Annotated in this window: 43 protein-coding genes and 2 riboswitches (2 of these 45 cut by a window edge); of the genes, 25 read left to right on the top strand and 18 right to left on the bottom strand. The window is 59.3% G+C overall.

Annotated features, from left to right (window positions below):
* Together QSV77_RS12185 and fdxA are read left to right on the top strand one after the other, a co-directional pair.
* Positions 1–180: the 3' end of an RNA-binding S4 domain-containing protein gene (locus tag QSV77_RS12185; protein WP_046799633.1), read on the top strand. Its footprint begins 237 nt before the window's first position; 180 of the gene's 417 nt are visible here — the last part of the coding sequence; the start codon falls outside the window, past its left edge; the stop codon is at positions 178–180.
* A gap of 158 nt (positions 181–338) precedes the next feature.
* Complete coding sequence (fdxA, locus tag QSV77_RS12180) at positions 339–677, top strand: ferredoxin FdxA (RefSeq protein WP_142842189.1); 339 nt, start codon at positions 339–341, stop codon at positions 675–677.
* Positions 678–756: 79 nt separating this feature from the next.
* Here fdxA and holA read toward each other — a convergent pair whose 3' ends face one another.
* Genes holA through leuS form a run of 3 tightly spaced genes read right to left on the bottom strand, consistent with a single transcriptional unit; the run spans position 757 to position 4974 of the window.
* Positions 757–1794 carry a DNA polymerase III subunit delta gene (gene holA, locus QSV77_RS12175; RefSeq protein WP_302733653.1) on the bottom strand — a complete coding sequence of 346 codons (1038 nt, stop codon included), beginning with the start codon at positions 1792–1794 and terminating at the stop codon, positions 757–759.
* 11 nt (positions 1795–1805) lie between these two features.
* Positions 1806–2351, bottom strand: a complete 546-nt coding sequence (lptE, locus tag QSV77_RS12170; protein WP_161991384.1) for an LPS assembly lipoprotein LptE — start codon at positions 2349–2351, stop codon at positions 1806–1808.
* Positions 2344–4974 (bottom strand): leucine--tRNA ligase, encoded by a 2631-nt coding sequence (gene leuS, locus QSV77_RS12165; RefSeq protein WP_302733652.1) that lies wholly within the window; start codon positions 4972–4974, stop codon positions 2344–2346. The genes lptE and leuS overlap by 8 nt, the downstream gene beginning before the upstream one ends.
* A 192-nt stretch (positions 4975–5166) precedes the next feature.
* On the opposite strand from leuS, the gene QSV77_RS12160 reads away from it, so the two are divergent.
* Complete coding sequence (locus QSV77_RS12160) at positions 5167–5826, top strand: YggS family pyridoxal phosphate-dependent enzyme (RefSeq protein ID WP_302733651.1); 660 nt, start codon at positions 5167–5169, stop codon at positions 5824–5826.
* 61 nt (positions 5827–5887) lie between these two features.
* Here the strand turns inward: QSV77_RS12160 and QSV77_RS12155 are convergent, their stop codons facing one another.
* On the bottom strand, positions 5888–6589 hold the full coding sequence (locus QSV77_RS12155) for a DUF1013 domain-containing protein (protein WP_046799628.1): 702 nt from the start codon (positions 6587–6589) through the stop codon (positions 5888–5890).
* 235 nt (positions 6590–6824) lie between these two features.
* Between QSV77_RS12155 and acs the strand changes: the two genes are divergently transcribed.
* Positions 6825–8780 (top strand): acetate--CoA ligase, encoded by a 1956-nt coding sequence (gene acs, locus QSV77_RS12150; RefSeq protein ID WP_269700996.1) that lies wholly within the window; start codon positions 6825–6827, stop codon positions 8778–8780.
* Between the two features lie 96 nt (positions 8781–8876).
* Here acs and QSV77_RS12145 read toward each other — a convergent pair whose 3' ends face one another.
* From QSV77_RS12145 to QSV77_RS12120, 6 genes are all read right to left on the bottom strand, one after another.
* Positions 8877–9884 carry a TRAP transporter substrate-binding protein gene (locus QSV77_RS12145; RefSeq protein WP_046799626.1) on the bottom strand — a complete coding sequence of 336 codons (1008 nt, stop codon included), beginning with the start codon at positions 9882–9884 and terminating at the stop codon, positions 8877–8879.
* Positions 9885–9914: 30 nt separating this feature from the next.
* Positions 9915–11192, bottom strand: coding sequence for a TRAP transporter large permease (locus QSV77_RS12140; RefSeq protein ID WP_269347228.1), 1278 nt, complete (start codon positions 11190–11192; stop codon positions 9915–9917).
* 4 nt (positions 11193–11196) lie between these two features.
* Positions 11197–11727 (bottom strand): TRAP transporter small permease, encoded by a 531-nt coding sequence (locus tag QSV77_RS12135; RefSeq protein ID WP_142842195.1) that lies wholly within the window; start codon positions 11725–11727, stop codon positions 11197–11199.
* Between the two features lie 116 nt (positions 11728–11843).
* Positions 11844–13004 (bottom strand): fumarylacetoacetate hydrolase family protein, encoded by a 1161-nt coding sequence (locus tag QSV77_RS12130; protein WP_142842196.1) that lies wholly within the window; start codon positions 13002–13004, stop codon positions 11844–11846.
* A gap of 209 nt (positions 13005–13213) precedes the next feature.
* Positions 13214–13930, bottom strand: coding sequence for a FadR/GntR family transcriptional regulator (locus tag QSV77_RS12125; RefSeq protein WP_142842197.1), 717 nt, complete (start codon positions 13928–13930; stop codon positions 13214–13216).
* Positions 13931–14047: 117 nt separating this feature from the next.
* Complete coding sequence (locus QSV77_RS12120; protein ID WP_302733650.1) at positions 14048–15493, bottom strand: FAD-binding oxidoreductase; 1446 nt, start codon at positions 15491–15493, stop codon at positions 14048–14050.
* 217 nt (positions 15494–15710) lie between these two features.
* On the opposite strand from QSV77_RS12120, the gene denD reads away from it, so the two are divergent.
* From denD to QSV77_RS12100, 4 genes are all read left to right on the top strand, one after another.
* Positions 15711–16697 carry a D-erythronate dehydrogenase gene (gene denD / locus QSV77_RS12115; RefSeq protein ID WP_302733649.1) on the top strand — a complete coding sequence of 329 codons (987 nt, stop codon included), beginning with the start codon at positions 15711–15713 and terminating at the stop codon, positions 16695–16697.
* Positions 16694–17596: an NAD(P)-dependent oxidoreductase gene (locus QSV77_RS12110; RefSeq protein WP_302733648.1), complete on the top strand. Its 903-nt coding sequence runs from the start codon at positions 16694–16696 to the stop codon at positions 17594–17596. The genes denD and QSV77_RS12110 overlap by 4 nt, the downstream gene beginning before the upstream one ends.
* Positions 17597–17605: 9 nt before the next feature.
* Positions 17606–19390 (top strand): IlvD/Edd family dehydratase, encoded by a 1785-nt coding sequence (locus tag QSV77_RS12105; protein WP_269701012.1) that lies wholly within the window; start codon positions 17606–17608, stop codon positions 19388–19390.
* A gap of 123 nt (positions 19391–19513) precedes the next feature.
* Positions 19514–20488, top strand: a complete 975-nt coding sequence (locus tag QSV77_RS12100) for a threonine/serine dehydratase (RefSeq protein ID WP_302733646.1) — start codon at positions 19514–19516, stop codon at positions 20486–20488.
* Positions 20489–20503: 15 nt separating this feature from the next.
* On the opposite strand, the gene QSV77_RS12095 is transcribed toward QSV77_RS12100, so the two are convergent.
* Entirely contained in the window at positions 20504–21607 is a 1104-nt protein-coding gene (locus tag QSV77_RS12095; protein WP_302733645.1) for an NAD(P)/FAD-dependent oxidoreductase, read from the bottom strand.
* A 227-nt stretch (positions 21608–21834) separates the two neighbouring features.
* On the opposite strand from QSV77_RS12095, the gene QSV77_RS12090 reads away from it, so the two are divergent.
* Positions 21835–21978 carry a hypothetical protein gene (locus QSV77_RS12090; RefSeq protein WP_302733644.1) on the top strand — a complete coding sequence of 48 codons (144 nt, stop codon included), beginning with the start codon at positions 21835–21837 and terminating at the stop codon, positions 21976–21978.
* Between the two features lie 76 nt (positions 21979–22054).
* Here QSV77_RS12090 and QSV77_RS12085 read toward each other — a convergent pair whose 3' ends face one another.
* The gene (locus QSV77_RS12085) at positions 22055–23233 is read right to left on the bottom strand and encodes a M20 aminoacylase family protein (protein WP_302733643.1); all 1179 of its coding nucleotides are present in this window, start codon (positions 23231–23233) and stop codon (positions 22055–22057) included.
* Positions 23234–23808: 575 nt separating this feature from the next.
* On the opposite strand from QSV77_RS12085, the gene QSV77_RS12080 reads away from it, so the two are divergent.
* Positions 23809–32304, top strand: a complete 8496-nt coding sequence (locus tag QSV77_RS12080) for a glucoamylase family protein (RefSeq protein WP_302733642.1) — start codon at positions 23809–23811, stop codon at positions 32302–32304.
* Positions 32305–33000: 696 nt separating this feature from the next.
* Here the strand turns inward: QSV77_RS12080 and QSV77_RS12075 are convergent.
* Complete coding sequence (locus QSV77_RS12075) at positions 33001–34764, bottom strand: glucan ABC transporter ATP-binding protein/ permease (RefSeq protein ID WP_142842208.1); 1764 nt, start codon at positions 34762–34764, stop codon at positions 33001–33003.
* A gap of 338 nt (positions 34765–35102) precedes the next feature.
* Between QSV77_RS12075 and QSV77_RS12070 the strand changes: the two genes are divergently transcribed.
* From QSV77_RS12070 to QSV77_RS12045, 6 genes are all read left to right on the top strand, one after another.
* Positions 35103–35840 carry a LuxR family transcriptional regulator gene (locus QSV77_RS12070; RefSeq protein WP_142842209.1) on the top strand — a complete coding sequence of 246 codons (738 nt, stop codon included), beginning with the start codon at positions 35103–35105 and terminating at the stop codon, positions 35838–35840.
* Between the two features lie 106 nt (positions 35841–35946).
* Positions 35947–39408, top strand: a complete 3462-nt coding sequence (gene pyc / locus QSV77_RS12065) for a pyruvate carboxylase (protein ID WP_142842210.1) — start codon at positions 35947–35949, stop codon at positions 39406–39408.
* Between the two features lie 126 nt (positions 39409–39534).
* Entirely contained in the window at positions 39535–40335 is an 801-nt protein-coding gene (locus QSV77_RS12060; protein WP_302733641.1) for a DeoR/GlpR family DNA-binding transcription regulator, read from the top strand.
* A 12-nt stretch (positions 40336–40347) separates the two neighbouring features.
* Complete coding sequence (locus QSV77_RS12055; RefSeq protein WP_302733640.1) at positions 40348–41538, top strand: MFS transporter; 1191 nt, start codon at positions 40348–40350, stop codon at positions 41536–41538.
* 120 nt (positions 41539–41658) lie between these two features.
* Positions 41659–42909, top strand: a complete 1251-nt coding sequence (gene ispG, locus QSV77_RS12050) for a flavodoxin-dependent (E)-4-hydroxy-3-methylbut-2-enyl-diphosphate synthase (protein ID WP_142842216.1) — start codon at positions 41659–41661, stop codon at positions 42907–42909.
* 66 nt (positions 42910–42975) lie between these two features.
* Positions 42976–43638 carry an OmpA family protein gene (locus tag QSV77_RS12045; RefSeq protein WP_065114337.1) on the top strand — a complete coding sequence of 221 codons (663 nt, stop codon included), beginning with the start codon at positions 42976–42978 and terminating at the stop codon, positions 43636–43638.
* 31 nt (positions 43639–43669) lie between these two features.
* Here the strand turns inward: QSV77_RS12045 and QSV77_RS12040 are convergent, their stop codons facing one another.
* Positions 43670–44584 carry a polyprenyl synthetase family protein gene (locus tag QSV77_RS12040; RefSeq protein ID WP_302733639.1) on the bottom strand — a complete coding sequence of 305 codons (915 nt, stop codon included), beginning with the start codon at positions 44582–44584 and terminating at the stop codon, positions 43670–43672.
* 135 nt (positions 44585–44719) lie between these two features.
* Between QSV77_RS12040 and mtgA the strand changes: the two genes are divergently transcribed.
* Positions 44720–45466 carry a monofunctional biosynthetic peptidoglycan transglycosylase gene (gene mtgA, locus QSV77_RS12035; RefSeq protein WP_271362548.1) on the top strand — a complete coding sequence of 249 codons (747 nt, stop codon included), beginning with the start codon at positions 44720–44722 and terminating at the stop codon, positions 45464–45466.
* A gap of 14 nt (positions 45467–45480) precedes the next feature.
* On the opposite strand, the gene QSV77_RS12030 is transcribed toward mtgA, so the two are convergent.
* Positions 45481–46500: an aldose epimerase family protein gene (locus QSV77_RS12030; protein ID WP_302733637.1), complete on the bottom strand. Its 1020-nt coding sequence runs from the start codon at positions 46498–46500 to the stop codon at positions 45481–45483.
* 156 nt (positions 46501–46656) lie between these two features.
* A complete protein-coding gene (metA, locus tag QSV77_RS12025) occupies positions 46657–47583 on the bottom strand; it encodes a homoserine O-succinyltransferase (protein ID WP_142842224.1) in 927 nt (308 codons plus the stop codon).
* A gap of 82 nt (positions 47584–47665) precedes the next feature.
* A riboswitch (SAM riboswitch) is annotated at positions 47666–47742 on the bottom strand.
* A gap of 89 nt (positions 47743–47831) precedes the next feature.
* On the opposite strand from metA, the gene QSV77_RS12020 reads away from it, so the two are divergent.
* From QSV77_RS12020 to QSV77_RS11990, 7 genes are all read left to right on the top strand, one after another.
* On the top strand, positions 47832–48485 hold the full coding sequence (locus QSV77_RS12020) for a thiamine diphosphokinase (protein WP_271362544.1): 654 nt from the start codon (positions 47832–47834) through the stop codon (positions 48483–48485).
* 4 nt (positions 48486–48489) lie between these two features.
* Entirely contained in the window at positions 48490–50316 is a 1827-nt protein-coding gene (locus tag QSV77_RS12015; protein ID WP_302733636.1) for an ABC-F family ATP-binding cassette domain-containing protein, read from the top strand.
* Between the two features lie 90 nt (positions 50317–50406).
* Positions 50407–50799, top strand: coding sequence for a VOC family protein (locus QSV77_RS12010; protein ID WP_302733635.1), 393 nt, complete (start codon positions 50407–50409; stop codon positions 50797–50799).
* Positions 50800–50844: 45 nt separating this feature from the next.
* Positions 50845–50955, top strand: a riboswitch (TPP riboswitch).
* 37 nt (positions 50956–50992) lie between these two features.
* Positions 50993–52006, top strand: coding sequence for a thiamine ABC transporter substrate binding subunit (gene thiB, locus QSV77_RS12005; protein ID WP_302733634.1), 1014 nt, complete (start codon positions 50993–50995; stop codon positions 52004–52006).
* 19 nt (positions 52007–52025) lie between these two features.
* Positions 52026–53666 (top strand): thiamine/thiamine pyrophosphate ABC transporter permease ThiP, encoded by a 1641-nt coding sequence (thiP, locus tag QSV77_RS12000; protein WP_302733633.1) that lies wholly within the window; start codon positions 52026–52028, stop codon positions 53664–53666.
* Positions 53663–54379, top strand: coding sequence for a thiamine ABC transporter ATP-binding protein (locus tag QSV77_RS11995; protein ID WP_302733632.1), 717 nt, complete (start codon positions 53663–53665; stop codon positions 54377–54379). Before thiP ends, QSV77_RS11995 begins: the two co-directional genes overlap by 4 nt.
* Positions 54380–54686: 307 nt before the next feature.
* On the top strand, positions 54687–56147 hold the full coding sequence (locus QSV77_RS11990; RefSeq protein ID WP_271362656.1) for a M48 family metalloprotease: 1461 nt from the start codon (positions 54687–54689) through the stop codon (positions 56145–56147).
* Between the two features lie 4 nt (positions 56148–56151).
* Here the strand turns inward: QSV77_RS11990 and QSV77_RS11985 are convergent, their stop codons facing one another.
* Positions 56152–56748 carry a TetR/AcrR family transcriptional regulator gene (locus QSV77_RS11985; RefSeq protein WP_302733932.1) on the bottom strand — a complete coding sequence of 199 codons (597 nt, stop codon included), beginning with the start codon at positions 56746–56748 and terminating at the stop codon, positions 56152–56154.
* 97 nt (positions 56749–56845) lie between these two features.
* On the opposite strand from QSV77_RS11985, the gene QSV77_RS11980 reads away from it, so the two are divergent.
* Positions 56846–57355, top strand: coding sequence for a DinB family protein (locus QSV77_RS11980; protein WP_302733631.1), 510 nt, complete (start codon positions 56846–56848; stop codon positions 57353–57355).
* A 57-nt stretch (positions 57356–57412) separates the two neighbouring features.
* On the opposite strand, the gene leuC is transcribed toward QSV77_RS11980, so the two are convergent.
* A protein-coding gene (gene leuC / locus QSV77_RS11975) for a 3-isopropylmalate dehydratase large subunit (protein ID WP_142842242.1) crosses the window boundary here: on the bottom strand, positions 57413–57671 show its 3' end. The gene runs 1151 nt beyond the window's last position; only the last 259 of its 1410 coding nucleotides appear in the window; the start codon falls outside the window, past its right edge; its stop codon occupies positions 57413–57415.

Below are 57671 nucleotides of genomic sequence, written 5' to 3'. Positions count from 1 at the left end.
CGCGGACCCTACGAAGAAGCAAAACTTCTCTATGACGATCTGACGCCGCCCCGCGACCCATCCGACCGGTTTAGTCCGCTGGAGCAGGCGATGCGTGAACCGGGCAGCGGTCGTCCGACAAAAAAAGAGCGCCGGGCGCTCGACAGGTTTCTGTCTGATAGTGACGGAAGCAAAGATTAGAATAAACCTCCCGGCCGGACCCGTTTTTCAGAATTGTTTATCCTTGCTATCTGAAGTCAAAGGCATTACGTCCTTTGCGAAATTGCCCTGTCTGAATTCCGGGCGTCGGCTTGTGTTCCGAAGCCCAAAGACCCGGTCTGCATATTCTGGAGTTCATCATGACATATGTCGTGACCGACAATTGCATCCGCTGTAAATACACCGATTGCGTTGAAGTCTGCCCCGTGGACTGCTTTTACGAGGGTGAAAATTTCCTCGCCATCAATCCTGACGAATGTATCGATTGCGGTGTGTGCGAACCGGAATGTCCCGCCGAGGCGATCAAGCCCGATACAGAGCCGGGTCTCGACAAATGGCTGACGCTCAATGCCGAATATGCGGCGATCTGGCCGAACATCACCATCAAGCGTGACCCGATGCCGGAAGCCAAGGAAATGGACGGTGTCGCAGGTAAGCTGGAGCTTTATTTCTCCGCCGAGCCCGGACAGGGCGACTGATTTTTCGACGATACGGCGTCTTCTGCGCCATTAGCCCTCGCAGCCCAGGCGCGAGGGCTTTTTGCTGCATTTCAGCAGGTTATCCGCCGCGGCCCGATTGCAGGGTGGTCGACAGCAGCGTCAAAAGAGCCACGCTGTCTTCCAGGCTTTGCCGCTGGCGGCTTTGCAGTATGGCGGCCTGCAGACGGTTCATTTCGCGGGCGATCGCCGCTGGCTGCCATGTCCGCAGCGCCCTTTCGATGATCGGCTTTCGGCGAAAATGGATGTGGCGTCCCAGGGTCTGCATCACCTGCCCGGCCTGCTGCTTTTTCTCGTCCATCTCCGCCCGCATCTGGTCGAGCAGCTGGAATTGCTTGAGGCACCCCTGAAGCACGAGGAAGATCGGCGTCTTCGATGCAACGATCTTCTGGGTGGCGTGGAAAAAGGCGTTCCTGTCGCCTTTCAGGATGGCATCAACGGCATCGTCAGCGGAAACCGTGCTGGCATCGCCGATGATCGCCAGCACGTCTTCTTCTTCAATCACTTCCGCGCCACGGCAATAAAGTGCCAGCTTGCGAATTTCGTTGCGCGATGCGATGCGATCACCGCCGAGGGATTCGATCAGCCTTTGTCGTGCGGCGGGCGCGATGCGCAGATTGTCGCTGGAAAGCTCCTGATCGATCAATGCGTTCAACGATCGCGCATCGTCCGCATAACAGGGGATCGCGGCGATCGAGCGTGCGGGTTCCGCGATCTTGCGCAGCCCCGTGCCCTTCTTGATATCGCCAGCCTCTATGATCAGGAAGCTCGCCTCAGGCGGTGTCTCGGCCAAAATCTGGAGCGCGTCCACCAGTGCTTTTTCGGCCGCCGCACCCTTTACCCAAACGAGTTTCTCACCGCCGAAAAGGCCGATGGCGTTCACCTCGTCGAGAAGGCGACCGGGATCGCCCTGCAGATCGGATGCGGTCAACTTCAGTGACGCGAAAGCGTCATCGGGATCGATGCCGGTCTTTTTGGCGATGAGGCTTGCCCGCTCCGACACAAGGCCGCGATCCGGACCATAGAGCACGAAAACGCGAAAGCGCTCCGCCGGATTTTCGGCGAAGCGCTCAAACTCATGCGATTTTATCTCCGTCACGGCCGCGCTTCTCAGCGGCCGAGGGTGGCGGCGATATCGGTGCGGATGATTTCTGCCAGTTCCCGGGCTGCCCGGTTCTCGGCGTCGCGGGTCGCCCTGATCTTGGCGAATTCCTGCTGCGGCAGGTCCACCTGCGCCGTCACGTTGCGGCGTGCGGAGCGCAGGATCTGGCCATCGGAAATACGCGTCAGGACATATTGACCGCTCATCACCACGCGGCCGGGATAAGGGCCGTCATAGTTGTTGTTGGTGCGGGTCGTCAGGTCGTAATTCTCGACCTCCGTGGAGGTGGCGCTCGAGCTTACGGAAATCTTGACATTATACTGCGCCGTGGCCGGTTCACCCGCGCCGCCGGCCATCAGGAAGATCAGCTGGTTGCGGACTTCCTGTCCAACCCTGCCACCGACCTCGGAGACACTGACGGCTGCCAGCCGCTCCTTGGTTCCGGAGGCCTCGCCATAAAGCGGGCGCACCTGGCAGCCCGCCAGAAGACCGGCCATCATCACGACGGAAATTGCTGCCGCGACGCGGCTCCATCTCGAAAAAACGTCAGACAACAATGTTCACAATCCTCTGCGGAACCACGATGACTTTCTTGGGCTCGCCACCGGCAAGAATAGATTTGACGGCATCCAGAGCAAGGGCAGCCGCACGGACCGCATCTTGATCCGCATCGCGCGCGATTGTCAATTCACCGCGCTTCTTGCCGTTGACCTGCACCGGCATGACCACGTCATTTTCCTCGACCAGCGAGGCAACGAAGACCGGCCATGGCGTCTGGGCCACGAGACCCTCATTGCCCAGCGCCGACCAGCACTCTTCCGCCAGATGCGGTGTCATGGGGGCGATGATACGAATGAGGATTTCAACGGCGTCACGTGCCGCTGCCTTGGCGTCGTCAGACTTGCCGCCTGCTGCGACGTCCGCAAGTGGCCCAGCTAGGGCATTGACCAGCTCATAGATGCGGGCGATCGCCTTGTTGAAGGCGAGCTTGTCCAGATCATCCTGAACGGCCTTCAGCGTCTTGTGGGCGGCCTTGGAGGCTGCCAGCCCTTCACCCTCGGTCGCCGGCTTCGGCTTGACGTTCTTCAGCTCCCCGGCAACTTCGCCGATGATGCGCCAGACGCGCTGGACGAAGCGGTTTGCACCCTCCACCCCGGCTTCGGACCAGATGACGTCGCGATCCGGCGGAGAGTCCGACAGAACGAAGAAGCGTGCGGTATCCGCCCCATAGGATGCGATGATATCGTCCGGGTCGACCACGTTCTTCTTGGACTTCGACATCTTCTCGATGGAGCCGATCTTCACTTCCGCGCCGGAAGACAGGAGGAATGCCCGGCGTGCGCCGTCCGCCTCTTCGATGCGCAGGTCCGCGGGGGCTATCCATTCGCGGCTCATGCCTTCGCCGTGGCTATAGGTTTCGTGAACCACCATGCCCTGCGTGAACAGACCCTTGAAGGGCTCCTTGACGCCGACATGGCCGGTCTCGCGCATGGCGCGGGTGAAGAAGCGCGAATAGAGCAGGTGCAGGATGGCATGCTCGATGCCGCCGATATATTGATCGACCGGCAGCCAGTGATTGGCAACTTTCGGGTCGGTCGGCTGGTCTTCCCACGGCGCTGTAAAGCGGGTGTAATACCAGCTGGAATCGACGAAGGTGTCCATCGTGTCGGTTTCGCGCCGCGCATCATGGCCGCATTGCGGGCAGGAAACATGACGCCATGTGGGGTGGCGATCCAGAGGATTGCCGGGCACGTCGAAAGTGACATCGTCGGGCAGCTTGACCGGCAGGTCCTTTTTCGGAACCGGAACCACGCCGCAGACTTCGCAGTGAATGACCGGGATCGGGCAACCCCAGTAACGCTGGCGGGAAATGCCCCAGTCGCGCAGGCGGAAATTGACCTTGCGTTCGGCCTGCGGTGCATTCCCCAGCATCTCGGCGGACAGCTTCTGCACGACGGCTTCGAAGGCGTCGGCCGTCTTCATGCCGTTCAGGAAGCCGGAATTGATCATCACGCCATCATCGGTGAAGGCGGTGTCTTCAACGGTAAAGCTTGCGGAGTCGGGACCTTCGGGTGCGACGACGGCCACGACCGGCAGGCCGTATTTGCGGGCGAAGTCCAGATCGCGCTGGTCACCCGAGGGGCAGCCGAAGATTGCGCCGGTGCCGTAATCCATCAAGACGAAATTGGCGACATAGACGGGCAGTTCCCAGCTGGGATCCAGCGGGTGAACGACCTTGACGCCGGTATCGATACCCTTCTTTTCAGCGGTTTCCAGCGCTGCCAGAGAGGTACCATGGCGGCGGCATTCGTCGCAGAACGCGGCAATATCAGGGTTGTTCGCCGACAGTTCCTTTGCCAGCGGATGGTCGGCGGCGATCGCCAGGAAGGAGGCGCCGAACAGGGTGTCGGGACGGGTTGTGTAAACGGTGATGTCGGAAAAACCTTCCGGCGCCGTCTCAGTGACGGTCTGCCAGCGCAGCGACAGGCCTTCGGAACGGCCGATCCAGTTCTTCTGCATCAGGCGCACTTTTTCCGGCCACTGGTCCAGTTCATCCAGTTCGTCCAGCAGGTCCTGACTGAAATCGGTGATGCGGAAGAACCATTGCGTCAGTTCGCGCTGTTCGACCAATGCCCCGGAGCGCCAGCCGCGGCCGTCGATCACCTGCTCATTGGCCAGAACCGTGTGGTCGACCGGGTCCCAGTTGACCTTGGACTGCTTGCGGTAAACCAGGCCCTTTTCCATGAAATCGACAAACAGCGCCTGCTGACGATGGTAATATTCCACATCGCAGGTTGCGAATTCACGGGTCCAGTCCAGTGACAGGCCCATGGATTTCAGCTGGCCGCGCATGGTGGCGATGTTCTGGTAGGTCCAGTCCTTGGGGTGGACCTTGTTCTGCATGGCTGCGTTTTCCGCAGGCATGCCGAAGGCATCCCAGCCCATGGGGTGGAGAACGTTGAAGCCGCGCGCGCGCTTGTAACGCGCAACCACATCACCCATCGCGTAGTTGCGGACATGGCCCATATGGATGCGTCCCGAGGGATAGGGAAACATCTCCAGAACGTAATATTTCTCGCGCGGATCGCTGTTATCGGTGACGAAAACCTTGTCTTCGTTCCATTTTTGCTGCCAGCGCGGCTCGGCGTCGCGAGGATTGTAACGTTCGATGGCCATTGTCTAAAATTCCGGGTATCGAGGGGAAAAATTTGCGCTGACCTTCACCATGAAACGACCGGGGCGTCAAGTTTGGCGGGGCATTCGGGCGTTCAATCTTGGCCAGCATGCCTCAAATGGTGCTAAAGGCGCTTGGCATCAAGGTAATCGGCGTCTAGTTAGCGGTTCGAACGGTTTAAAAAAGGTCTTGTGATGGAAATCGAAGCACGTCTTGAAGATGTCAGGCAGCGCATTGCGGATGTTGCGGAAAAATCCGGTCGCAAGGCGGCGGATGTTACCCTGGTTGCTGTCTCGAAGACATTCGACGCGGAAGCGATCCAGCCCGTCATCGATGCCGGCCAGCGCGTGTTCGGGGAAAACCGCGTGCAGGAAGCACAGGGCAAGTGGCCTGCCCTCAAGGAGAAGACATCCGATATCGAGCTGCATCTGATCGGACCGCTGCAATCCAACAAGGCGGCCGATGCGGTGGCGCTGTTTGACGTCGTGCAGAGTATCGACCGGGAAAAGATCGCCCGCGCGCTTGCCGAAGAATGTGCCAGACAGGACCGCAGCCTGCGATTTTATGTGCAGGTCAACACCGGCCTCGAGCCGCAGAAGGCCGGCATCGACCCACGTGAAACCGTTGCCTTCGTGGCTTTTTGCCGCGACGAGTTGAAATTGCCGGTCGAGGGATTGATGTGCATTCCGCCGGCAGAAGAAAATCCCGGGCCGCATTTTGCGCTTCTGGCCAAGCTTGCCGGGCAATGCGGTCTTGAGAAGCTTTCCATGGGCATGTCCGGCGATTTTGAAACCGCCGTCGAGTTCGGCGCCACCAGCGTTCGGGTGGGCTCGGCGATCTTCGGCAGCCGGTAAAATCCTTAAAAATAAAAAACCCGGCGCTGCGGCCGGGTTTCAAATGTCGGAAAGACTTCGATCAGTATTGATCGTCCTCGTCTTCGTCCTTCGGTGCAGACTTCAGCGAGGAGAGCTTCTTGAACACGGCGTCGGCGTCGATCTGCTCTTCTTCCTCACGCTGGAAGTTGTAATCCAGACCTTCCGTTGCCGTTGCCGGCTGCAGCGTGTTGCCAAGCTCTTCGGCTGTTGGCAGCGGACGACCGCGCGAAGCGCGTTCGACTTCAAGATCAAGATCGATCTGGCTGCAGAGGCCGAGCGTTACCGGGTCCATCGGCGTCAGGTTGGCCGAGTTCCAATGGGTGCGGTCGCGAATCTGCTCGATGGTGGACTTGGTGGTGCCGACGAGACGCGAAATCTGCGCGTCCTTCAGTTCCGGATGGTTACGAACCAGCCAGAGAATGGCGTTCGGACGGTCCTGGCGCTTGGAAACCGGCGTGTAACGCGGGCCACGGCGCTTGGATTCCGGCACGCGCACCTTCGGCTCGGAAAGCTTGAGCTTGTGGTTGGGGTTGCCTTCGGCGCGGGCGATCTCGTCGCGGGAAAGCTGTCCCGTCGCGATCGGATCGAGACCCTTGATGCCCTGTGCGGCTTCACCGTCGGCAATCGCCTTGACTTCCAGCGGATGCAATTTGCAGAACGTGGCTATCTGGTCGAACGACAGCGCGGTGTTGTCAACCAGCCATACAGCAGTTGCCTTTGGCATGAGCAATTGTTGAGCCATAGATACAGTCCTTCTGTCCGTCCGCGCCGGTGTCGCGGGCGTGGTATCAACCACTGAATTTCCGGGATATGACGGCTCTATAGCCGCATTGCATCAGAATTGCAATTCTTTGCGAAACAAATGACCTTTGTCTAATTGCCGTGTGCATTTGAACTGCTATGAATTCAACACATGCCTGAGGTGGGAGTCTCAAGGCGCGCTCATAACAGGACATACTTGGTTTCAGGAGGAGTTTATGTCTGCCAAAATCTACCCGGTGCTCAAATCGGCGAAAGCCCGCACGCTCATCGACAATGAGCGGTACCAGAAATGGTATCAGGAGAGCGTCGAGGATCCGGAAAAATTCTGGGACAAGCACGGCCGGCGGATCGACTGGTTCAAGCCCTATACCAAGGTCAAGAACACCTCCTTCAAGGGACGTGTACCGATCAAGTGGTTCGAGGATGGCCTGACGAACGTCTCCTACAACTGTATCGACAGGCATCTGAAGACGCATGGCGAGCGCACGGCGATCATCTGGGAAGGCGACAATCCCTATATCGACAAGAAGATCACCTATAACCAGCTCTATGATTATGTCTGCCGTCTGGCCAATGTGCTGAAGAAGCACGGCGTCAAGAAGGGTGACCGCGTCACCATCTACATGCCGATGATCCCCGAGGCGGCCTATGCCATGCTCGCCTGCGCCCGCATCGGTGCCGTGCATTCCGTCGTTTTTGGCGGCTTCTCGCCGGAAGCGCTGGCCGGCCGTATCGTCGACTGCGAATCAACCTTCGTCATCACCTGCGATGAAGGCGTGCGCGGCGGCAAGCCGATCCCGCTCAAGGAAAACACCGACAAGGCGATCGATATTGCCGCCAAGCAATATGTCATCGTCAATAAGGTTCTTGTCGTGCGCCGCACCGGCGGCAAGACCGGATGGGCGCCGGGCCGCGATATCTGGTACCATCAGGAAATCGCCACGGTGAAACCGGATTGCCCGCCGGCGAAGATGCGGGCGGAAGATCCGCTGTTCATCCTCTACACATCAGGGTCCACCGGCAAGCCGAAGGGCGTTCTGCACACGACGGGTGGTTACCTCGTCTATACGTCGATGACGCATGAATATGTGTTCGACTACAAGGATGGCGAGGTCTTCTGGTGTACGGCCGATGTGGGCTGGGTTACCGGCCATTCCTACATCGTCTACGGGCCGCTTGCGAATTGCGCGACGACGCTGATGTTCGAAGGCGTTCCCAACTTCCCGGATCAGGGTCGTTTCTGGGAAGTCATCGACAAACACAAGGTCAATATCTTCTATACCGCACCGACGGCGCTCCGATCGCTGATGGGGGCGGGCGACCAGTTCGTCACGCGTTCGTCGCGCGACAGCCTGCGGCTGCTTGGAACGGTCGGCGAGCCGATCAATCCGGAAGCATGGGAGTGGTATTACCATGTGGTCGGCGAGGACAAGAGCCCGATCGTCGACACCTGGTGGCAGACGGAAACAGGTGGCATTCTGATATCGCCGTTGCCGGGTGCGACCGATCTGAAACCGGGTTCGGCGACACGGCCATTCTTCGGCGTGCAGCCGCAGCTTGTCGATGCTGAAGGCAATGTGCTGGAAGGGCCGGCCGACGGCAATCTCTGCATCACCGACAGCTGGCCGGGCCAGTCACGGTCGGTTTATGGCGATCACCAGCGCTTTGTCGATACGTACTTCTCGACCTACAAGGGCAAGTATTTCACTGGCGATGGCTGCCGGCGTGACGAGGACGGTTATTACTGGATCACCGGTCGTGTCGATGACGTGCTGAACGTCTCCGGCCACCGCCTCGGTACCGCCGAAGTTGAATCCGCGCTGGTGTCGCATCATCTCGTTTCGGAGGCGGCCGTGGTCGGTTATCCGCACCCCATCAAGGGACAGGGCATTTATTGCTATGTCACGCTGATGGCGGGGCAGAATGGCGATTATGCGCTGCGTGAAGAGCTGGTGAAGCATGTGCGCAACGAGATCGGGCCGGTTGCGACGCCGGACAAGATCCAGTTCGCGCCGGGCCTGCCCAAGACCCGCTCCGGCAAGATCATGCGTCGTATTCTGCGGAAGATCGCCGAGGACGATTTTGGTGCGCTCGGGGATACATCGACGCTTGCCGATCCGGCGGTGGTGGAAGACCTCATCGCCAACCGCCAGAACCGCACGGCGTCCTGATTTTCCGGAAAGGCTGCTTCGGCAGCCTTTTTCTTTCCGGAAACGAAAACACCCGGAAGCGAACTTCCGGGTGTTTCTTATTCAATACAGACAGGCTTACTGGCCGCGGATTTTCTTCAGGTCGGCCAGAACGGCGTCAACAACGTCCGCACCGATTTCAGCCTTGTGCTTTTCGTAAACGACCATCGACTTCTCGCGGATACGCGCCTGCTCTTCCGGAGACAGCGAGTTGACCTCGAGACCGGCAGCCTTGATCTTTTCCAGCGACTTCTGGTTCAGTTCGCGGATGACCTTGCGCTCTTCGTCGCGGCCGACAACTGCGCATTCACGCAGGGCCGTCTGCTCTTCGGGCGTGTAGCTGTCGAAGATCGGCTTGGAGAAGAGGAAGAGGAACGGCGTGTAAGCGTGGTTCGTCTCGGTGATGTACTTCTGCACCTCGTAGAACTTGGAGGTGTCGATTGTCACATAGGGGTTTTCCTGCGCGTCGATCGCGTTGGTTTCAAGGGCCGAGAAGACTTCGCCGAAAGCCATCGGCGTCGCGTTGGCGCCGAGGTTCTGGAAGGTGTCGAGGAAGATGTTGTTCTGCATCACGCGGACCTTGAGGCCCGAGAAATCTTCCCACTTGTTTACGGCATGCTTGGAGTTCGACAGGTTGCGGAAGCCGTTTTCCCAGTAGGCCAGGTTTACGAGGCCCTGTTCTTCCAGCTTCTTGTTCATCATGTCGCCAAAAGCGCCGTCCATGACTGCGTCAGCTTCCTTGTCGTTCGCAAAGAGGAACGGCAGGTCGAAAACGCCGAGCGACGGGATGAGACCGACGAGCGGCGACGAGGACGTCACGACGGCTTCCTGGACGCCGGAGCGCAGGGCCTGCGTTGCCTGAAGGTCACCGCCGAGAGCGCCGCCCCAGAATGCCGTCAGCTTCAGCTTGCCGCCCGACTTGTCGTCGAGGCAGGCCTGCATGGCCTTGATGCCGTTGCCGACCGGGTGATCCTGGTTGATGCCGTTCGAAACGCGGATGTTACGGCTGTTGAATTCGGCCATTGCCGGAGCAGCGGCGCCTACGGCGAAAGCGATGGCCGTGGTGGTCAGAAGAAGCTTTCTCATAATATCCTCCCTTGGATTGTGTTCGAGAAATTAACGAAGGTACTGCAACGGAACCATGACGATGTCGGGGAAAATCACCAGCAGCGCCAGGACGATGGTTTCGGCAACGAGGAACGGCCAGACGCCGATCGTGACCTTGCCGAGCGGGATGCGACCGACGCCGCTGACGACGTTGAGAACCACGCCGACAGGAGGGGTAATCAGGCCGATGGCATTGTTGATGATGAAGAGAACGCCGAAATAGACCGGGTCGATGCCCGCCTGCTTGATGATGGGCATCAGAACAGGCGTGAGGATCAGGATGGTCGGCGTCAGGTCGAGCGCGGTGCCGACGATGAAGACCAGCACCATGATGACGACCATCAGCAGCATCGGACGATCGATCAGCGGCTCGATATAGCTTGCGACTTCGTTCGGAATGTTCGCTGCCGTGATGAGCCATGCGGAGACGAGCGCTGCGCAGACGAGGAACATGATGATCGAGGTGCTCTTGGCGGCGCGTAGGAGCACGTGGAAGAGATCCGCCGGCTTCAGTTCGCGGTAGATCACCATGCCGACGAAAAGCGCGTAAGCGGCTGCCACGACGGCGGCTTCCGTCGGCGTCATGATGCCGGCCTTGATGCCGCCCAGAATGATGACGGGCATGCCCAGCGCCCAGCCGGCACGCGCGGTGGCGACGAGACGTTCCTTGGCGGTGGTTTTCGGCAGCGGCTTGATGTTGTCCTTGCGCACCACGATCAGCCAGGCGACGATCAGCGAAATGCCCATCAGAATGCCGGGAACGATACCTGCAAGGAACAGCTGGGTAATCGAGACGTTTGCGGCGACACCGAAAACGATGAAGGCCATGGACGGCGGAATGACCGGGGCGATGATGCCGCCTGCGGCGATGAGGCCACCGGAGCGCGGAATATTGTAACCGGCCTTCGCCATCATCGGGATGAGGATTGCGGCGAGAGCTGCGGTATCAGCTGCTGCCGAGCCGGAGATGCTGGCCATGATGATGGCTGCGACGATGGCAACGATGCCGAGGCCGCCCCTGATATGGCCGACGCAGGCAATGGCGAAATCAATGATGCGGCGCGACAGGCCGCCGGAATTCATCAGTTCGCCAGCCAGAATGAAGAAGGGAATGGCGAGCAGCGTGAAGGTGTCGGCGCCTGAAATCATGTTCTGGGCGATGATCGCGGTGTTGAACATGCCCATGTACCACATGAGCACGACGCCGCAGAACATCAGCGAGAAAGCGACGGGAACGCCAATCGCCATGGCTCCCAGAAGAGAGCCGATAAAAACGAGAAGGGTCATGGTATCAGCGCTCCGAAAGCTGTTCGATCGTCAGGTTCTCGCCCGCAAACTGGGCGATTTCGTCTTCTGTGACGCGGCCCGTCAAAAGACGGTACAGGCGTTCCAGTGCGATGATGAACATCAGGCCGCCGGTGAACATGCCGATGCCATAGACCCAGATCATCGACAGCTTGGTAACCGGTGCATGCATGCTGGCGTTGATGCCGGACTGCTTCCAGGTTCCCCAGAAGAAGATGGCGGAACAGGCCAGAATGATGATGTTCGACGCGATCATGCAGACGATGCGGGCACGGCGGGAGAGGAACATCACGAGCGTTTCGATACCCATGTGGCTATTCTCACGAAATGTCAGCACCGCGCCGATGAAGGTCAGCCAGACGAAGAAATAACGCGACAGCTCTTCCGAGACGTTGATGCCGGAATTCATCGTGTAACGCATGACGACGTTGACGAAGACCATGATCGACATGCCGGCGAGCAGCAGGACGAGAATGATTTCGAGAATCCGGTAAAAGAGATTGATGGTCTTTGGCATTTTCCCCTCCCGAAGAAACATCTGGAGCATTTTCGGCGAAGGATCGCCGTCAATGCGCCACCTATTGGTTTTCGCAATTCCCGACGCAAAACCGCGATGCGGTTTTGCTGAATTGCTTAGAGCAACCCGCGTTTCGCCAGGTTGCGCATCAGGGCCACGGTGCCGAATGTCCATTCAGGGCATTCATCAGTCGTCGTGACCCAGTTGATCAACTTGCCGAGCTTGGGCGTGGAGATTTCGACACGGTCGCCCTTGGCATGGGTGAAGCCGAGACCCGGGCCATGGCGGTCCTTGACCGGCGCGAACATCGTGCCAAGGAAAAAGACGGCGCCATCTGGATATTGATGGTTGCGGTTCAAGAGCTGGGACGCGAGGTTTTCCGGCGTGCGGCTGATTGCCTGCATCGCGCTGACGCCCGTCATGGTGAAACCGTCTTCACCTTCGACCAGAAGCGAGATCTGCGACTGCTTCACGTCTTCAATTGTGAAGTTGCCGTCGAACAGGCGGATGAAAGGCCCGATCGCGCAGGAAGCGTTGTTGTCCTTCGCCTTGCTGAGGAGCAGGGCGGAGCGGCCTTCGAAATCGCGCAGGTTGACATCGTTGCCGAGGGTTGCGCCGACAATGCGGCCGTCGGAGGCGATGGCGAGCACCACTTCCGGCTCCGGGTTGTTCCATTGCGATTTCGGGTGAACGCCGATCAGTGCGCCGCAGCCGACCGAGGCCATGGCCTGCGCCTTGGAGAATATTTCCGCATCCGGGCCGATACCCACTTCCAGATATTGCGACCAGAGGCCCATTTCCTGGAGCAGTTTCTTGACTTCCGCGGCCTTTTCGGAGCCGGCCTCAAGTCCCCGCAGATTGTCGCCGAGAACCGGCGCCAGCCGTCCGCGGATTTCCTGCGCGCGAAGTGGGTCACCCTTGGCCTGCTCTTCGATCACGCGTTCCAGCATGCTGTCGGCGAAGGTGACGCCGGCGGCCTTGACGGCCTGAATGTCGTTGGGCGCAAGAAGTTCGCCGGCGGAGCCGTCCAGAAAAGCTTCGAACGCACCGAGCGCCACGAACGTACCGGTGTCGGCAAGCCGCGCCACCAGATCCGTCTTTTCCAGAAGTTCCGACATGGTAGGGGAGATGGAGGTGAGGTCATAAAGCACGCCGCCCTTGAGCAGGACGGGGCAGGGGCCGCCTTCGCTTTTCGACCAGACGCGGCCGACGAGCAAAGCGTTTTCATAATCCTCAGGCAAAATTGCGGTAGCGTCGATGGACCTTGCGCCGGTCATATATGTCCTCCCCTTTCAGCCTTCCGACAGGCCGCCTCCTGCGGTCTTATTGTCTGGATGTCTGACAACCTAATCTTATTCTTCTTAGTATGACTTTTCCAACGAGTCTAGCGGTCTCGCCGACAAAATTATCGTCTTTTGTTGCTGGATATCCGCAAAGCCTGGAAACCTGTCCTATAGCTTTACGGTTCACGCATTTATTCTTCTCTTCAGAAGATATCCAGTTCGAGATTGACCCGGCTTGCGGCACCGATCAGGTGCTTGCGCATGGCGTTTTTGGCGGCAGTTGCATCGGCCTTCTCGACGGCTTCATAGATTGCCACATGTTCGGCGATGGTCACCTCGAGAATCTCACCAAAAACCGCGCGGGAGAAGGCGATGTTGATGGCCGAGCTGATGCGTTCCGCGATGAAGCCGAGGAACATCAGGAAATATTCGTTCTGGGTTGCCTCCGCCAGAATGCGGTGAAAATCGAGATCGGCGGCAACGCCTTCCGTCGACCAGTCGTCAGCGGTCTTCATCTTTTCCAGCGCCGCCGCCAGCCGCGCCAGCTGCTGCGGGCTGCGGTGCAATGCTGCGAGCCCTGCCGCCTCGATTTCGAGCGGCATGCGAAGCTGGAAGAGATCGCGGAAGTTCTCCGGGTCGTTGAGACGGGAGCGCTCAATGCGGATGGACAGCCTCTGCCGGGGATCGGTGACGAATGCACCCACGCCCTGGCGGGTTTCGACGAAACCTTCATTGCGCAACTGCGCGATCGCTTCGCGAATGACCGAGCGGCTGACGCCGAAGGTTTTCGCCAGAACATGTTCCGTCGGCAGCCTGTCTCCCGGCCCGAGCTTCGAATCATTGATCTCGCGTGCGATCTCTGCGGCGATCCGGCCGGGCAGATGGTCGTTGCGATGTATCTGATTGAACTCCAGCGTCATGATTGCTCCCGTTCCGCAGAAACGATTGGTTCATTTTACCCGCTGCAGGCGACTTCCTCCTTCGCCGTCAGCGGGTTTTAAAGGGCGGCGAATTCAGCCGCCCTCGCCGTTCTTCGATTAGCTATCCGGTTGCAGGCTTATCTGGCAACCGGGATTCATCCGCAAATCGGGGTCGAAGGCATTTTTCAAACCCATGATCATCCGGCGCTGCACATCCGATAGCCGGCTTTCGAAATCGGAGCGTTTCAGGCGGCCGATGCCGTGCTCGGCGCTGATGCTGCCGACGTAACGGTCAAGGACCTCGTTAACGAGTGTCTTGGACTTGTAGATGAACGCCTCACGCTCCTCCGGTGTCGCACCATTGGGCGGCAAGACGTTGAGATGGACGTTGCCGTCGCCGACATGGCCATAGGAAACAGCAAGGCATTCCGGCAGTTTTTCCGCAAGTTCGGCTTCCGCCTCGGCCACGAAAGCCGAAAGTCTCGAAAGCGGCACCGAAATGTCGGTACGCATATGGCTGCCGCGCAGCGCCTGACCCTCGTTCATGCCCTCACGGAACAGCCACAACGACTGCGCCTGCGCCCGCGAGGAGGCGATGACGCCGTCCAGTACCAGACCGTCTTCCATGACGCCCTCAAGGAAGCGGCCCATCAGATCGGCGGTATCCACCAGACCGGAGCCAGAAATTTCCATCAGCACATAGGCCGGGTAATCGCCGGCGATCGGCATCTTGAGGTCGGGGATTGCCTCGATCGCCAGCGTGAAGGCCACCGGCGGCATGAATTCGAAGGCGGACATCAGGTCGCAGCATTCGCGGCGGGCGCGGCGGTAAAGCTTGATGGCATCGTCAAGCGAATTGAGGCCGAGCAGTGCCGTCTCGACATGTTCAGGATTGGGGTAAAGCTTGACGGCAACGGCGGTGATGATGCCGAGCGTTCCTTCCGCGCCGATGAAAAGCTGCTTCAGGTCAATGCCGCGATTGTCCTTGCGCAGCGTCGACAGGCCGTTCCAGATGGTGCCATCCGGCAGGACGACTTCGAGACCCAGAACCAGCTCGCGGGTCATGCCGTAACGCAGGACATTGATGCCACCGGCATTGGTTGAAACGTTGCCGCCGATGCGGCAGCTGCCCTGCGCGCCGAGCGACAGCGGGAAAAACATGCCCTTGTCTTCAACCGCATCCTTGAATTCCGAGAGAATGCAGCCGGCTTCCACGACGGCCGAAAAATCGTCGCTGTCTATGGTGCGGATAGCGTTCATGCGCTCGAGGCTCAGCACGACCTGATGTTTCGGGGCATCGGGAATGCCGCCGAGCACCAGCCCGGTATTACCGCCCTGGGGGATGATGGCGAGGCCGAGTTCGGCGCAGGCGCGCACCGTGTCGGACACTTCCTGCGTAGAACGAGGGCGGATGACGGCCACGGCCGAACTGGTGACATCACCGTGCCAGTCGCGGCAATAGCGCAGCATGTCTTCCTGCGATGTCAGCAGCAGGGCTTCGCCAAGCCTGTTCTTCAGCGAGAACCGCAATTCCTCGATATCGTGTTCACTCACGATCGTCATTCCACCCTCTCCGTCCAATCCGCCCTAAAATATGAAGGCAAGGGTTTGTGGCCTTGCTTTTGCCGGCGCCCCTGCTTTTGTTAGTTTGTGAAAAAATACTATTTTCAATCGGATCATATAAGGTTATCAGACAACCTTACAAGCTAATTTATCGGTCCATCGGCCGATGATGTTTTTTCGGTCTCGGGAGAATGACCGGGACACAGAGGAGGAAGACATGCATATCGCAATCATCGGCGCCGCAGGCATGGTTGGCCGCAAGCTGACGCAGCGTCTCGTGAAAGATGGATCGCTGGGTGGCAAGCCGATCGAGAAATTCACGCTTATCGACGTTTTCCAGCCAGAAGCGCCCGCCGGTTTTTCCGGTGCTGTCGATGCGCGCGCAGCTGATCTCTCCGCTCCGGGTGAAGCTGAAAAGCTGGTAGATGCCCGTCCGGATGCCATCTTCCATCTCGCCGCCATCGTGTCGGGCGAAGCCGAACTCGATTTTGACAAGGGCTACCGTATCAATCTCGACGGCACCCGTTATCTCTTCGATGCCATCCGCATTGCCAACGGCAAGGATGGTTACAAGCCGCGCGTCGTCTTCACCTCATCGATCGCCGTGTTTGGTGCGCCGCTTCCCTATCCGATCCCGGATGAATTTCACACCACGCCGCTGACAAGCTATGGCACGCAGAAAGCAATCTGCGAGCTGCTGCTGTCCGATTACAGCCGTCGCGGGTTCTTCGACGGTATCGGCATCCGTCTTCCCACCATTTGCATCCGCCCCGGCAAGCCGAATGCGGCCGCCTCCGGCTTCTTCTCCAATATCCTGCGTGAGCCGCTGGTCGGCCAGAAAGCGGTTCTGCCGGTGCCGGAAAGCATTCGCCACTGGCACGCCTCGCCGCGTTCCGCCGTCGGTTTCCTTCTTCATGGTGCGACGATCGACGTCGAAAAGGTCGGTCCGCGCCGCAACCTGTCGATGCCCGGCCTCAGCGCCACTGTTGGCGAACAGATTGAGGCGCTGCGCAAGGTGGCTGGCGAAAAGGCCGTCGCCCTGATCCGCCGCGAGCCGAATGAGATGATCATGCGCATGTGCGAGGGTTGGGCACCAGGCTTTGAGGCCAAGCGCGCCCGCGAGCTGGGCTTCACCGCTGAAAGCTCTTTCGAAGAGATCATTCAGGTGCATATCGAAGACGAACTGGGAGGTTCATTGAAATGAGTGTCGGTCGGGAGGAGAAAAAGCGGTCGGTTGCCTTTATCGGCACGGGCCTGATGGGTGGGCCGATGGCCCGGCGTCTGCTGGGTGCGGGCTTTTCGGTTTCGGTCTGGAACCGCAGTGTTGATAAGGCGCAGGCTCTCGTTGTCGATGGTGCGGTTGTTGCGGCATCGCCCGCTGAGGCCGCCAAAGGCGCCGACATCGTCATCACCATGTTGAGCGATGGCAAGGCCGTGGGTGAGGTGCTGTTCGAGAATGGGGTTGCCGAAGCGCTCGAAAAGGGTGCTATCGTAATCGACAGCAGCTCGATTGCGCCGCCGATCGCACGCGAGCATTCCTCGCGGCTTGAGGCGCTTGGCATTCATCACGTCGATGCGCCGGTCTCCGGCGGTGTTCCGGGCGCGACGGCCGGCACGCTTGCCATCATGGCTGGCGGTGACGAGGCTCTGGTCGCCGGTCTTGCGGATGTCTTTGCGCCGATGGGCCGGCTGACCTATGTCGGTCCCTCAGGTGCTGGCCAGCTCTGCAAACTCGCCAACCAGCAGATCGTCGCCATCACCATCGGCGCTGTTGCCGAGGCGATGATGCTGGTGGAAGCGGGTGGCGCATCCCGGGAAGGTTTCCGCAATGCCATCCGCGGTGGTTTTGCCGAAAGCCGGATTCTGGAGCTGCATGGCGAACGCATGGTGAAGCGTAATTTCGTGCCGGGCGGCCCATCCAAGTTCCAGCTCAAAGATCTGAACGGCGTGCTGGCAATGGCGAAGGATATGTCGCTCACATTGCCGCTGACCCAGCAGGTGACGCGGGAATTCGACGACTTCGTCGGCGATGGCGGAGCCGATATCGACCATAGCGGCATCCTGATTTACCTCGAAAAACTCAACAACCGGGAACAGGGCTGAGGCGATCTGATGAGCGACGACAAGGCACCCATGCGCCGCCTGCGATCCCAGGACTGGTTCGACAATCCAGACCATCTCGACATGACGGCGCTCTATCTGGAGCGCTTCATGAATTACGGCGTGACGCCGGAAGAGCTGCGTTCCGGCAAACCGGTCATCGGTATTGCCCAGAGCGGTAGCGATCTGACGCCGTGCAACCGCGTCCATGTGGAACTGGTCAAACGGGTGCGCGATGGTATCCGTGATGCGGGCGGTATTCCCATCGAGTTTCCGACCCATCCGATGTTTGAAAACTGCAAGCGCCCTACGGCGGCGCTTGACCGCAATCTTGCCTATCTCAGCCTTGTGGAAGTGCTTTACGGTTATCCGCTCGATGGCGTCGTTCTGACGACGGGCTGCGACAAGACCACGCCTTCGGCGCTGATGGCGGCAAGCACGGTGGATATCCCGGCCATTGTGCTTTCCGGTGGGCCGATGCTCGACGGTTATCATGACGGTGATCTGGTTGGTTCCGGCACCGTCATCTGGCGTATGCGCCGCAAATATGGTGCAGGTGAAATCACCCGCGAGGAATTCCTGCAGGCAGCGCTGGAATCAGCCCCGTCGGTCGGCCATTGCAACACCATGGGCACGGCGTCCACCATGAACGCCATGGCGGAAGCGCTCGGCATGTCGCTCACCGGCTGCGGTGCTATCCCGGCCGCTTATCGCGAGCGCGGCCAGATGGCCTATCGCACTGGTCGCCGCGCGGTGGAACTGGTTGTCGAGAATATCAAGCCCTCCGATATCATGACGCGTCAGGCGTTTTTGAACGCGATCCGCGTCAACTCGGCAATTGGCGGCTCGACCAATGCCCAGCCGCATCTTGCGGCGATGGCGAAACATGCGGGCGTCGAGCTGCGCGAGGAGGACTGGCAAGTCCACGGTTACGACATTCCGCTCATTGCCAATGTTCAGCCGGCCGGCAAATGGCTGGGCGAGAAATATCACCGCGCCGGCGGCACGCCTGCCATCATGTGGGAGCTTCTGCAGGCCGGCAAGCTTGACGGAAACTGTCCGACGGTTACCGGCAAGACCATGGCGGAAAATCTGGAAGGTCGGGAATCGACCGACCGCGACGTGATCCTGCCCTATGACAAGCCGCTGAAAGAACGTGCCGGTTTCCTCGTTCTCAAAGGCAATCTCTTCGATTTCGCCATCATGAAGACAAGCGTGATCTCGGCGGAATTCCGGCAGCGCTATCTGAGCGAGCCGGGCCGCGAGGGGATTTTCGAGGGAAAATGTGTGGTTTTCGATGGTTCGGAAGACTATCACGCCCGTATCAACGATCCGTCCCTTGGTATCGACGAGCGCACCATCCTCGTCATTCGCGGAGCCGGTCCGCTCGGCTGGCCGGGGTCGGCTGAGGTCGTCAACATGCAGCCGCCGGACGCGCTGTTGAAAAAAGGCATCACCAGCCTGCCGACAATCGGTGACGGCCGGCAATCGGGAACGGCGGACAGCCCGTCGATCCTCAATGCCTCGCCGGAAAGTGCAGCCGGTGGCGGGCTGGCCTGGCTTCGCACCGGCGACGTGATCCGCATCGACTTTAATGAAGGTGCATGCAACGCGCTGGTGCCGGACGCAGAGCTTGAAGCGCGCAAGGCTGACGGCATTCCGGCGGTGCCGGCGGATGCGACGCCCTGGCAGCGCATCTACCGTCAATCGGTGACGCAGCTTTCGGATGGCGCTGTTCTGGATGGGGCTGCGGATTTCCGAAGGATTGCCGAGAAGATGCCCCGGCACAATCACTGATTGGCACTGATAAGAGATGATGAAAATCCCCGGCGACGACCGGGGATTTTTCTTTTCCGGACGGTTTCACAATTGATTGCGACCTCCTAATGTACCTGCAAATCCGCATCACAGGAGCAGGGCATGACAGATATTTCCATGATCGAGGCGGCGCGTCAGCGTATCGGAAGCCAGGCGGTGCGGACACCGCTGCTGTCATCGCCGTTTCTGGATGAGATTGCCGGGCGAAAGCTATTCGTAAAGGCCGAGTGCCTGCAAAGGACGGGTTCCTTCAAGTTTCGCGGCGGCTGGTCAGCTGTCTCCGGCCTGCCTGCCGAGGTGCGTGCCAAGGGCGTGCTTGCTTTTTCTTCGGGTAACCATGCGCAGGGTGTAGCGCTTGCCGCCCGCCTGCATGGTGTTCCCGCCGTCATCATCATGCCCTCCGACGCGCCGAAGATCAAAATCGACAATACCCGCGCCTATGGTGCGGAGGTGGTGCTTTATGACCGGGCCAACGAAGATCGAGACGCCATCGGCGACCGGCTGTCGCGCGACCGTGGGCTGACGCTGATCAGGCCTTACGACGAACCCCTGGTCATCGCCGGGCAGGGCACGGTGGGGCTGGAGATTGCTGAACAGGGTGCGGAGCTGGGGATCGGTGCGGCCGAGGTTCTGGTGCCCTGCGGCGGCGGCGGTCTCACCTCGGGTATCTCGCTCGCACTTGCCGCGAAAGCACCGAACTACAAGGTCAGGACTTCAGAACCGGAGCGGTTCGACGACGTGGCGCGCTCCCTTGCCGCGGGTAAGATAGAGCGCAACGCCAAGACCTCGGGTTCGATCTGCGACGCGATCGTCACGCCGCAACCCGGTAACATCACCTTCCCGATCATGGCCGGGCTCTGCGGAAAAGGCATTGCCGTGACCGATGAGGAAGCGCTGCGGGCCGCGGTCCTTGCCTTCAACCGGTTGAAGATCGTCGTTGAACCCGGCGGGGCGGTGGCTCTTGCCGGGGCGCTTTTCCATGGCGGTGAACTGGAGAATGAAACGGTGATTGCGGTTGCATCCGGCGGCAATGTCGATCCCGGGATCATGGCGGACGCGCTGTCGCGTTTTGGCTGAGGCGGCTCGCTGAGATTAATCGCTGAGCCGTTCCGCAATGTCTGCGGCAATCGCCAGTGAGGCAGTCAGGCCGGGGCTTTCTATGCCAAAAAGATTGACGAGGCCGGCAAGTCCGTGGGTCTCCGGCCCGTCGATGCGAAAATCCATGGCGGGTTCGTCCGGTCCGGAAATCTTTGGCCGGATGCCGGAATAGGCGGGTACCAAGGCATTCTCCGGAAGGCCCGGCCAGTAACGCCGTATGGCATCGCCGAAACCCTCCATGCGGCGGGGATTGACGGCGTAATCGATGGTTTCGACCCATTCCACGTCAGGGCCGAACCGGGCCTGACCGGCGAGATCGAGCGTGAGGTGCACGCCGAGGCCGTGGGTATGCGGTGCGGGATAGATGAGCCGTGAAAACGGCGACTTGCCTGTCAGCGAAAAATAGCTGCCTTTGGCGAAACGTGCCTGAGGGATCGCTTGTGCCGGCAGGCCCTCGATCTTTTTTGCCACCATCGGTGCGAAGAGGCCGGCGGAATTGATGAGCAGGCGGCATGTCAGGCTCATCGGCTCTTTGCCGCCGACATGAATCCGGAACCCTCCGCTGATTGCGTGCGCCCTTTCGAAGGGTGCGTTGAAGGCAAGGGCGGCGCCATGGTCTTCCGCTTCACCGAGCAACGCCAGCATATAGCCGTGGCTGTCGATGATGCCGGTTGAAGGTGAAAGCAGGGCTGCCCTGCAGGCGAGAGCGGGCTCAAGCGAAAGCGCCTGCCTTTCATCGATCAGCTCCAGGTCTTCGCAGCCGTTGGCTTCACCCTTGTCCTTGAGCCCCGCCAGCAGGGCGGTTTCAGCTTCATTCGCCGCCGCGATGAGTTTGCCGCAGCGGCGATGCGAAACACCGTGGCTCTGGCAGAAGGCATAGAGACGCGCCTTGCCCTCCACGCAGAGCCGGGCCTTGAGGCTTCCGGCCGGATAATACAGCCCGGCGTGAATGACCTCGCTGTTGCGGGAAGAGGTCGCGGAGCCGAATTCCCTTTCGCTCTCGAGGATGATGACAGAAAGGCCGCGCATCGACAGTTCACGGGCCGTCGCCAGCCCGATTACACCTGCCCCGATGATGATGGCGTCGATATCCATCATGTCTCCCTGTCTGCAGATAGTCCATTTGAACGAACGCCGCCGCGCCGCGTTAATATTCCGCGATGGGTAGATTGATGCTTGTTGGGAGGCAAGTGGCGACCCCTATTTTTCCCAATTGGCGCTTCTTATGGAATTTTATCTCTACTGGACGGTAGGGGATGAAGCTATTCTTTGGGTGAGATTAACCACTGCCCGTTTGACGGGCCAGACAGGGAAGGGAGTGCACAATGTCTTATTCCAAGGCAGGAAAAGTGAAAGACTTTGTCGTGCAGCCCCAGTCGCCGCGCAGCTGGAGAGATTCGGTTCATGCGGCTCTTGTCGGCGTCTGTGTGGCGTTTGTCGCTGCCGTCATATTCGGTCTCGTTCCCTGATCCTCCCGGCTTTTCCATCAGGGCACTTGAGAACAAAAGGCCGGTCGCTCCTCCGACCGGCCTTTTTCATGCGCATTCACACCTTTAGATAATCCTCGGCCAGATCGACCCAGAAGGCGGTTCCGATCGGCAGGATGTCGTCGTTGAAGTCGAATTTCGGGTGGTGCAGCGGCGGGTCGTTGTCGGTGCGCGCCGTGCCGAGGAAGAAATAACAGCCGGGCCGTTTTTCCAGCATATAAGCAAAATCTTCGGCGCCCATCGACGGACGCTGCATCTCGGCCACCTTTTCGGCGCCGGCAAAACGGCGGGCGAGATCGGTGACATAGTCCGTCTCCGCCTTGTGGTTGATGGTTGCGTTATAACCGCGCTCGTAATCGATGGTGACGCTCATGCCGTAACTTGCAGCCTGGCCTTCGGCTATCGTCCGAATGCGCTTTTCCAGCTCGTCGCGCACGCCCGCATCGAAGGAGCGGATGGTGAGCAGCATCTCCGCCGTTTCGGGGATGACGTTGCTGGCGACACCAGCATGGAACGCACCCACGGTGACGACGGCCGACAGTTGCGGATGGATATTGCGGGAGACCACGGTCTGCAGCGCCATGATGATGCTTGCACCGGCAACGATGGGGTCTGCCGCATCCTGCGGTTCGGCGCCGTGGCCGCCATAACCGTTGACGGTGATCTTGCACTCATCGACGGCGGCAAGGACCGGTCCGTCGCGCAGCACGAATTGCCCGAAGGGTACGCCCGGATCGTTATGCAGGGCAAAAACCGCATCGCAGGGGAAGCGGTCAAACAGGCCGTCCTCGATCATGATGCGCCCCCCGCCGAAATTCTCTTCCGCCGGCTGGAAGATAAGATGCAGCGTTCCATCGAAATTCCGGCGTTCAGCAATGATCTTTGCTGCACCAAGTAGCATGGCGGTGTGGCCGTCATGGCCGCAGGCATGCATCACACCCTGATTGGCGCTGGCATATTCCGCCCCGGTCTCCTCGTGGATCGGCAGGGCGTCAATATCTGCGCGAATGCCGAGCGTGCGCGCGCTGTCGCCATTGCGAAGCGTTGCGACGATGCCAGTGCCGGCAAGCCCCCGCGTTACCTCATAGCCCATTTCCACCAGCTTTTCGGCAATGAAATCCGACGTCTTGAATTCGGACAGGCCGATTTCGGGATGGCGGTGCAGGTGGTGGCGGATCGCCACCACATCCGGCATATGGTTGGCAAAAGAGGTGACGGTGGCGGTCTGTCTGGTCATTTTCGAAGTCCCGGTTTACGCCGCTTTTTTCCGGCGCCTTTTAGCAAGGACATAGCAGCATATGCCTCTGCGCGTAAGAGGCGTTCCGGTGCCCGAAATGCCCTGAAATTCAGCGCTTGCATCGTGTCGCGACAGGTGGCATGGAACTATTGACGTCCTGGGGCATTAGCTCCTTTCGGATGTGGCGCGGGCCTTCTTGGCTTCGTGTTGCCTTTCAGGTTGTCAACGGGGGACTATCGGGCGTTGCGCGAACAATTTTCGCCGTTGGGGAGTGTGCGAAATCCGGTTGGAACGGCTTTGCCGGGCCGTGGGACAAGATTTTCCTGTCGCCGGAAATTCCCTGTTCGCACTGATCTTCCGCCTTGCAGATTTTTCGGAAAAATCATGCCACCCGATATGGCGCCTACGGATATCCTCTATCGGATGATACGATCCGCCCGACGCCCGGCCCGGTTCACCGAAGGTTCAGGATAAGTCATAAATATAGCGTGGCCCGATTTTCGTGCGTGCTCCCGCCACGGACGAAATGCCGGTCAAGTCGAACAAGTATCCCTTAAGTTCAGAATACGAGCCCGATGTCATTTCATATCACCCCGACCGCCGCCGCCCGTGATTCCGAGACGAAGCAGATTGATCACAACGATTCGATCCGCGCGTCCTATATGACGATCGAGGAATTGCACGATGCGGGTGCCGCGCTTTCCCGCGATGGTGCCGATAGTCTTCCCGGCTTCATGGAATTCGATTTCTTCGAGCGTCACCGCGAGAACGAGAAGGAAATCCTCAGGGTCTACCGCACGACGGCTGTCGATGCGGAAAATGGCGCGACGATCACGCCAGCGGCGGAATGGCTGCTCGACAATCACTACGTCATCGAAGAAGCTATCCAGGAAGTGCGCCGCGATTTTCCGCGCAAATTCTATCGCCAGCTGCCGACGATGACGGTGGGCGGGGTGACGATCCCGCGGGTCATGGCGCTCGGCTGGCTTTATGTCGCCCATACTCACAGCACGGTTTCGCGCGAGAACATGACAGCGCTGGTGGATGGCTACCAGACCTCAAAGACGCTGCAGATCGGCGAATTGTGGGCGCTGCCTTCCATCATCCGTTTTGTCCTCATCGAAAATCTGCGCCGTATCTCCATTCGCGTCGAGCGCTCGCGCCGCATGCGCCAGAAGGCAAACGAGGTCGTTGACGAGATCATCCGCCTGAATGATGCCGAAGCTTCGGCCGCGCTTCTGAAACAGGTCGATTCGCTGGTTGACGATCCGACTTTCGCAACACAGTTCCTTTATCGTCTCCGCAATGGCTCGCAGACCTCCGGTTTGGCAGTTGCTTGGCTTGAAGAGCGGCTGCATGCCGCCGGCACTGACGCTGAAAACGTCATGATGTCGGAACATAATCGTCTGGCCTCTGGCAATGTGACGATGGGCAACATCGTCAAGAGCCTGCGTGAAATCGACGATACCGAATGGTCGGTGTGGTTCGAGGAAGTCAGCCATATCGACAAGGTTCTGCGTGAGGAGACCGATTACGAAGTTCTCGATTTCGGTTCCCGCAACACCTATCGCAACACGATCGAGCTTCTGGCTCGCCGTTCTCCCAAGACCGAAGTTGAGGTTGCGCGCGCCGCCGTCGAAATGGCACGCTCCGATATGCCTGCCGGTGCGGATGAAAATCATCGCGTCAATGTCGGCTCCGTGCTTGTCGGCCAGCGCCGGTTCGAGCTTGAAAAGGCTTTGGGGTACCGGCCGCTGGTGTCGCAGCATATCGTCCGCTCGATGCGCAAGTTCAACTGGCTGGCAATCGCCGCGCCGGTGCTTCTGATCACCGCGATTGCCATGCTGGCGGTCGGCTGGTTCCTCGCGGAAGCGGGCATGCCCTGGTACGTCGTCACCGCCTTCCTGCTGATGTTCGCATTGCCGGCCTCGGAAGGGGCGACGGGTCTCTTCAACACGCTCGTCACCTTCTTCGTGAAGCCGTTCCGGCTGGTCGGATACGAGTTCAAGAACGGCACTCCACAGGATGCCCGCACGCTGGTTGCCGTGCCCTGCATGCTGACCAGCCGCGACAGCGTTGACGAAATGATGCGCAATATCGAGGTGCATTATCTCGCCAATCCGCATGGCGAGATTTATTTCTCGCTCGTCAGCGACTGGCGCGATGCGCAATATGAGCAATCCGATGAGGATCTTGAGATCCTCGATTATGCCAAGCGCGAGCTTGCGGCGCTGAACAGCCGTTATGCCTTTGACGGCAAGACACGTTTTTACCTGCTGCATCGCCGCCGTATCTATAATCCGGCCGAAGGCTGCTGGATGGGCTGGGAGCGCAAGCGCGGCAAGCTGCATGAGCTGAACATGCTGCTGCGCGGCGACAAGGATACGACATTCCTCGGCGGTGCAAACATCGTGCCGGCCGATGTCAAATACGTCATGACGCTGGATGCCGATACGCGCCTGATGCGCGATGCGGTGACCAAGCTCGTTGGCAAGATGCATCACCCGATCAACCGTCCGGTGATCGATCCTGTTTCCGGCCGTGTTGTCGAAGGTTACGGGCTGCTGCAGCCGCGCGTTACGCCCTCGCTGACGACAGGCAAGGATGCTTCCGTCTTCCAGCGCGTCTTTTCGATCAATCGCGGTATCGATCCTTACGTCTTCACCGTTTCCGACGTCTATCAGGACCTGACCTCGGAAGGCACCTTCACCGGCAAGGGCCTCTACGATGTGGATGCCTTCGAGGCGGCGCTGAAGGGCCGTATCGAAGAGAATTCCATCCTCAGCCACGATCTGCTCGAGGGCTCCTTTGCGCGCTGTGCGCTGGTGACCGATGTGGAACTGGTCGAGGATTTCCCGACCCGATACGAGGTGGAAGTGTCGCGCCAGCATCGCTGGGCGCGTGGCGACTGGCAGCTGCTTCCCTTCATCCTTGACCGTGCCCGTGGCGTGACCGCCATCGGCCGCTGGAAGATGGTCGACAACCTGCGCCGCTCGCTCACACCGATCGCGTGGTTCTTCGCCTCGATTCTCGGCTGGTATTTCATGGATCCGCTCGGCGCGCTGATCTGGCAGATCCTGCTGATCTTCTCGCTCTTCGTTGCGCCGACGCTTTCGCTGCTCTCCGGCCTTGTGCCGCGTTCCACCGATATCGTGCCGCAGGCGCATTTCCACACCATCTGGTCGGAAATCCGCGCCACCAATGCGCAGGTTGCGCTGCGTATCGTCTTCATTGCCGATGCCGCCTGCATGATGACGGATGCGATTGTCCGTTCGCTTTACCGTCTGCTCGTCAGCCACAAGCTGATGCTGGAATGGCGCACGGCCGCCAGCATGCAGTCGAGCGCCCAGGGCAGCATCATCGATTATTACCGCCAGATGTGGCATGCGCCTGTCGTGGCGATGCTCGGCCTGCTGTTTGCGGCGCTGCCGGGCGACAATGCCTTCCTCATCGGTATTCCCTTCACGCTGCTCTGGGTTCTGTCTCCCGCCGTTGCCTGGTATGTCAGCCAGTCGGCTGAAACCGAAGACCGGCTGTTCGTTTCGGAACACGTGTCCTTCGAGCTTCGCAAGATTGCGCGCCGCACCTGGCGTTATTACGAGGCCTTTGTGACGCCGCAGGAAAACCACCTGCCGCCGGACAATTTCCAGGAAACGCCGGAGCCGATCGTCGCCTCGCGTACTTCGCCCACCAATATCGGCGTCTATCTGCTGTCCATCATTTCGGCACGCCAGTTCGGCTGGATCAGCTTTGCCGATACGCTGGAGCGGATCGAGAATACGATCCAGACCGTCGAGAAGATGGAGAAACATCGCGGCCATCTCTACAACTGGTATCACACTGACACCTTGCAGACGCTTGGACCGCGCTATGTTTCGGCCGTGGACAGCGGCAATCTCGCCGGTCACCTGATTGCGGTTTCGTCCGCCTGCCGCGATTGGGCGGAAGCCCCTTCCGCCCATCTTCAGGGCAATCTCGACGGTATCGGCGATGTTGCCGGTATCCTGCGCGAAACGCTGAAGGCGCTGCCCGACAACCGCAAGAACCTGCGCCCGCTGCATCGCCGTCTTGAAGAGCGCATCATCGGCTTCTCGAACGCGCTTGCCTCCGTCAAGCGCGAGCATGAATTTGCGTCGATCCGCGTCATCAATCTGGCGGTGCTCGCACGCGACATCCAGAAACTTGCTACCAATGTCGACCACGAGGTGAAGTCGGCGCAGAGCGCGGAAGTGACGCGCTGGGCGCAATTGCTGGTGGAATGCTGCGAGTCGCATATTTCGGACAGCGCCATCGATCTCACCAATATGGAGCCGCTGCGCCAGCGTCTTGCCTCGCTGCGCGACCGCAGCCGCAACCTTGCCTTCTCGATGGATTTCACGTTCCTCTACCGCAAGGATCGCCGTCTTCTGTCGATTGGCTATCGTGTCGAAAGCAAGGAGCTGGATGAGGCCTGCTACGACCTTCTGGCTTCCGAATGCCGTCTGACCAGCCTGTTTGCCATCGCCAAGGGCGATCTGCCGACCGAGCACTGGTATCGTCTCGGCCGTCAGGTCGTGCCGATCGGTGCGCAGGGCGCGCTGGTGTCGTGGTCGGGTTCGATGTTCGAATATCTGATGCCGCCGCTTGTCATGCAGGAGCGTCAGGGTGGCATCCTCAACCAGACCAACAATCTGATCGTCAAGGAACAGATGAACCATGGCCGTCGTCTCGGCACGCCATGGGGCATTTCCGAAGCGGCTTTCAACGCCCGCGACCACAACATGAATTACCAGTACACCAACTTCGGTGTGCCGACCCTTGGCCTCAAGCGTGGCCTTGGCCAGAATGCGGTGATCGCGCCCTACGCGTCGATCCTCGCCAGCCAGTATGATCCTGATGGCGCGCTTGAGAACCTCGACAAGCTGCGCAAGCTTGGGGCGCTTGGCCAGTACGGCTTCCACGATGCGGTGGATTTCACGCCGACACGGGTGCCTGACGGCAAGGTCTGCGCGGTGGTCTATAACTATTATGCCCACCACCATGGCATGTCGATTGCGGCTGTCGCCAACGTCGCCTTTGATGGCGTGCTGCGCGAACTGTTTCACTCCGATCCGGTGATCGAGGCGGCTGAGCTGCTGCTGCAGGAAAAGGCACCGCGCGAAGTTCCGGTCATGAGCGCCAAATACGAGCCGGAAACACCCGGCAAGGAACAGGCAGACCTGTTGCGTGCAGAAGTGCGCTCCATCGCCGATCCGGCGGTGCGCGACCGCGAAGTGGTGTTCCTCTCGAACGGCCATTATTCGACGATGCTCACCTCCACGGGTGCAGGTTATTCGAAGTGGAACGGCCAGGCGATTTCCCGCTGGAAGGCCGATCCGACAGAGGATCGCTGGGGCACCTTCATCTTCCTGCGCGACACCACCAATGGACAATGGTGGAGTGCGACGGCCGAGCCGCGCGTCATCGAAGGCGAAAAGACCAAGACGATCTTCACCGACGACAAGGCTGAATTCCACAAGACAACAGGCGATCTGCAGAGCGTGGTCGAATGCATCGTCGCCACGGAGCACGACGCCGAGGGCCGCCGTATCACGCTGCTGAACGTCGGTTCCGAGGATCGCTATATTGAAGTGACCTCCTATATGGAGCCGGTCATCGCGTCTGAAGATGACGATAACGCCCATCCGCTGTTCTCGCGCATGTTCGTGCAGACGGAAATCGGCCGACGCGGCGATGTCATCCGCGCCTGGCGCAACCGTCGCAGCCCGAACGAGCCGGGTACCGTCATCGCGCATCTGGCCGCCGACAATGCCGGCCCGTCGCGCCCGACGGAATTCGAGACGGATCGCGCCAAGTTCATCGGTCGCGGTCGGTCGCTGCGCGAAGCCGCTGCCTTTGATATGGGTGCGACGCTTTCCAGCACGGATGGTTTCACACTCGATCCTATCCTGTCGCTGCGCCGCACGGTGCGCGTGCCGGCGGGCAAGAAGGTGAGCGTGATCTTCTGGACGATTGCCGCGCCGAGCCGCGAGGAAGTCGATAAGGCAATAGACCGTTATCGTCATCCGGACGCCTTCGCGCATGAACTCGTACATGCCTGGACGCGTACGCAGGTGCAGATGCGCCATGTGGGCGTTACCTCGCAGCAGGCGGCCGCCTTCCAGCATCTCGGCCGTTATCTTACCTATCCGGACATGCATCTGCGTGCGGATTCGGAAACGCTGAAAACGGGTCTCGCCTCGCAGCGCGCCTTGTGGCCGCTTGCCATTTCGGGTGATTTCCCGATCTTCAGCCTGCGCATCAACGACGACATGGACATGGATATCGCCCGTGAGGCGCTGAGCGCCCATGAATATCTGCGTTCGCGTGGCGTGATCTTTGATCTGGTCATCGTTAATGAGCGGGCCGCGTCCTATGCGCAGGACATGCAGCATGCGCTGGATCACATTTCCGAGGCGCAGCGCCGCATCAATCCCGCCGATGGTGGTCGCCCGCACGTCTTCTCCGTGCGTCGCGACCTGATGGATGAAGAGACCTGGAGCGCGCTTCTCGCCGCTTCCCGCGTTGTTCTTCATGTGCGCAACGGCAAGATTGTCGACCAGATCAACCGCGCTGTATCGCTGTTTGCGGCTCATCGTGGTCCAGATGGTACGAGTGACGCTGCGCAGGCCCGTTTGCCAGTGCCGGCTTTCCCAATCGCGGAGCCGGTCGAGGATGCGGGCGATCTCGATTTCTGGAACGGTTTTGGCGGCTTCGCCAAGGGCGGCCAGGAATATGTCGTGCGCCTCAATGGCGGGCAGTCGACGCCGCATCCGTGGATCAACGTTGTTTCGAACGAGAGTTTCGGTTTCCACATTTCGGCCGAAGGCGCCGGTTTCAGCTGGAGCCGCAATTCGCGCGACTATCAGCTGACGCCATGGAGCAATGATCTGGTCATCAATCGGCCGGGTGAGGCTTTCTATGTCGCCGATGTGGAGACAGGAAAGCTCTATACGCCGTGTGCCGCGCTCTCGCGTGATCCCGAAGCCATGTTTGAAACCCGTCACGGCCTCGGATATTCCGTGCTGACCGGTGTAGCGGATACGCTCGAAGTCGAACTGACACAGACCGTTGATCGCGAAAAACCGGTCAAGTTCTCGCAGGTCATCGTTCGTAACAAGGGTACCAAAAGCCGCCGCCTGAAGGTCTATGCCTATGTGGAATGGGTGCTCGGCAATAACGGCCAGAAGTCCGCGCCGTTCATTCTGAGCAGGCACGATGCTGCCAGCAACGCGATCTTCGCGTCGAACCCCTACAGCATCGACTATAGCGCCCGCACGTCCTTCCTGACGCTCGACACCGAGGCGAGCGGGTTTACCACCAGCCGCCGGGAATTCATCGGCCGCTTCGGTTCGGCACAGGCGCCGCAGGGCATCGTATCCGGTGCCGCACTCAGCGGCAGCACGGAGGTTGATGGCGATCCCTGCGCCGCGCTGATGCAGGAAATCCACCTGAAGCCCGGCGAAGAACGGCATATGACCTTCATTCTCGGCGATGCCGACAATGCGGAGGAGGCCGAAGCGCTGGTGAAAGATGCACGCCAGGCCGACTTCCAGTCGGTGCTGGAAGAAAGCAAGGCTTTCTGGACCGGCTTTACCGGTCAGCTGCAGGTTTCCACGCCCGATGCCGGCTTCAACCATATGGTCAACAACTGGCTGCCCTATCAGGCGCTGGCCTGCCGAATTCTGGCACGCACGGCCTTTTACCAGTCGAGCGGTGCTTTCGGCTTCCGCGACCAGTTGCAGGATACGCTGGCCTTCCTGCTCTATCAGCCTGATCTCGCCCGCAGGCAGATCGTGCGCGCGGCTGGCCGCCAGTTCCCGGAAGGCGACGTACAGCACTGGTGGCTGCCGCTGACGGGCGCCGGTGTCCGCACGACCATCTCGGACGACGTCGTCTGGCTTGCTTATGCGATCAACCAGTATGTCTCGGCCACGGGCGATGCCGCCATCCTCGATGAGAGCATTCCTTTCCTGAAAGGCCCGGCATTGATGCCCGGCCAGCACGATGCTTTCTTCCAGCCGGAGACGAGCGAGCGGTCCGTCACGCTTTACGAACATGCGGCACTTGCGCTTGATCTCGCCATTCATCGTACCGGTGAAAACGGTCTGCCGCTGATCCTCGGCGGTGACTGGAACGACGGCATGAACCGCGTCGGCGTCGGCGGCAAGGGCACCAGCGTCTGGCTCGGCTGGTTCCTTTCAGGAGCTTTGCGCGATTTCATCGAGATCGCCGAAAAGCGTGGTGATACCGACCGTGTTGGCAAGTGGGCGGCGCATCGTGAAAAGCTGCGTAATGTCCTCGAAACCGCCGGCTGGGACGGCAGCTACTATCGTCGTGGTTACTTCGATGATGGCACGCCGCTCGGTTCCGCCGAAAGCGAGGAATGCCGGATCGATTCCCTCGGCCAGAGCTGGAGCGTTCTCTCCGGTGAGGGCGAGGAAGGTCGGTCGCGGCAGGCAATGGATGCGGTCATGGAGCATCTGGTCGATGAACAGACCGGCATCATCCGGCTGTTCACACCGCCCTTCTCGCGTGCGCCGCATGATCCGGGCTACATCAAGGGATATCCGCCGGGTGTGCGCGAAAACGGCGGACAATATACCCATGCGGCGACCTGGGTTGTTCTGGCGCTTGCCAAACAGGGCCGAGCCCAGGAGGCGTGGAACTGCTTCAAGCTGCTCAACCCGGTCAATCATGCACTCGATGCGGCCTCATCGGAAACCTATCGGGTCGAGCCCTATGTGGTGACTGCGGATGTCTACGGTGAGGGCGCTTATGCGGGCCGTGGCGGCTGGAGCTGGTACACGGGTTCGGCTGGCTGGCTCTACCGTGCAGCGATCGAAGGTATTCTCGGCATCACCCGCACCAACGGCAAACTTCATATATCGCCGTCGCTGCCGGATGACTGGAGCGGTTTCTCGATCAAGATCACGTTGGATGGCAAGGCGAGAAACATCGCCGTCAGCCGCAAGGCTGATACGGCGGAGGTTTCAGTGTCTGTTGACGGCAAGGATCTGGCGGCGGGCGACCGGGTGATACCGTTCGACTGAGGCAATCAGCTCTGTTTTGCTTAAGATCAGGCTCCTGCGGTGACGCAGGGGCCTGAATTTTTATGGGCCACCTTTGCATCCGATTCAGCGCGTTGGCGGTGTCATGGTCGTGAAGCTCTACTGCTTTCACAGTTGCCGGCTGAAAGTCAGCGGCGCCGAGAGGTGTTCATCTACGAAATCCTTATTGGACCAGACGGAATTGTCAGGCTCGGGTGACGTTCACGGCTTTCGGGCAGAGGCAGTGCTTGCAGGCATTTTATTTGCCAATGGCAGCAAGCTGTCATGGATGGCAGGTTTCAGCACCCGTAGTGATTTGAAGTGCTCTTCGCGCATGTCGCGATAATTTCGTTAGGTCGACAGGAAAGCTATTTTGCAGTTCAACATCTCGTTCACACAAACCGCGCTGCTGGCATTCTTGGTGGTCCCGTCCTTGGCATTGTCGTGTTGGCTGGCGCGATACCCTTCGAAAACAAGCGTCGGAGTGACGCTCGGTGTGTTTCTCGGCATTTTCTTAATCAATGCCACGGCGGGCCTCGTTGCCTTTCTGGGAAATGCCCTTCCATTCGGACAGATAGATTTTTGGCTGGCAAGTTCTTTGGCTGACATTCTCCGATAGGTCACCTGTAAGCGAAGCAGGCAAAGAAAAAGGGCGGACAAAATGTTGTCCGCCCTTTCCGTATTCCGTTCGCCAGCGCCTCAGGACGCTATGGCTTTTGGCCGGGGCTGGCCTTCATCTTCCGTCAGCAGCCCGCTGGTGCGCAGCAGCGAGGTGAAGCGTCCACCGCGTTGGCTCAGCTCATCGAAAGTACCCTTTTCGATGACCCGGCCCTGATCAAGGAACAGCACGAGATCGGCGTCGCGAACCGTGGAAAGGCGGTGGGCGATGATGAAGGTGGTGCGGTTCTTTCTCAGCGCATCCACGGCCGCCTTCACGCGGGCTTCCGTTTCCACGTCGAGCGCGCTGGTCGCCTCGTCGAGAACCAGAATGGGCGCGTTCTTCAGGATGGCGCGGGCAATGGCGATGCGCTGGCGTTCACCGCCGGACAGGCGGTTACCACGCTCGCCCACCTGCGTCAGATAGCCGGTAATACGGCTGTCGATGAAATCCGTCGCCGCTGCCGCTGCCGCTGCTTCCACCACTTCGGCATCGGTTGCCGATTCGCGGCCGAGGCGAATGTTTTCGCGGATGGAACGGTTGAGCAGGCCGGCATCTTGGAAAACCGTGGCGATGGAGTTGCGGAGCGAGTTCTTCGTCACCGTCGAAATATCGGTTCCGTCGATCAGGATCTGGCCGGAATCCGGATCATAGACGCGCTGCAACAGGTTGATGAGCGTGGTCTTGCCGGCGCCGGTTGGTCCGACAATGGCGATGGTTTCACCGGCCTTGGCCGTAAACGAGACGTCATGAACGCCCTGCTTGGTGTTGGCAAAACCGAAATTGATGTTGCGGAATTCCACGGTGCCGGAGACGTTCGACAATTCGCGGGCGTCGCCCGGTTCTTCCCGTTCCTTGACGGAATCCTCCAGCACGAAGAAATCTTCAAGCTTGGCGCGGGCTTCGAAAATCTGCGTCACGAACTGGCGCATCTGGTCCAGCCTGCCGATCAGGAGATTGGCAAAACCGATGAAGGCGATAACGTCGCCGACGCGTAGTTCGCCGTTCTTCACCAGCACGGTACCGATGACGAGAATGATCATCATCGAAACGGTGGAGGCGGTGCGGTTAAGCGCGCTGGCGAAAGCCCACCAGTCGAGAACGGGATATTGGGCGCTCAGCAGTTTTTCGGTGAAGGATTTCAGCGCCTTCGTTTCAGCTTCGATGCGGTTGTAGCTGTGCAGCACCGACACGTTGCTGATGGAATCGCTGACATGGGCAAAAACGCTGTGATAATGCTCTTCGACCGAAGCCTGCCCGTCCTTGGTGCGACCCATCACCCACTTGCCGATGAACCAGTAAACGATGCCGAGGCCGATCAGCACGAAGCTGAGGCGCAAGTCCATGGCCATGGCTGTCGGGATGAGCAGCACTAGCGCCACGAAGGTGGCCAGATGCGTGCGCATGAATTCCAGCCATAGGCCGAACAGCGTCTCGCTGGCGCGCAGCAGGGTGTGCAGGGCGTTGGACGTGCCGCGCAGATGGTGCCAGGAGAGCGGCATCGAAATGATGCGACCGAATGCTTCCGTCAGCAATGTCGCACGCCGGCCATGCGCCAGCCGGTCAGCCTCGCGGGCGACCGCGACGTAAGCGACGGTGTTGAAGACGCCGAAGCCCGCCCACAGAATGAGGATGGGCGTAACATTGGTGCCGGAAGAAATGGCGTCGATGATACGGCCGAACAGCACCGGTTCGGCAATGGTGATCGCTGCAAGAATGACGTTGGCGATGACGACCACCGTCACCCGCCATTTATGAACGGTCAGATAGCGCAGAGCGCGTGTGTAAACCTGAAACAAGGTCAAATTTTCAATCCAGTCCGAGCGTCTTTTTCGTGCGGTTAATTGTTCGGCCTCAACGCCATGCTACTTTAGCAATGTTGCATGAGACGGCGAAATTTGTGTAATTATCGCTCTTTCTGTCTGAATGGCGGCTTAACAAATTTACCGCGCGTGCGAACCGAAAAAAACCGAACCCGATGTTTCTGGGGACGCCGTCACAAGATTTCGCATCTTCGTTTCAAGGATTGCTAACGACGATATGTTCAATCTGAAATGACCGGCGCCCGAGTAACATGACGTCATCGCGGGACCATGTCCTTCGTGTCATCCCTTTCAAATCAAGCTCCGGACCCTGTGTCTTTATGCACGATATTCTTCATTTCATCTCTGCGTGTTACCAGGCGGGAAACGCTGATCGCGTTCGCGCCGATTTTGCCACGCTCATACGCGAATATGGTTTCGAATATTTCCTCGTCAGCAGGCGTCTGACCGGTGAGATCGCCTCTACCGGCCAGATTCTCGCACAACATCTGCCCGACGGCTGGCTCGAGGTCTACCGGGCCAAAAAATACAATCTTGTCGATCCCGTTCGCAAGGTGATCGGCATGGTGCACAAGCCGTTTCAATGGAAAGAAGCGCTGGAAGGATTGCCGCGTGCGATGCACCGAAAAAGGGCGAGCGTCTTTTTTCACGATGCTGGCCGTTATGGTCTGCAGGGTGGTTATGCCTTTCCCGTGCATGGCCGCGCGGGGTTTATCGGCGCGGTCTTCATTGGCGGCCAAGACCGGCAATTGCCGTCGTTGCAGGTTGAACTGCTTGATGCGGCGACACGCGCGGTGTTCTGGCGCCTGCTTGACCTTTCCGGTCAGGCCCATGGTCTCAACAATGCCCCGGATGTTTCCGCTCTGGAGTTGACGAGGCGTGAAATGGAAGTGCTGACGCTGATGGCAGATGGCATGACTTCGACGGAGATTGGACGCCAGCTATCCATCTCCAACCATACTGTCGATTGGTACATCAACGGAATCCAGCGCCGTTTCAGCGCCAAGAACCGACAGCATACCGTAGCACTTGCTTTTCGCCATGGTTTGCTGAGCTAGCGCAAACAGGACAGTTCTCGCCGGAATTGCCCTTTCCAAGACCGGGTTTTGCTGCTTAATTCCGCAGTGCAGCAGAAATTTTGTTTTGGCGTGTGGGGAGACCGTCTTGAAGATATCGAAAATACTTGTTGCCAACCGATCCGAAATAGCGATCCGCGTTTTCCGGGCAGCCAACGAGCTTGGGATAAAAACCGTTGCGATTTGGGCGGAAGAAGACAAGCTGTCTTTGCACCGCTTCAAGGCGGACGAGTCCTATCAGGTCGGCAGGGGTCCGCATCTCGCCAAGGATATGGGGCCGATCGAGAGTTATCTGTCGATCGAGGAGGTCATCCGCGTGGCCAAGCTCTCCGGAGCGGATGCTATCCATCCCGGTTATGGTCTTCTGTCCGAAAGTCCTGAATTCGTGGAGGCCTGCAACGAGGCCGGCATTACCTTCATCGGACCGACGGCGGATACGATGCGCCAGCTCGGCAACAAGGTCGCCGCCCGCAATCTGGCGATTTCCGTTGATGTCCCCGTGGTTCCCGCCACCGACCCGCTGCCGGACGATATTGCGGAAGTGGAGCGCATGGCTGAGGCAATCGGCTATCCGGTCATGCTCAAGGCCTCCTGGGGCGGTGGCGGCCGCGGTATGCGCGCCATTCGCAAAAAGGAAGATCTGGCCCGTGAGGTAACGGAAGCCAAGCGCGAAGCGAAAGCCGCTTTCGGCAAGGACGAGGTCTATCTCGAAAAGCTCGTGGAGCGTGCGCGCCACGTGGAAAGCCAGGTGCTTGGCGATACCCACGGTAATGTCGTGCATCTGTTCGAGCGTGATTGTTCGATCCAGCGGCGCAATCAAAAGGTCGTGGAGCGTGCACCTGCACCATATTTGTCTGAAGCCCAGCGTCAGGAACTGGCGGCCTATTCGCTGAAGATCGCCGCTGCGACCAATTATATCGGTGCCGGCACGGTCGAATATCTGATGGATGCCGATACCGGTAAATTTTACTTCATCGAGGTCAATCCGCGTATTCAGGTGGAGCATACCGTCACCGAAGTCGTGACCGGTATCGATATCGTCAAGGCGCAGATCCATATTCTCGAAGGGGCTGCGATCGGTACGGCGGAATCCGGCGTTCCGCGTCAAGAAGATATCCGCCTCAATGGCCATGCGCTGCAGTGCCGCATTACGACGGAAGACCCGGAACACAACTTCATTCCGGATTACGGCCGTATCACCGCCTACCGCTCGGCTTCGGGCTTCGGTATTCGTCTGGATGGCGGCACGTCCTATACCGGCGCTGTCATCACCCGTTATTACGATCCGCTGCTGGTGAAGGTCACCGCGTGGGCGCCGCAGCCGGATGAAGCAATCAGCCGCATGGACCGTGCGCTGCGGGAATTCCGTATCCGTGGCGTTGCGACCAACCTCACCTTCCTTGAAGCCATCATCGGTCACGACAGTTTCCGCAACAATACCTACACGACACGCTTCATCGATTCGACGCCGGAGCTGTTTGCGCAGGTCAAGCGTCAGGACCGCGCCACCAAGCTTTTGACCTATCTTGCCGACGTGACCGTCAATGGTCACCCGGAAACCAAGGGACGCGCCAGACCGTCCGACAAGGCGGCAAAGCCCATCGTGCCTTACATCGATGCGCCGACGCCTGATGGTACCAAGCAACTGCTGGACAAGCTCGGTCCAAAGGGCTTTGCGGACTGGATGCGCAACGAAAAGCGCGTGCTGGTCACCGATACGACCATGCGTGATGGACACCAGTCACTTCTGGCCACCCGCGTTCGCACACATGATATCGCCCGCGTTGCCAGCGTTTACGGCAAGGCGCTGCCGCAGCTTCTGTCGCTGGAATGCTGGGGTGGTGCGACATTTGATGTCTCCATGCGCTTCCTGACCGAAGACCCTTGGGAGCGTCTGGCGCTCATCCGCGAAGGCGCACCGAACCTGCTGCTGCAGATGCTTCTGCGTGGTGCAAACGGCGTCGGGTACAAGAATTACCCCGATAATGTCGTTAAATATTTCGTCCGTCAGGCCGCAAAGGGTGGCGTCGATCTTTTCCGTGTCTTCGACTGCCTGAACTGGGTGGAGAATATGCGGGTCTCGATGGATGCGATTGCCGAGGAGAACAAGCTCTGCGAGGCGACCATCTGCTATACCGGCGATCTGTTGAATTCGGCGCGTCCGAAATACGATCTCAAATATTATACCGGCCTTGCCGCCGAGCTTGAAAAGGCAGGCGCGCATATCATCGCCGTCAAGGACATGGCAGGCCTGTTAAAGCCGGCTGCCGCCAAGGTTCTGTTCAAGGCGCTGCGCGAGGCGACAGGTCTGCCGATCCACTTCCACACCCATGATACGTCGGGCATTTCCGCCGCGACCGTTCTTGCGGCCGTGGATGCCGGCGTGGACGCCGTCGATGCTGCAATGGATGCTTTCTCCGGCAATACGTCGCAGCCATGCCTTGGCTCGATCGTGGAGGCGCTGGCGGGGTCGGAGCGTGATACGGGTCTCGATACCGAATGGATCCGCCGCATTTCCTTCTATTGGGAGGCCGTGCGCAACCAGTATGCGGCATTCGAAAGCGATCTGAAGGGGCCGGCCTCGGAAGTCTATCTGCATGAGATGCCGGGTGGCCAGTTCACCAACCTCAAGGAACAGGCCCGTTCGCTGGGTCTCGATAGCCGCTGGCACGAGGTGGCGCAGGCTTACGCCGACGCCAACAGGATGTTCGGCGATATCGTCAAGGTAACACCGTCTTCCAAGGTTGTTGGTGACATGGCACTGATGATGGTCAGCCAGGATCTGACGGTTGCCGATGTCGAAAACCCTGATCGTGAAGTGTCCTTCCCGGATTCAGTGGTTTCGATGTTGAAGGGTGATCTCGGACAGTCGCCGGGCGGCTGGCCGGAAGCCCTGCAGAAAAAGGCGCTGAAGGGCGAAGCACCCTACACGGTTCGTCCCGGTTCGCTGCTGGCGGATGCCGATCTCGACGAGGAGCGCAAGGTCATAGAAACCAAGCTGGAGCGCAAGGTCGACGACTTCGAGTTTGCGTCCTATCTGATGTATCCGAAGGTGTTCACCGACTTCGCGCTCACCGCCGAGACCTATGGCCCGGTTTCCGTGCTGCCCACCCATGCCTATTTCTACGGCATGGAGGATGGCGAGGAGCTGTTTGCCGATATCGAACGCGGCAAGACGCTGGTCATCGTCAACCAGGCTTCGTCCGGTACGGATGAAAAGGGTATGGTGACGGTGTTCTTCGAGATCAACGGTCAGCCACGCCGCATCAAGGTTCCGGATCGCGCCCACGGCGCCTCCGGTGCCGCCGTGCGCCGCAAGGCCGAACTTGGCAATGCGGCGCATATCGGCGCGCCGATGCCGGGTGTGATCAGTCGCGTCTTCGTCAATCAGGGTCAGGAGATCAAGGCCGGCGACGTGCTTCTGTCCATCGAGGCCATGAAGATGGAAACCGCGCTTCACGCCGAGCGTGACGGCAAGGTCGCTGAGGTTCTCGTCAAGCCTGGCGACCAGATCGACGCGAAGGATCTGTTGATCTCCTACGCCGAATAAAGGCGTGTTACATCGGCAATAAGAGTGCAGACGCCCGCCTTTCGGCGGGCGTTTTTTATTGCGCTGCTGCAAAAACTCGAATATGCCTGTTCATGCACGTTTATTCCTGTTTATGCATGAGTCTCGATGAGCGATCATTTTGTCAGTGAGCGGCAGGCGCTCATCCTAGCGCAGTTGCGGCAGAGCGGCCGCGTGCTTGCGCAGGATCTTGCCCAGAATTTCGGTGTTTCCGAAGACACCGTGCGCCGCGACCTGCGCGAGATGGCGGCGCGCGGGGAATGCCTGCGGGTTTATGGCGGAGCGCTGCTTTCTGATAGCATGACGGTGCCGTTGAAGACGCGGATTACTGAGGATGCCGATCGCAAGGCCCTGCTGGCGCGTGCCGTCATTCCGCTTCTCGAGCCGGGCATGGTCGTCTTCATCGATGCCGGCTCCACGAACCTCGCTGTCGCAAGGGCCATTCCCGCCGGTCTCAAGTTGACGGTAGTGACCAATACACCCACCATAGCCGCCGAACTGACAGGGCGGGCCGATATCGATCTTGTGCTGATCGGCGGCAAGGTCGATCCGGCCGTCGGCGCTGCAATCGATGCCATGGCGCTAAGACAGCTCGAACTGATGCGGCCTGATCTCTGCATTCTCGGCGTCTGCGGTGTTGCGGCGGAGACGGGTCTGTCTGCGGATGTTTTCGAGGATGCGGTGTTCAAGCGGCTTGCCTGCAGCGCCAGCCAGCGGATCGTCGCCGCAATAACGACGGAAAAGCTTGGCCATAAGGCAGCTTTTCACGTGCATGATTTTTCCCCACCGCTTTGCCTCGTGCTGGAACAGGATGCCGACCGCGCATTGGTCGAGGCACTGTCGGCAAAAGGTGTAGACGTTCATTGCGGCGACGAAGACGCCGTTCAATTTTCCCACGGTCAAGTCTGAAGGATATTACCGATGAATGGCCCCACGACATTTTCGCCGACGGCTGCGCGCTCGTCCTATCTGACGCGGCACAGGCTGGGTGTTTCCCTGCTCTTCTTGATGAACGGCTTCATGATGGGCTCATGGGCGCCCAAGATTCCGGAATTTGCGGCGCGGCTGTCGCTCAGCGAAAGCGCGCTTGGCCTGATCATTCTGGTTTTCGGCATCGGCTCGCTGGTTTTCATGCCGATAGCCGGTTCCCAGATCGCCCGTTTCGGCTCGCGCACGGTCAGCCTGGTCACTGCGGCGATCTTCCTGCCGACACTGCTTTTCATCTCCTGGGCCGGCACGATCTGGGCGGGTGTGATTGCGGTCTTCCTGTTTGGCGGCCTCACGGGGGCGATGGATGTCGCCATGAACGCCAATGCCGTGGCGGTGGAGCGGGACATGCGTCGGGCGATCATGTCGTCCTGCCATGCCTTCTGGAGCCTTGGCGGCCTGATCGGCGCCGGTCTTGGCGGTTATCTCATTACGGCAATCGGTGTGCAGGGCCATGCCGTTGCGTTGACGGTCATTGCGCTTGTATTGCTGGTCATTGCCTGGCCGCGGGTTCTCGCGGATCGTCCGCATGCCGAGGCCGAACGTCCCAAAGGCGGCTTGCCGCTGACGCCGCTGCCGTGGATCATCGGCCTGATGGCGCTGTTTTCGATGGTGCCGGAAGGCGCGATCCTCGATTGGGGTGCACTTTATCTGCGCAATGAACTGGGGGCTTCCGTCTCGCAGTCCGGTTTTGCCTTTGCGGCCTTCTCCATGACCATGGCGGCCATGCGTTTTGCCGGTGATCTGGTGCGTGACCGGTTCGGCGCGGTCAACACCCTGCGGTTCTGCTCGGTCATGTCGATCACCGGTCTCTTGATTGCCGGCCTTGCGGGAAGCTCCACTTTCGTAATTATCGGCTTTGCCATTGCCGGTATCGGCATTTCCAACATGGTGCCCATCGCCTTTTCCGCGGCGGGCAACATGCCGGGGCTGGCACCGGGAATCGGGCTTTCCGTCGTCACCACCATGGGTTATTCCGGCATTCTGGTGGCGCCGTCCGCCATCGGTTTCATTGCCGAACATACGGGTCTCGCCAGTGTCTTCCTTGCATTGCCATTGCTGCATGTGGTGGTTTTGCTGCTTTCGCGGCTTGCCCGGCATGCGGATGGAGCAGGCAAAGAATAGGCGTCTCGAATTTTGCCATGATTGCGGTAAAGTAGAAGCTCTTATGCGTTGGGTGTTGACAAGCCGGCCCCCTTGTTTCACCTCAATTGCCAGACCTTGCCGCAAGCTCCAGAGACCGCCATGACGTCACATGCCGATTACGATCCAAAGCCCCGCCGCGCATCCGTCGCTGTCGACGTGGGCGGCGTCATCGTTGGTGGCGGTGCGCCCGTCGTCGTGCAGTCGATGACCAATACCGATACCGCTGACATCGACGCCACCGTGCAACAGGTGGCAGCGCTTTTCCAGGCCGGTTCGGAAATGGTGCGTATTACCGTTGACCGCGACGAGAGCGCTGCCGCCGTGCCGAAAATCCGCGAGCGGCTGTTGCGTCTCGGCATGGATGTGCCGCTGATCGGCGATTTCCATTATATCGGCCACAAGCTTCTGGCCGATCATCCGGCCTGTGCCGAAGCGCTGGCGAAATACCGCATCAATCCCGGCAATGTCGGTTTCAAAGACAAGAAGGACAAGCAGTTCGGCGAAATCGTCGAAATGGCGATCCGTTATGACAAGCCCGTGCGCATCGGCGTGAATTGGGGATCGCTGGATCAGGAATTGCTGACCACGCTGATGGACCGCAACAAGGAAGAGGGGTTTCCGCTCTCCGCCCGTCAGGTCACGCGTGAGGCCATCGTCCAGTCGGCGCTGATTTCCGCCGAGCTTGCCGAAGAGATCGGCCTGCCGCGCAACCGCATCATCCTTTCGGCCAAGGTCAGCCAGGTGCAGGACCTGATTGCCGTTTATTCGATGTTGTCGGAGCGCTCCAACCATGCCCTGCATCTTGGCCTGACGGAAGCCGGCATGGGTTCCAAGGGCATCGTCGCCTCGTCTGCCGCCATGGGTTATGTGCTGCAGCACGGCATCGGTGACACGATCCGCGTCTCCCTGACGCCGGAGCCGAATGGCGACCGCACCCGTGAGGTGCAGGTGGCGCAGGAATTGCTGCAGGTCATGGGTTTCAGGCAATTCATTCCGGTGGTTGCGGCATGTCCCGGCTGCGGGCGCACCACGTCCACCGTCTTTCAGGAGCTGGCGCAGAATATCCAGAACGATATTCGCAAGAACATGCCGGTCTGGCGTGAAAAATATCCCGGCGTCGAGGCATTGAACGTCGCCGTCATGGGCTGCATCGTTAATGGCCCCGGTGAAAGCAAACATGCCGATATCGGCATTTCCCTGCCCGGAACCGGCGAAAGCCCGGCAGCGCCGGTCTTCATCGACGGGGAAAAGGCGCTCACTTTGCGTGGTCCCAACATTGCCGGTGATTTCGAAGCGCTTGTGGCCGATTACATCGAAAAGCGCTTTGGCCGGAAAGACGCGGCGGAGTAAAGAGTACCGTGAAAAAGCCGGAATTCCACTGTCGTACCTCCTGAACCTCTCGGAGCATCAAAACACATGATCAAAAAAATCGCGATCGTCGCCCTTTGCGGGACCTATCTTTCCGCCTGCACCACCACCGATCCCTATACGGGTGAACAGAAGATGTCGAACACCGCGGGTGGTGCCGGCATCGGCGCCGTGGTCGGCGCGCTCGGCGGTCTGGCTGTCGGCGGTTCGCCGACCGGTCGTCGTAATGCCGCGCTTATCGGTGCGGGCATCGGTGCGCTCGCCGGTGGCGCCATTGGCAATTATATGGATGGTCAGGAAGCCGAGCTTCGCGCCCAGCTTCAGGGTACGGGCGTTTCGGTTTCCCGCCGTGGCGACAGCATCGTCCTCAACATGCCGTCGAACATCACCTTTGCGACGGATCAGGATCAGGTCATTCCGCCGTTCTATCAGACGCTCGATTCCGTCGGCATCGTGCTGAACAAATTCAACCGCACGCTGATCGACATCAATGGTCACACCGATTCCACCGGCAGCCCCGGTTACAATCAGGGCCTTTCGGAGCGTCGCGCCGCATCGGTTGCCAATTATCTCGGCGCGCGCGGCGTCGATCAGCGCCGCATTTCGACGCTTGGTTTCGGTGCTTCACAGCCAATCGCATCGAATGCAACGCCTGACGGTCGCGCTCAGAACCGTCGCGTTGAAGTGCTGATTTCGCCTCTCAAGGGCTGATTGGGTATAGGGGCTGAGCGGGGAAACCGGCTCAGCTTTTCCGTTCGGCAATGAACCTTGCGGCCGCGATGAGAATTGCGGCCTTTTCGCCATAGGGTGCCAGAAGGTCACTGGCTTCCGTTACCTGTTCCTGCAGCTTGGCGCGCGCCCAGTCTTCACCGCGCAAGGCGACCAATGTTCCCTTGCCGCGGGCGGCATCCTTGCCGGTTGCCTTGCCCATGGTGGCGGCATCGGCAGTGAGATCGAGAAGATCGTCGGCGAGCTGGAAGGCGAGGCCGATTTTTTCGCCGAAGAGGCGTAGCCTTTGCCGTTCGGAAACATCACTTCCGGAAATGATCGCGCCGGCCTCGCAGGCGAAACGCAGCAAAGCGCCGGTTTTCATAGCCTGCAATATAATGATCCCGGCTTCATCCGGCGCCTTTTTTTCGGCAGCAAGATCAAACGCCTGTCCACCGGCCATGCCGCCGATGCCGGCTGCGCGGGCAAGTGAAAGCACGAGCGCGGCCTTACGCTCGGCCGCGAGCGGGTTTTCATCCGAGGCGATAATATCGAAGGCGAGCGTCAGCAGGCTGTCGCCGGCGAGAATGGCGGTCGCCTCATCGAATTTGCGGTGCACCGTCGGCTGGCCGCGGCGCAGGTCGTCGTCGTCCATGGCCGGCAGATCGTCATGCACAAGCGAATAACAATGCAGGCATTCCAGTGCCGCGCCGACATAATGGGCAGCTTCGGCATCTCCGCCCAGAAGGGCGGCGCTTTCGATAACGAGAAAGGGCCGCAGGCGTTTGCCGCCGTTCAGCACACCATGGCGCATGGCGTCGAGCAGGTTTTGCGGACGCGTAATCTCGTCTGCGCGTGCTTCGCCGGAAAGCAGGCGGCCAAGCAGGGCTTCGGTTTTTGCCGCGTTTTCGCGCAGCCTCGTTTCGAAATTCGTCATCTGAGCGTCCATGCCGCGCTCTTTGACATGCCGCGCGGGGCCAGGCAACCTTTTCGTGATTCCCGGGCGTAACTGTTTGACCAGACTCGCCTTGAAGACGGCAATGGACTATGAAAGGCTTCGATTGGCGCGGGGCTGGGACGGATATTGAGCAGTACGCCTGAAAGCGACGCAGATTACGCCGTGCTGGCGGAAGACCGGAGCAGTCCGAAGGTGGATTTTCGCACGTTGGCAAAGCGCATCATCATGACCTTGCTGGCTTTGCTGATCCTGCCCTATCTGCTGATTCCCGTCTATGCGCTGCCGTTCATGCGGCCCGTTTCGACGCTGATGCTTGCCGATCTGGTAACACTGCAGGGTTATGACCGGCGCTGGGTTCCGCTCGAGGATATTTCACCACGTCTTGTGCAATCCGTGATGATGTCGGAAGACGGGCAATTCTGTTTCCATGGTGGCGTGGACTGGAACCAGATGCAATCCGTGGTCAGCAATGCACTCGATGGCGCCTCCACCCGCGGCGCCAGCACCATTCCAATGCAGACAGCCAAGAACCTGTTTTTATGGAACGGCCGCTCGTTCCTGCGTAAAGGGCTGGAACTGCCGCTGGCGATCGCGGCCGATTTTGTCTGGTCCAAAAAGCGGATGATGGAGATTTATCTCAACGTTGCCGAATGGGGGCCGGGCATCTATGGCATCGAGGCTGCCGCGCAGCATCATTTCAAGGTGCCGGCGGCAAAGCTCAGTTCCCGTCAGGCGGCGCTGCTCGCCGTTTCCCTGCCCAATCCCATTGACCGGGTCGCCAGCAAGCCCGGGCGTGGCCTGCAAAGGCTGGCTGGTCTTATCGAGCGGCGCGCCCGGGCCTCGGGCGCTTATGTCGGCTGCGTACTGGACTGATCCAGCCCGTCCGCTCAGCCCTTCGTGAAAATATAATCTGTTTCCTGACGCAGGGTTTCGCCCGGCCGCAGGATCGCGTGCGGAAAATCAGGGTGATTGACGGCATCAGGCCAGATCTGTGTTTCGAGGCAAAAACCGGCAAAGGGACCATAGTGGCGGCCATCGAGGCCGGGAACCGGAACGTTCAGCTTGAAGGCCGAATAGAACTGCACGCCGGGTTCGGTGGTGTGAACCTCAAGGGCGATATCCGAGGCCGGCGAATAGGCGCGGGCAACTTTGCGCTTTGCGCGGCGCTCGGGCGAGAGGCAGAAATTGTGATCGTAGAGGACCTGCTCACCATCCTCCTTGCGCCGCATCGGTGTCGGCTGGCGCAGGTCGAAGACGGTGCCGTCAACCGAGCGGATTTCGCCGGTTGGTATCTGTTTGTCGTTGGTCGGCAGGTAAAAATCAGCGGCGATGCTGATCTCATGCCCAAGTGCGGTATCCGCACCGTCGAGGTTGAAATAGGAGTGCTGGCAGACATTGGCGATGGTCGGCTTGTCGGTCACCGTTTCGTAGACCACCGAAAGCGCGCCGCCGTCGAGGATCGTGTAGGTGGCGGTGACCGTGCAGTTGCCGGGATAACCGGCGCGACCGTCGGCATCGATGATCTGCAGAACGGCATGGCTTTCGCCATGCTCCATCAGCATCCAGTTGCGTTTGCCCATGCCGTCGCTGCCGCCATGCAGATGGGTTACGCCCTTTTCGTTCAGCTCCAGCTGGTATTCATGCCCGTCGATGGAGAATTTGCCGTCGCCGATGCGGTTGGCATTACGGCCCGGGGTGGCGCCGAAATAGGAGGAATATTTGTAGTCCTCGAATTTATCGAAGCCGAGAACGAGCGGCGGCTGGTGACCATGGAGGCGCAGATCCTGAATGACCGCGCCCCAGGTGATGACCTTGGCCGTCAGTCCGCCCTTCGAGATGGTGACGCGTTCGACCTTTTCACCGGTCGCCGTGAAACCGAAATTCTCGCGTGCTGCCCCGTCGCTCATTGCATCATTCTCCCGATTACCACGAATTGCCGGGCGGACGTTGCGTCATTTCCCGGCAATTCGCAATCCCGCAATTCAAAGCATGTCTCCCAAAAGTGTGCCGCGGTTTTGGGATAAAGACATGCGCAAAATAAAAAAATGAAAGCGCGACGCGCTTTACGCGGCGAGTTTGCCGATGGATTCGAGATCGTAGGGCGTCGTCTGATATATCTCGTTGATCCAGTTGCCGAAAAACAGATGGGCGTGGCTGCGCCAACGGTTCAGCGGGGCAAGCTCCGGGTCATTGTGCGGAAAATAATCATGCGGCAGCTTGATGGGCACACCGGCATTTGCGTCGCGGAAATATTCATCCGAAAGCGAGGTTGAATCATATTCGACATGATTGAACATATAGAGCCTGTTGCCGGCCTTCTCATGCACCAGACACACGCCCATTTCCTCTGACTCCATCAGGATTTCAAGTTCGGGATGTTTTTCGATGTCGGCGCGGCGTACCTCCGTCCAGCGTGAGACCGGAACCTGGAAATCGTCAGAAAAGCCGCTCAGATAGATCGATGACGGGCAGAGATTGCGGTGGCGATAAACACCGAACGCCTTTTCCTTCAGCTCGTATTTCGGCACGCCGTGGAAATGGTAGATGGCCGCCATCGCGCCCCAGCAGACATTCAGCGTCGAATGGACATTGGTTTGCGTCCAGTCGAAAATCTTCTGCATCTCGGCCCAGTAGGTCACATCCTCGTAGTCCAGCATCTCGATGGGCGCGCCGGTGATGATGAAACCGTCAAACTTGCGGTGGCGCACTTCCTCCCACGTTTCATAGAAGGACAGAAGATGTTCTTCCGGCGTGTTCTTGGCGCGATGGCCGCCGATACGGATCAGCGAAAACTCCACCTGCAACGGCGAGGCGCCGACGAGGCGGGCCATCTGCACTTCCGTCTTGATCTTGTTCGGCATGAGGTTGAGAAGCCCGATCTGGAGCGGGCGGATATCCTGCCGGATGGCCGCCGTTTCGGTCATGACCCGCACGCCCTCATGAACGAGGGTCTCAAAGGCGGGAAGCGTATCGGGAATCTTGATCGGCATGTCGAACTCTCTTTTCGGGTGACGTAAAGAACGTTGCGAAAACAAAAAAACCGGCAGCGAAATCGCAGCCGGTCCCAGGAAATTGCCCTTTTCCTCGACCCTTTAGCGACTTCTTTAAAGTGGCTGCAAGCCGGTCGGCAAATCACCACTGAAGCGTTTCATAATCCCGAAGCCGGCGAAAATCAATATAGGCTGATTTCATCGGGTTTCGGCTTTCCCTTTTTGGCTGAGGTGCGATAAGGCAGGGCATGGATAAAGAGCGCTTCACCATTCTGCTTGGCGGCGATGTCACGGTTACCGACCGCCTGAAGCTGGCGGTTGCCGATAGCCGCGTGATTGCGGCCGATGGCGGCATGCGCCATGCCGGACCGCTCGGCCTCAGACCGGAGCTTTGGGTGGGGGATTTCGATTCCGCCAGTGAAGAGTTGCTGGGCGCCTGGCCCGATGTGGAGCGCCAGCCTTATCCGGCCGCAAAGGCCGTGACTGATGGCGAGATCGCGGTCTCGGAAGCACTCTCCCGTGGGGCCCGTTCGCTGCTGCTGGTGGGGGCGCTTGGAGGCGAGAGAAGCGACCACGCGCTACAACATCTTCTTTATGCGGTGGCGCTTGCCGAACGGGGTCTCGACGTGACACTGACGTCAGGCGACGAGGAGGCGCAGCCACTTCTTCCCGGTTTGCTTGATGTCGATCTGCCGGCCGGTTCGCTGTTTTCCGTGGCCGGATTTACCGCCCTTCAAGGGCTTGATATCGGCAATGTGCGTTATCCGCTTGACGATTTCGCGCTTGCTTTCGGCTCTTCCCGCACTATTTCCAATGTCGCGAATGGTGGCCCTGTGCATTTCTCGCTGAAAAGCGGCAAAGCCATCGTCCTCGCCCGCCCCTATGATCTGACCGGAGCCTGACGCCTTGGCACCCCCAATTTTGAAACTCGACGATATCAAGCTGACTTTCGGCGTGACCCCGCTGCTCGACGGCGCCAATTTTCAGGTGGAGCCGGGCGACCGCATCTGCCTTGTCGGGCGCAACGGTTCGGGTAAATCGACCCTGATGAAGATCGCTGCCGGGCTGGTCGAGGCACAGTCGGGCGAGGTTTTCCGCCATCCTTCCGCTACCATCCGTTATCTGGAGCAGGCACCGGATTTTGCCGGTTACGATACCGTTCAGGCCTATGCCGAAGCGGGGCTGGGGCCGGGTGACGACCCTTATCGGGTGACGTACCTGCTCGAACATCTCGGCCTGACGGGACAGGAAAATCCGGCAAGCCTTTCCGGCGGCGAAGCGCGGCGTGTGGCGCTTGCCCGCGTCATGGCGCCGGAGCCTGATATTCTGATGCTGGACGAGCCGACCAACCATCTGGACCTGCCCACCATTGAATGGCTTGAAAGCGAATTGCAGCAGACGCGCAGCGCGCTGGTGCTGATTTCGCACGACCGGCGTTTTCTCGAAAAAGTCTCGACCTCGACCGTGTGGCTCGATCGCGGCCAGTCGCGCCGTCTCAATCGCGGCTTTGCCCATTTCGAGGAATGGCGTGACAAGGTGCTGGAAGAGGAAGAACTGGAACAGCACAAGCTCGGCAAGGCCATCGAACGCGAAGAACACTGGATGCGGTACGGCGTGACTGCGCGGCGCAAGCGCAACATGCGTCGCGTCGGCGAGCTTCAGGCCATGCGCGCCGAATATCGCGGCCACAAAGGGCCGCAAGGCTCCGTGCAGGCCACGGCTTCGGACGTGCGGGAATCCGGCAAGCTGGTCATTGAGGCCGAGGCCATCACCAAGGCTTACGATGAGCGCGTGATTGTCGCGCCGTTTTCGCTCAGGGTGCATCGTGGCGATTGTATCGGTTTCGTCGGGCCGAATGGTGCCGGCAAAACCACACTTTTGAAAATGCTGACCGGCCAGCTTGAGCCCGATAGCGGAACGGTGAAGCTCGGCACCAATCTGGAAATCGCAACGCTTGACCAGAAGCGTGAGGATCTCAATCCCAACGATACGCTTGCGCATTACCTGACTGATGGGCGCGGCGACAATCTGCTGGTCAACGGCGAAGTGAAGCACGTTACGGGCTACATGAAGGATTTCCTGTTCCAGCCGGAACAGGCCCGCACGCCGATCCGCAACCTCTCCGGCGGCGAGCGTGCCCGTCTTATTCTGGCGCGCATTCTGGCGCGGCCGACCAACCTTTTGATCCTCGACGAGCCGACCAACGATCTCGATATCGAAACGCTCGATCTGTTGCAGGAAATCGTTGCGGGTTTTTCCGGCACCGTCATCCTCGTCAGCCACGACCGTGATTTTCTTGACCGTACAGTCACCTCCACCATTGCACCCGCTAATCCGGATCAGCCGGACGGACGCTGGATCGAATATGCCGGCGGTTATTCGGATATGATGGCGCAGCGCAAGGGCGCGGCGGAGGAAAAACGCAAGGCGGAGAAGCAGGAAAAGGCGAAGGCCGCACCTTCGACTTCCGCTTCGCAGGATACTGCAAAGGCCAAGGGGAAGCTTTCTTTCAAGCAGAAATTCGCACTCGAAAATCTGCCGAAGGAGATGGAAAAAGCGCAGGGCGAAATCGCAAAACGCGAGCAGCGCATGGCCGATCCCGCGCTTTTCACCAAGGATCCCGCCACATTCAATACGCTGGCGCAGGAAATGACCAAGCTGCGTGAAAAGCTCGAGACCATGGAAGAAGAATGGCTGGAGCTGGAGATGCTGCGCGAGGAACTGGAAGGCTAAGGCGATCGTCTTTTGCTGATTGAGCTGTATCCGCCTTTGACAGGGAGGCGGAATTACCGTTTCCTGTGCGGGTTCGGAGGAGTTCAGAAAATGCGCATGATCTTCGTCAATCTGCCCGTCAAGAATATCGAGACATCCAGAAACTTTTTCACGGCGCTGGGTTTCAGCTTCAATCCAGAATATTCTGACGATCGAACGCTCTGCATGATCGTGGAGGAGAACATCTTCGTGATGCTGCTCCAGGAAGAGCGTTTTCGCGATTTCATCAATGGCGATATTGCCGATGCGAAGAGTAGCACCGAAGTGCTGACCTGCCTTTCCGCCGGAAGCCGCGAGGAAATCGACCGGATGATTGCAACCGCACTTGCCTCCGGTGGCAGCGGCTGGAAATCCGTTCAGGATCACGGCTTCATGTATGCCGGCAGTTTTCAGGATCCTGATGGTCACGTCTGGGAACTGGTGCATATGACGGCGCAGGGCTGACGACAGCCATCTTGCCAATCGCAGACGGCGGGACTACACCATCATCTTGATCTAACGGGGTGTCTTTTGTGCTTGCGTGCAAAAGGCTGAGAGGCTTGCCAACCCGAAGAACCTGATCCGGTTCATACCGGCGGAGGGATTAGACGGCTTCAAGGCAGGCGGCTATTTCCCTTTTTGTTTTGAGGAGATACCCGTGCGTCGTCGTTCTTTCCTGAATTCCATCGTTGCCGCCTCCCTGCTTCTGCCCGGCCTTGCCGTTGCACAGGACAAGCAGGAACTCACCGTCTACACCTATGAGAGCTTCGTTTCCGAATGGGGACCCGGTCCCAAGGTCAAGGAAGCCTTCGAGAAGGTTTGTGGTTGCACGGTCAATTTTATCGGCGTGGCGGATGGTGTGGCGCTGCTCAACCGCCTGAAACTGGAAGGTACAGGATCCAAGGCGGATGTCGTCGTCGGTCTCGACACCAACCTCGTCGCGGAAGCGAAACAGACCGGTCTTTTCGATGTCAGCGGCATCGATACGTCGGCGGCCAAGGTGCCGGGTGGTTATGAGGACGACGTCTTCGTTCCCTATGATTATGGGCATTTCGCGGTCATCTATGACACGCAGGCGGTAAAAAACCCGCCGATGAGCCTGAAAGAACTGGTGGACGGCGGTCCTTCGCAGAAGATCGCCATTCAGGATCCGCGTACCTCCACGCCGGGGCTTGGGCTACTTCTGTGGGTGAAATCGGTATATGGCGACAAGGCTCCCGAGGCCTGGGCGAAGCTCAGGAAACGCATCCTGACTGTCACGCCGGGCTGGTCGGAATCCTACGGTCTCTTCACCAAGGGTGAGGTGCCGATGGTGCTTTCCTACACCACTTCGCCTGCCTATCACATGGTCGCCGAAAAGACGGATCGCTATCAGGCTGCCTCCTTCTCGGAGGGGCATTATATCCAGATCGAAGTGGCCGGCCTTCTCAAAAACGCACCGCACAAGCAATTGGCAAAGCAGTTTCTTGCTTTCACGCTCACATCAGGTTTTCAGGATGCCATTCCCGAAAACAACTGGATGATGCCGGTTGCGGCGACATCGAAGCCTTTGCCCGAGGCGTTTTCCAAACTCGTCGTGCCTGCCAAGACCTTTCTGATGGATCCGGAACAGGTGGCGAAGAACCGCAAGGCCTGGATCGACGAATGGCTTGCGGCCATGAGCATGAATTGAGGAAAAGGCACGTCCACCCATGATGCTGCGTCGCGACTACCAGCGATCCATTTTTTTCGGAACGGCGGCCTTTGCCGCCGTTTTCCTGTTCATGGCGCTCGCCGTTGCGGCCCTCCTGTCTTTTGATGCCGGCGCATCGGCTGCGGGCATCATGGATGCCTATACGCTGCGTATCCTGCGCTTCACGCTTTATCAGGCAATGCTTTCCACCTTCCTGTCCATCGTTCTCGGCCTGCCGGTGGCGCTGGCGCTTGCCCGACGGCGGGATTTTTGGGGAAGGATATGGATTATCAGGCTGATGGCGGTGCCGATGGGACTGCCGGTCATTGTCGGCGCATTCGGCATTATCGCCATCTGGGGCAGGCAGGGTGTCTTGAATACGGCTCTCGTTTTTGCCGGCGCGGAGCAACCCTTCAGTATTTACGGCCTTTCCGGGATTCTTATAGCCCACGTGTTCTTCAATCTGCCGCTCTGCGTGCGGCTGATGCTTGCCGGACTGGAGCGCATTCCGGGTGAATATTGGCGCATGGCGGCAAGCCTGGGCATGGGGCCGGTTTCAACTTTCCGCTTCATCGAATGGCCGGCGATTTCGCGGCTTGTTCCCGGTATTGCCGGACTTGTCTTCATGCTGTGCGCCACCAGCTTCACGCTGGTGCTGCTGCTTGGTGGTGGCCCGGCAGCCACGACACTGGAGGTGGCGATCTATCAGGCGCTGCGGTTCGATTTCGATCCGCAGCGGGCGATCGCGCTTTCAGTTTTACAGATTGTCCTTACCGCAATCCTGCTTGGCTTTCTTGCCTTTCTGCCATCGCCGGAAGCGGAAATCGCCTCGCTTGGGCGGCCCCTTCGCCGCTTCGATGGCAAAGGGGTTGGTGCACGTCTTTGGGATGGAGCGGCAATCATTCTTGCGGTTCTGCTGATCGGACTGCCGCTTGTGGCCGTAGCCGTCTCAGGCTTGGGTGCCGACCTGCCGCGCCTTCTGTCGGCACCGATCTTTTTGCGCGCGGCCGCCACCAGCCTTGCCATTGCCGTGCTCTCCGCAACTCTCGTCGTGCTCTGCTGTTTTGCGATCATCAATGCGCGTCAGGCCGTTGGTTCACAGCGACGGGCGGTTCGGCCGTTGCGCTTTCTGTCTGCTACACTCGGCGTGGGGTCTTCGCTTGTGCTGCTGGTGCCGCCCGTTGTGCTCGGAAGCGGCTGGTTTCTGTTGTTGCGGCCCCTCGGTGATGTCAGCTTTTATGCGCCGGTTCTCGTGGCGATCATCAATATGCTGATGGCGCTGCCGCTTGCCATGCGGGTGCTGGAGCCGGCCTTTAACAGCCATTTTCTGCGCACCGGCCGGCTTTCCGCCAGTCTTGGGCTACAGGGGCTGACGCGGCTGCGATTTGCCGATCTGCCGGTCCTGTGGCGGCCCCTGGCGATGGCGTTTTCCTTTGCCATGGCCCTGTCCCTCGGCGATCTCGGGGCGGTTGCCCTGTTCGGGTCGGAAAGTTTCGTCACCTTGCCATGGCTCGTTTATAGCAATATGGGCAGCTACCGCACCAATGACGCTGCCGGATACGCGTTTATCCTCGGTGTCGTCTGCCTGTTGCTTGCCGCAGGCGGCGTTTCACGACAGTCACAATCACCAGGGGCGCAATCAGCAAGGGCAAACATATGACCGGTGATGATTTCGCAGTTCGACTGGACAAGGTCAGGCTGCTGCTTGGAACGCAGGATTTCGATCTGGATTGCACCTTTCCACAAGGCCAGGTAACCGCCGTTGTCGGCGCATCCGGTTCGGGCAAGTCGACGCTTCTCAATCTGGTCGCCGGTTTCGAGACGCCTGATTCCGGCCGCGTGGTGATCGGCGGGCAGGACATGATGGCGCTTGATCCTTCCGAAAGGCCTGTTTCATCGATCTTTCAGGACAATAATCTTTTCGCCCATCTCGATATTTTCACCAATGTCGCGCTCGGCGTCAGTCCGGGGCTGAAATTGCAGGCACAAGACCGGAATAACATCGAGATGGCGCTGGCGCGCGTTGGTCTTGCGGGTTTCGACAGGCGCCTGCCCGGCACGCTTTCCGGCGGCGAAAGACAAAGGGCGGCTCTGGCACGTGCGCTGGTGAGGAAAAAACCGGTCATGCTGCTGGATGAGCCTTTCGCCGCGCTCGATCCGGGATTACGCGCAGGCATGACCTCCTTGCTTCTCGACTTGCATGCCGAAACAAAAAATACGGTGATTATTGTCTCACACCATCCGGACGACATAAAAAAGCTGGCGCAGCGGGTGGTTTTTCTTGATCGCGGCCGCGTTGTCTACACCGGCCCGACCGCAGATTTCTTTGCCACACAAAATGTGAAGGCGGTGGACAGTTTTCTGAACGGCTGATCGCCTTATTTTCGACGCGTGCCGCTGGCAATCGCTTTAGATGACTTCAATGGCGCTAATTTGCACTTGCCAGTTTCAAGTTGTTGCCCGAGAAAAGACGGGAATTATTGCGTTCTTCAGGAATATTCCGGACTTGATGGATCGTTTTTACCGTATCGGCATTCATGGCTCGTTGGGGCGAATCTGTTATTCTGGTCTGCAATTAACGGATGATCAGGAACGTTAGGGGCAGGCATAGAGAATGAGAAATAGCATGACTGCACAGTGGAGGTTGTTCTCCCGTTCAGGCCTTCGCCGTTCGGGCAGGATGGCTGCTGCCTGGTCCGTGCTGACGGCGTCTGCCGTATTCCTGTCGTCGTGCCAGTCCCTGTTCAGCCCTGCCTACCAGTCCACATTGCGCCCGTCGGACAATCCGCAGACCGTGGAAGAGGTGCAGAAGAACGATCCCCGTGCGCAGATGGGTGCACGCGAACATCCGCGCATCGTGGCGAGTTATGGCGGCGAATATCGTGACGCCAAGACCGAACGGCTTGTTGCCCGCATCGCCGGCGCGCTGACGGCTGTTTCGGAGAATCCGCAGCAGTCCTATCGCATCACCATCTTGAACTCGCCTGCCATCAACGCCTTTGCGTTGCCGGGCGGATATCTTTACGTGACGCGCGGGCTTCTGGCGCTCGCCAATGATGCCTCGGAAGTGGCCGCCGTGCTTTCGCACGAGATGGGCCATGTCACCGCCAATCACGGCATCGAGCGTCAGCGCCGGGAAGAGGCGGAGGTGATCGCCAGCCGTGTGGTCGCCGAGGTTCTGTCGAGCGATCTGGCCGGAAAGCAGGCGCTGGCACGCGGCAAGCTTCGGCTCGCTGCCTTCTCGCGCCAGCAGGAATTGCAGGCGGATGTCATCGGTGTGCGCATGTTGGGCGAGGCCGGTTACGACCCATTCGCATCGCCGCGTTTTCTGGATTCGATGGCGGCCTATGCACGGTTTTCCTCGGCTGATCCCGAAAACGACCAGAGCCTCGACTTCCTTTCCAGCCACCCCAACACGCCGCAGCGCATTGAGCTTGCGCGCCGCCATGCCCGTGCCTTCGGCCAGGAAGGTCAGGTCGGGGATCGTGGACGTGACTGGTTCCTGGATGGCATAGACGGTCTGCTTTACGGCGACAGCCCGCAGGAAGGTTATGTCCGGGGTCAGACGTTCCTGCACGGAACGCTTGGCATCCGTTTTGACGTGCCGGAAGGTTTCGTTATCGACAACAAGGTGGAAGCCGTTCTGGCCACAGGACCCGGCGACATGGCGATCCGTTTCGACGGCGTGGCTGATCCGAAACAGACCACCCTTGCCAATTACCTGACCAGCGGCTGGGTTGCCGGTCTCTTGCCGGAAACCGTCAAGGAAACGCAGATCAATGGTCTGGAGGCCGCGACAGCCCGGGCAAGTGCGGATAAATGGGATTTCGACGTGACCGTCATTCGTGTCGGCCAGCAGATATTCCGGTTCCTGACGGCGGTGCCGAAGGGCAATGCGCAGCTTGATTCCATCGCCAATGTGCTGCGCACGAGCTTCCGCAAGATGACCCCGCAGGAAATCGCATCGCTGAAGCCGTTGCGCGTGCGCGTGGTGACCGTGAAGCCCGGCGAAACCGTGGCAACGATCGCTGCACGGATGATGGGAACCGAGCGCAAGCTTGACATGTTCCGCATGATCAATGCGATGAGCGCCACCGCCACGCTGCAGCCCGGCCAGCGCGTGAAGATCATTTCGGAATAAGGTCTCAGCTCGCCGTTACCTCACATAGGTAGGCGTGAACGAGTGAGGTCATTTCCCGCCTGATCCTGGGTGACTGCAATTCCCCGCGCCTTGCGGCGTTGTGAATGATGCCGTCAATGGCGTCGGACACGATCAGAGCGGCGGTCCGGCAGTCCATCGCTGAACCGGCTGGTAGGTAGGCCGTTATCGCTGCCGAATAAAGACCGAGATATTCCTTTTCAAAAGCGCTGTTGGGATCATTCATTTCCGCGTGGCTGGGTGCGTCATCCAGCAGGACTTTATGAAGTCCGGGATGGAGGCTGTGCACAGCGACCATGCCGGCCACCAGTTCTTCTACGAATTGGAGGAGCGATTGCCTTTGCTTAGTGACGCTCTTCATAACCGCGAGGCAATCTTCAAGGTGGCGATGGCGCACCGCTTCGACAATCGAAACCTTGTCCGGGAAATATTGATATAGCGAGCCGATGCTGACACCGGCGGTTTCCGCCACCCTGTTTGTAGTGAAACCCGCCCAGCCATGATCGCTTAAAATGCGAGCAGCCGCGTGGACGACGGCATCGACGGTGGCTTTCGAGCGCTCCTGGCGCGGCTCTTTGCGCATCGCGGTCTTTCGTTTTGCAATGCGAGTAGACAAGGCACCCTCCATGGCGAAAATATAAACATAGTGCTCACATTTTCAGGATGTAAAGGATATTGTCATGATGGACCTGCTCAGGAGTTTGCTCGGCTATCACGCATGGGCGAACAGGGATTTGTTCGAGAAGCTGCAGCAACTCGATCCCGAGCAAAATGCCTCCCAGCAGCACACGGCAATTCGGTTGATCAATCACTATTATGTTGTCGCGAGAATTTTTGCGGGTCACCTCACCGGAACGGCGCATGGCTTTGTCTCTGACAATACCGAGGCAACGCCGGAATTGAATGATCTTGCAAGGGATGTCGCAGCTCTGGATGGCTGGTATCTCGACTATGTCGAGAAAACATCGCCCGCATCGCTTGGCGAATTTGTCGCCTTCACCTTCACTGATGGTGACAAAGGTTACATGTCCCGTGCCGAAATGATCTCACACGTGGTCCTGCATGCCGGCATTCACCGAGGCGAGGTTGCGCGCATCCTGACCCAACTCTCAATTACGCCGCCCTGGGATACGTTTGCCGTGTTCGTGCACGGAACGCAGCCACAACGGCGTTTGCAGGGCGCGCAATAAAAAGCCACCCGCCCCGGGTTGGGGCGGATGGCTTTTCTGATGGCTGGCTTCAGGCTCTTATTGCCATTCGCGCACGTCGACGAAGTGGCCGGCAATTGCCGCTGCCGCCGCCATGGCCGGGGAAACGAGATGGGTGCGGCTCTTGTAACCCTGACGGCCCTCGAAATTGCGGTTCGAGGTGGAGGCGCAGCGTTCGCCGGGCTTCAGGCGGTCGTCATTCATGGCAAGGCACATGGAGCAGCCCGGTTCGCGCCATTCGAAACCGGCGTCGAGGAAAATCTTGTCCAGGCCTTCCTGTTCCGCCTGTTCCTTGACC

The sequence above is a fragment of the Agrobacterium sp. V1 genome (assembly GCF_030518355.1).
Classification (GTDB): domain Bacteria; phylum Pseudomonadota; class Alphaproteobacteria; order Rhizobiales; family Rhizobiaceae; genus Agrobacterium; species Agrobacterium cucumeris.
This window is presented reverse-complemented; position numbering and strand designations above follow the sequence as displayed.

Bases quoted from the DNA above. Each gene is read 5' to 3' on its own strand.
- metA (WP_142842224.1), bottom strand. From the start codon at position 47,583: ATGCCGATCAAGATTCCCGATACGCTTCCCGCCTTTGAGACCCTCGTT.
- QSV77_RS12125 (WP_142842197.1), bottom strand. From the start codon at position 13,930: ATGACGCTGGAGTTCAATCAGATACATCGCAACGACCATCTGCCCGGC.
- QSV77_RS12100 (WP_302733646.1), top strand. From the start codon at position 19,514: ATGACAGATATTTCCATGATCGAGGCGGCGCGTCAGCGTATCGGAAGC.
- QSV77_RS12135 (WP_142842195.1), bottom strand. From the start codon at position 11,727: ATGCCAAAGACCATCAATCTCTTTTACCGGATTCTCGAAATCATTCTC.
- QSV77_RS12160 (WP_302733651.1), top strand. From the start codon at position 5,167: ATGGAAATCGAAGCACGTCTTGAAGATGTCAGGCAGCGCATTGCGGAT.
- QSV77_RS12060 (WP_302733641.1), top strand. From the start codon at position 39,535: ATGAGCGATCATTTTGTCAGTGAGCGGCAGGCGCTCATCCTAGCGCAG.
- QSV77_RS12085 (WP_302733643.1), bottom strand. From the start codon at position 23,233: ATGACCAGACAGACCGCCACCGTCACCTCTTTTGCCAACCATATGCCG.
- QSV77_RS12145 (WP_046799626.1), bottom strand. From the start codon at position 9,884: ATGAGAAAGCTTCTTCTGACCACCACGGCCATCGCTTTCGCCGTAGGC.
- QSV77_RS11990 (WP_271362656.1), top strand. From the start codon at position 54,687: ATGGCTGCTGCCTGGTCCGTGCTGACGGCGTCTGCCGTATTCCTGTCG.
- ispG (WP_142842216.1), top strand. From the start codon at position 41,659: ATGACGTCACATGCCGATTACGATCCAAAGCCCCGCCGCGCATCCGTC.
- QSV77_RS12010 (WP_302733635.1), top strand. From the start codon at position 50,407: ATGCGCATGATCTTCGTCAATCTGCCCGTCAAGAATATCGAGACATCC.
- QSV77_RS12140 (WP_269347228.1), bottom strand. From the start codon at position 11,192: ATGACCCTTCTCGTTTTTATCGGCTCTCTTCTGGGAGCCATGGCGATT.
- thiP (WP_302733633.1), top strand. From the start codon at position 52,026: ATGATGCTGCGTCGCGACTACCAGCGATCCATTTTTTTCGGAACGGCG.
- QSV77_RS11985 (WP_302733932.1), bottom strand. From the start codon at position 56,748: ATGCGCAAAGAGCCGCGCCAGGAGCGCTCGAAAGCCACCGTCGATGCC.
- acs (WP_269700996.1), top strand. From the start codon at position 6,825: ATGTCTGCCAAAATCTACCCGGTGCTCAAATCGGCGAAAGCCCGCACG.
- QSV77_RS11980 (WP_302733631.1), top strand. From the start codon at position 56,846: ATGATGGACCTGCTCAGGAGTTTGCTCGGCTATCACGCATGGGCGAAC.
- QSV77_RS12130 (WP_142842196.1), bottom strand. From the start codon at position 13,004: ATGACCGGCGCAAGGTCCATCGACGCTACCGCAATTTTGCCTGAGGAT.
- QSV77_RS12080 (WP_302733642.1), top strand. From the start codon at position 23,809: ATGTCATTTCATATCACCCCGACCGCCGCCGCCCGTGATTCCGAGACG.
- QSV77_RS12030 (WP_302733637.1), bottom strand. From the start codon at position 46,500: ATGAGCGACGGGGCAGCACGCGAGAATTTCGGTTTCACGGCGACCGGT.
- QSV77_RS11995 (WP_302733632.1), top strand. From the start codon at position 53,663: ATGACCGGTGATGATTTCGCAGTTCGACTGGACAAGGTCAGGCTGCTG.
- QSV77_RS12095 (WP_302733645.1), bottom strand. From the start codon at position 21,607: ATGATGGATATCGACGCCATCATCATCGGGGCAGGTGTAATCGGGCTG.
- leuS (WP_302733652.1), bottom strand. From the start codon at position 4,974: ATGGCCATCGAACGTTACAATCCTCGCGACGCCGAGCCGCGCTGGCAG.
- QSV77_RS12055 (WP_302733640.1), top strand. From the start codon at position 40,348: ATGAATGGCCCCACGACATTTTCGCCGACGGCTGCGCGCTCGTCCTAT.
- QSV77_RS12020 (WP_271362544.1), top strand. From the start codon at position 47,832: ATGGATAAAGAGCGCTTCACCATTCTGCTTGGCGGCGATGTCACGGTT.
- QSV77_RS12090 (WP_302733644.1), top strand. From the start codon at position 21,835: ATGTCTTATTCCAAGGCAGGAAAAGTGAAAGACTTTGTCGTGCAGCCC.
- denD (WP_302733649.1), top strand. From the start codon at position 15,711: ATGCATATCGCAATCATCGGCGCCGCAGGCATGGTTGGCCGCAAGCTG.
- QSV77_RS12070 (WP_142842209.1), top strand. From the start codon at position 35,103: ATGCACGATATTCTTCATTTCATCTCTGCGTGTTACCAGGCGGGAAAC.
- fdxA (WP_142842189.1), top strand. From the start codon at position 339: ATGACATATGTCGTGACCGACAATTGCATCCGCTGTAAATACACCGAT.
- QSV77_RS12105 (WP_269701012.1), top strand. From the start codon at position 17,606: ATGAGCGACGACAAGGCACCCATGCGCCGCCTGCGATCCCAGGACTGG.
- QSV77_RS12045 (WP_065114337.1), top strand. From the start codon at position 42,976: ATGATCAAAAAAATCGCGATCGTCGCCCTTTGCGGGACCTATCTTTCC.
- QSV77_RS12120 (WP_302733650.1), bottom strand. From the start codon at position 15,493: ATGACGATCGTGAGTGAACACGATATCGAGGAATTGCGGTTCTCGCTG.
- QSV77_RS12110 (WP_302733648.1), top strand. From the start codon at position 16,694: ATGAGTGTCGGTCGGGAGGAGAAAAAGCGGTCGGTTGCCTTTATCGGC.
- QSV77_RS12040 (WP_302733639.1), bottom strand. From the start codon at position 44,584: ATGGACGCTCAGATGACGAATTTCGAAACGAGGCTGCGCGAAAACGCG.
- QSV77_RS12155 (WP_046799628.1), bottom strand. From the start codon at position 6,589: ATGGCTCAACAATTGCTCATGCCAAAGGCAACTGCTGTATGGCTGGTT.